Source organism: Solirhodobacter sp. (assembly GCF_964715405.1).
The window spans coordinates 56087-112156 of the sequence record NZ_CBAICG010000005.1 but is presented as its reverse complement, the minus strand read 5'-3'; the positions used below and the strand labels follow the sequence as shown (position 1 = coordinate 112156).

The following is a 56070-nucleotide window of genomic DNA, read 5'->3' as shown; positions in this document are numbered from 1 at the left end:
CCTGCCCCGCCCTGCCGCGTCAGCAGATCGACGGTGTTCTGTCCGATCGAGCCGGTGGCGCCGAAGATCGCGATCCGCCGCACCGCTCAGTGCCCTGCGATCGGAGTGAGAATGCTGACCACCGGGACATGCACGAAGATCGCGAAGGCCAGCATCGCCAACGACGCGCCCAAGAGCCCGTCGAACCGGTCCAGCAGCCCGCCGTGGCCGGGGATCAGGTTTGAGCTGTCCTTGATGCCCGCCCGCCGCTTGATCGCGCTTTCGGTGATGTCGCCCATCTGCGAGGCGAGCGAAATCGCCGCGCTGATCCAGATCAGGTCGGTGCCCGCGCTGGTGAACCGGGTGAACAGCAGCCCGATCGCCGCGGCGCCGATCCAGCCCGCGATGGTGCCCGACCAGGTCTTTTTCGGGCTGATGCGGGGCCAGAACTTCGGCCCGCCGATCAGCCGCCCGCCGAAGTAGCCCGCGATGTCGGTGATGATGACGACGAAGATCAGCCAGAACAGCCAGGTGCCACCGTTGTCATCGCGGAAGTCGGTCAGCCCGTCGGCCGCCAGCAGGACCGCCAACCCGTAGGCAAAGCAGATCGCCCGGTCGCGCGCCACCAGCGAGGCGGCGCCCGCCGCCACGGCCACCAGCATCGCGATCTCGATCGGGCCGGAGGTGACGCGGGCCGCCACGATCGCCCCGGCGCCCAGGGCGCAGGCGATCAGCGCCTTGCGTCCCGCCCCCAGCATCGCCGCCAGTTCCCACAGCATCAGCCCGGTGGCGACGGTCGTCAGCGCGGTGAACCAGATCCCGCCCAGCCGCACCGCGACGATACCGACCAGCGCCAGCAGCAGACCCGAAATCATGCGCTGGCGCAGGTCGGCCCATTTTGCCGGCGGCTTCATGCGCTGACGGCCCCGAAGCGGCGGTCGCGCACGGCCACGCGGTCGAGGATCGACGCCAGTTCCTCGACGGTGAAATCCGGCCAGAGCGTCTGGGTGAACTCGTATTCGGCATAGGCCGCCTGCCACAGCAGGAAGTTCGAGACCCGCGTCTCGCCGCTGGTGCGGATCACCAGATCGGGGTCGGGAAGGTCGGCGGTGTCAAGCGCGCGTTCGATCACCTCGCTGTCGATCTGATCGGCGGTCAGCGTGCCCGCGGCCACCTGCGCCGCCACGGCGCGCGCGGCGCGCACGATCTCGTCGCGCCCGCCGTAATTGATCGCCACGGTCAGGTTCAGCCTTGTGTTGCCGCTGGTGCGCATCTCGATGCCCGCCATCAGGCGCTGCAACTTGGCATCCAGCCGCGAGCGGTCGCCGATGAAGCGCATCCGCACCCCTTCCGCCGACAGCCGGTCGGCCTCGCGCTCGATGTAGCGCGCGAAGATGCCCATCAGGCCCAGCACCTCTTCGGTGGAACGTTTCCAGTTCTCGGTCGAGAAGGCGTAGATGGTGATCCAGCGGATGCCGAGGTCGGGGCAGGCCCGCACGATCTGCTTGACCCTCTCGGCGCCACGGCGGTGACCGACCAGCCGCGGCCAGCCGCGCTGCGTTGCCCAGCGGCCGTTGCCATCCATGATGATGGCGACGTGCTCGGCGGTCCTGCGGGACGGGAGCGGGGTTCCCGTGGTGTCGTCGGCGGCCACTTCCTGTCCCTTCCGGTCGATCCTGCGCGCCTAGACGTGCATGATCTCCTGCTGTTTCGTCTCAAGCGCCCGGTCGACCGCGGCAATCGCCTTGTCGGTCAGCGCCTGCACCTCGTCGGCATACATCTTGGCGTCGTCCTCGCTCAACCCCGCCGTCTTGGCGCGCTTGAGCTGGTCCATCCCGTCGCGGCGCACGTTGCGGATCGCGACGCGGGCCTGTTCGGAATAATGCGCGGCGACCTTGGTCAGCTCGCGCCGCCGTTCCTCGTTCAGTTCGGGGATCGGCAGCCGGATGATCGGGCCGTCTACCACCGGGTTGATGCCGAGACCCGAGTCGCGAATCGCCCGTTCGACCTTCGAGATCATCGCGCGGTCCCAGACGTTGATCGTCACCATGCGCGGCTCGGGCACGTTGATGGTGCCAAGCTGGTTGATCGGCGTCATCTGACCGTAGGCGTCGACCTGAATCGGGTCCAGCATCGACGCCGATCCGCGCCCGGTGCGCAGCGTGGCGTATTCCTGCCGCAACGCGACCATCGCGCCGTCCATCCGCCGCTGAAGGTCGTCCAGATCAATCTCGGTCGCGTCATCCGCCATCGTTGTTCCTCTTCCCTGCCTCGTGCCCTGTGGATCAGGGGTCGCGTCGTGTTGGTATACCAACAAGCCACCCCCGAGTGTAGAGCCTAGCCGTGAACGCGGGTGTAAGTTCCCTCGCCGCGCAGAATGCCGCAAAAGCCGCCGGGCTCGTCAAGCGAGAAGACGATGATCGGCAGGTCGTTGTCGCGCGCCAGCGCGATCGCCGAGGCATCCATCACGCCCAGATGCCGTTGCAGCACCTCGTCATAGCTGACGGTCGCATAGCGCCGGGCGTCGGCGTGTTTCTTGGGATCCTTGTCGTAGACGCCGTCCACCTTGGTGCCCTTGAAGATCGCCTCGCAGCTCATTTCGTTGGCGCGCAGCGTGGCGGCGGTGTCGGTGGTGAAATAGGGGTTGCCGGTGCCGGCCGCGAAGATGCAGACCCGCTTCTTTTCCAGATGGCGCACCGCGCGGCGGCGGATGTAGGGCTCGCAGACCTGATCCATCGGGATCGCCGAGATGACGCGGGTGAAGACGCCGATCGCCTCCAGGCTGGCCTGCATCGCCAGCGCGTTCATCACGGTGGCCAGCATCCCCATGTAATCGGCGGTCGTGCGCTCCATCCCCTGCGCCGAGCCTTGCAGGCCGCGGAAGATGTTGCCGCCGCCGATCACCATGCAGATTTCCACCCCCAGATCGCGGACCGCCTTGATCTCTTGCGCGATCCGCTGGACGGTGGGCGGATGCAGGCCGTAGCCCTGGTCGCCCATCAGCGCCTCGCCCGATATCTTGAGCATCACCCGCTTGTAGGTCACCACAGGTGGATGAGACGATGCCTCGTTCATGCGATGCGCTCCCGGTCTCGTGAAATCTTGACTGCGGCGCAAAATGTCGGAAAACGCGGCAAGGTTCAACGCCTAAGCGGCATGGATCGGGGCCGCAACGGAGAGGCCGAGTGTCACAGACCATCGCAGCCGGGCGCCCGGTGCTGATCGCGGGGCCGACCGCCTCGGGCAAATCGGCGCTGGCGCTGCATCTGGCGCAAACCCAGGGCGGTGTGATCGTGAACGCCGACGCGTTGCAGGTCTATGGCTGCTGGCGCCTGCTGACCGCCCGGCCGGGCGCGGAAGACGAGGCCCGCGCGCCGCACCGCCTCTATGGCCATATCGGGCGTGATCAGCCCTATTCCGTCGGTCACTGGCTGCGCGAGGTGGCGGCGATTCTGGCCTCGGGCGCGCGGCCGATCATCGTCGGCGGCACCGGGCTTTACTTCACCGCGCTGACCGCCGGGCTGGTGGAGATTCCGCCCACCCCTGCGGAGGTCCGCGCCGAGGCCGACGCGCTGCGCGCCGCGCGGGGCACCGGCGCCCTGCTCGAAAGGCTCGACCCCGCCACCAGGGCGCGCATCGACACCGCCAACCCCGCCCGCGTCCAGCGCGCCTGGGAAGTGCTGCGCGCCACCGGCCGCGGGCTGGCCGACTGGCAGGCCGACACCGGGGCGCCGCTGCTGCCGCTGGCGGAAACCGAGGCGCTGGTGATCCACGCCGCCCCCGAACGGCTGGCGCCCCGGATCGACCGGCGGTTCGACGCGATGATGGCCGCGGGCGCGCTGGAGGAGGTGCGGGCGGAACTGCCGTTCTGGCAACCGGCGCGCCCTTCGGCCCGTGCCATCGGGGCACCGGAGTTGGTCGCCCATCTGCGCGGCGAGCTGCCGTTCGACGCCGCCGTCGCCGACGCGAAGCTCGCGACGCGGCAATATGCCAAGCGCCAGCGCACCTGGTTTCGCAACCGGATGCACGGCTGGCGCGCGATCGAGCTTGGCTGAGGTCGGCGGTGCGGATGCGCCACGCTTCGCCGACGCGGCGTGGGACCGCGCGTTTTCCGCTTGGGATCGGCTGCCGCACCCCCTAGGATTCCCCGACAAGACCACCCGGGGACCGACGCAGGATGAACGACCAGCAATCGAGCGGCAGCGCCGCACGGGTTATCGCGATTCCGCGCCTTGCGGCCGGCGGGCGCTGGCGGGTCGAGGCGATGCGCAGCATTTCCGAGCCGCTCTTGCTGTGGTTCACCCGCGGCCAGGGTCGCATCACCGTGGGCGGCGTCACCCGCGGCTACGGGCCCCACAACGCGATCTTCATTCCGGCGGGCACCATGCACGGCTTCGAGGCCTCGCAGCATGTCTTTGGCAGCGCGCTCTTTTTCGGGCCGAACAGCAACCTGCCGCTGCCCGAAACAGCGCAGCACCTGCGCATCCGCGATGCCGCGACGCAGATGGAACTGACCGCCCTTTTGGACACCATCCAGCGCGAGAAGGACGGCGCCAAACCCGGCCACGCCCGTGCGATCCATCACCATCTTGGCCTGCTGTCGGTCTGGATCGAACGTCAGGCGGCGCTGCAACCGCCCGAAGCGATCCGCCCCGATGCCGCCCGCCGCCTGGCGCAGAAATTCAGCGTGATGCTGGAACGTGATTTCCGCACCGGCATGGGCGTGGCCGACTACGCCGCCGCCCTTGATGTGACGCCCACCCACCTCAGCCGGGTCTGCCGTCAGGCCTGCGGCCGCCCGGCCTCGTCGCTGCTGCAGGACCGCGTGCTGTTCGAGGCGCGCCGCCTGCTGGCCGAAACCCGGATGCCGGTCAACGAGGTCTCGCGCAGCCTCGGCTTCACCTCCGCCGCCTATTTCACGCGCGCCTTCCAGCACCGCACCGGCAAGACCCCGACCGCCTTCCGCAAGTCGGCCTGAGCGCGCTCTTTTCTCGAAACGGGGCCGCGCGGGCTTGACCGGAGGCGACGGTGGGGCTTTTCTAGCGACATGTCGCAAATGTCCGACAAACTGCCGAATGTAGACGTAGACGTCGGACCAGAACTCGTGCGCTATGACGGAAGACGATCCACAAGGACGGACGCTCGGCCTGCTTGCTGCAAACGATCACGAGCGAAAACAATATCACTGACAGGGAGCTATCTCATGACTGACACGAAGACGGACGGCACGCAGTTGCACCCCGCGGCCCGCATGTATGCCGAAGAGGTCAAGGCAGGCGAACTGAGCCGCCGCGAATTCCTCACGCGCGCCTCGGCGCTGGGGATGTCGGCGGTTGCCGCCTATGGCCTGATCGGCCTCGCCGCACCCACCGCCAAAGCCGCGACGGCAACACCGAAGGCCGGCGGCACGCTGCGCATGGACATGGAAACCAAGGCGCTGAAAGACCCGCGCCTGGCCGACTGGTCGCAGATCGCCAACTTCACCCGCGGCTGGCTGGAATACCTCGTCGAGTACAACAGCGACGGCACCTTCCGCGGCATGCTGCTGGAAAGCTGGGCCGCGAACGATGACGCGACGCAGTTCACGCTCAACGTCCGCAAGGGCGTGAAGTGGTCGAATGGCGACGACTTCACCGCCAAGGACGTGGTGTTCAACCTCACCCGCTGGTGCGATGGCGCGGTCGACGGCAACTCGATGGCCAGCCGGATGCCCGCGATCATGGACGGCAAGAAGCTGAAGGACGGCGCGATCGAGGTGAAAGACGATCACACCGTCGTGCTGCACCTGAACACCCCCGACGTCACGATCATCGCCGGGATGGCCGACTACCCGGCCTCCATCGTGCACCCGAGCTATGCGGGCGGTGATCCCTCGGTGAACCCGATCGGCACCGGCCCCTATCTGCCCGAGACCAACCAGGTCGGCGTCAAGCAGGTTCTGGCGAAGAACACCAAGCTGGCCTGGTGGGGCACCACCGCCGAAGGCTGGGGCGGCCCCTACCTCGACAAGATCGAGTTCATCGACCTCGGCACCGACGCCTCGGCGATCGCCGCCGCGGCGCAGGCTGACGAAATCGACATGACCTACCAGACGGTCGGCGATTTCGTGAAGGTGTTCGACGGCATCGGCTGGGAAAAATCCGAGGCGAAGACCTCGGCCACCATCGCCGTGCGCTTCAACCAGGCCGCGGCGGACTACAAGGACGTCAACGTCCGCAAGGCGCTGCAACTGGCCGTCGACAACAAGGTGGTGCTTGAACTTGGCTATGCCGGTCTCGGCAGCCCGGCCGAAAACCACCACGTCGCGCCGATCCACCCGGAATACTACCAGTTGCCGCCGCTGAAGGTCGACCCGAAGGGCGCCAAGGCCGCGCTCGACAAGGCCGGCATGGGCGATCACGAGTTCGAGCTGATCTCGATCGACGACAGCTGGCAGGCCGCAACCTGCGACGCCGTCGCCGCGCAATTGCGCGACGCGGGCATCAAGGTGAAACGGACGATCCTGCCGGGCTCGACCTTCTGGAACGACTGGACCAAGTATCCGTTCTCGGCGACCGAGTGGAACATGCGTCCGCTGGGGGTTCAGGTGCTGGCGCTGGCCTACAAGACGGGCGGCGCCTGGAACGAGACCGCCTTCGCAAACGCCGAGTTCGACACCCTGCTGGCGAAGGCGATGTCGATCGCTGATGCCAACAAGCGCAAGGAAGTGATGAAGCGGGTCGAAGAGATCATGCAGGAACAGGGTGTGCTGATTCAGCCCTACTGGCGCTCGCTCTACCGCCACTACAAGAAGACCGTGCACAACGTCGAAATGCACCCGACGTTCGAAATGCACGTCTACAAGTGGTGGATGGAAGCCTGATCCAGTCCGATCGCCGGAGAGGCCGGGGTTTCCCGGCCTCTCCGGTCCCTTCTGCGTGACGCGGACGGGTGCCGCGCGACCGTATCTTGCGGTCGCGACTGTCCTGTCCCGGAAAGGGAGCCATGCTCAAGTTCTTGCTGCGGCGGCTTGGCACGATGATCCTGACGGCCTTCTGCCTGACCTTCATCGTGTTCTTCCTGACAAACCTGCATCCCAATCTGGTGAAACTCGCAAAAACCGAGGCTTCTTCCCGGATGAGCGACGATCAGGTGACAAGCTGGCTGCAAAACCACGGCTTCGCCGACCCGCTGGTCGCCCGCTACGGTGAATGGCTGGGGCTGGTGCCCGGCTGGACCGGCACCAACGCGGAAACCGGCAAGCCCACCGGGCGCTGTGTCGATCCCAACGCGCCCGACACGCCCGCGCCGCGCTTCTGCGGCATCGTCCAGGGCAACTGGGGCACCTCGACGGTGTTCAAGCAGCCGGTCTCAACGATCATCGCGATCCGGATGGGGCTGACCGGCCTCCTGATGCTCTGGGTGCTGATCGTGATGATCCCGACCTCGCTGATCATCGGCATCCTGTCGGGGATGCGAGAGGGCTCGCGCACCGACCGGGTGCTGTCCACGCTGTCGATCGCCTCCACCGCGACGCCGGAATACGTCTCGGGCGTGGTGCTGATCGTGCTCCTCGGCTCCTCCACCGTCGGCCTGTCGCCGCTCTTGACGCACTGGGGCCTGCTCGACTCGGGCACGCTCTTCAAGGGCTCGGCCTCCAGCGCGATGGACCACATCACCTTCAACAACTTCGCGCTGCCGGTGATGACGATCGCGCTTTACGGCATCGGCTACATCGCCCGCATGACACGCGCCTCGATGACCGAGGTGATGACCGCGCAATACATCCGCACCGCCCGGCTCAAGGGCGTCAGCTTTCGCAACGTAGTGCTGAAACACGCGCTCCGGAACGCGCTGATCGCGCCGTTCACGGTGATCATGCTGCAGATCCCCTGGCTGCTGAACGGCGTGGTGATCACGGAAACGCTGTTCAACTACAAGGGCTTCGGCTGGACTCTGGTGTCCGCCGCCGAGGGCAACGACATTGAACTTCTGCTCGGCTGCTCGGTGGTCGCGGTGGTGGTGGTGCTGCTGACCCAGCTCATCTCCGACATCGGCTATGTCTATCTGAACCCCCGCATCCGGATTTCCTGAGGAGGCCCCGCATGGACGCTCTGACCACCGGCGGAATCCTGGCTCAGGTTCTGTTGCGCTTCGTTCCGGTCTGGATCGCGCTTGTCGTCACCCTCGTGCTGTCGTTGGTGTTCCGGCGCCGGCTCGGGCTTTACGGCAAGCTGTTCGACAGCCCGGTCGGCATGGTCGGCCTGGTCATGGTGATGTTCTGGGCCTACACCGCGCTCTTTGCCGACATGATCATCACCCACGACCCGCTGGATCAGGTCGTGCAGCTCAAGAACGCCTGGCCCGGCGCGGCGATGCCCGCGGGCGGGACGGGCTATCCGTGGTACATCTTCGGCGGCGACAACCTCGCCCGCGACGTGTTCAGCCGCATGGTGATGGGCGCGCGCCGCGTGCTGATCATCGCGCCGGCGGCCACCACCTTCGCCTACATGGTCGGCGTCACCCTCGGCCTGCCCGCGGGCTATTCCGGTGGACGCCTCGACACGATCCTGTCTTTCGTCGCCAACCTCGTGCTGGCCTTCCCGGTGATCCTGCTCTTTTACCTTCTCGTCACCCCCGCGATCCGCGAGACCGGCGTGCCGATCTACCTCGCCGCCGTGCTGTTCCTGTTCCCGATCCTGTTTCTCACGGTGCTCTGGAACAGCCGCTACTTCACCTCGCCGTGGAAGCGCAACCTCTACGTCGGCCTGACCCTGGTGCTCGGCTTCTGGGCCTATTCCGGCCTCGCCTTCAACGCCGATCCGCTCGGTGTCTTCGCGATGGACTCGAACATGCTCAACGTCTTCGTCTCGGTGGTCTTCGTGAACTCGCCCACCGTGTTCCGGATCGTGCGCGGCATCACCCTCGACATCAAGTCGCGCGACTACGTCGCCGCCGCCCAGACCCGCGGCGAGGGCCCGTGGTACATCATGCTGTGGGAGATCCTGCCCAACGCGCGCGGCCCGCTGATCGTCGATTTCTGCCTGCGCATCGGCTACACCACCATCCTCTTGGGAACGCTCGGCTTCTTCGGCCTCGGCGTCAGCCCGGAAAGCCCGGACTGGGGCTCCACCATCAACGCGGGCCGCAAACTGCTGTCGATCTACCCCTACCCCGCCTTCGTGCCCGCCATCGCGCTGATGAGCCTTGTTCTGGGTCTCAACCTGCTCGCCGACGGCTTGCGTGAAGAAAGCTTGAGGGATTGACGCACATGCGCCGCGCCTCTCAGTTCTTCCGTTTCTAAATATCCCGGGGGTCCGGGGGCAGCGCCCCCGGCCACCAGCCAACGGAGACCACCGATGAGTGACCAAACCGCCTGGAACCCCTCGAAGCCGATCCTCGAGATCGACCACCTCTCGATCAGCTTCTTCACCCGCCTGCGCGAGATCCCCGCGGTGATGGATTTTTCCTGCACCGTGATGGCGGGCGAGTCGATGGGGCTGGTGGGCGAGTCCGGTTGCGGCAAGTCCACCGTCGCGCTGGGGGTGATGCAGGATCTGGGCAAGAACGGCCGCATCGTCGGCGGCTCCATCAAGTTTAAGGGCCGTGACCTCTGCACCATGACCCCTGCCGAACTGCGGGCGATCCGCGGCAAGGAAATCGCCATGATCTATCAGGAGCCGATGGCCAGCCTGAATCCGGCGATGCGGGTGGGCGAACAACTGGCCGAGGTGCCGATCATCCATGAAGGCATGGCCCATGACGACGCGATCGCCCTCGCTCGCCAGATCATCGCCGATGTCCGCCTGCCCGACCCCGACCGCATCCTGAAAGCCTACCCGCATCAGCTTTCGGGCGGCCAGCAGCAGCGCATCGTCATCGCGATGGCGCTGATGTCCAAGCCGGCGCTGCTGATCCTCGACGAGCCCACCACCGCGCTCGACGTGACGGTGGAGGCCGGCATCGTCGATCTGGTGAAGGATCTGGGGCGCAAATACGGCACCTCGATGCTGTTCATCAGCCACAACCTCGGGCTGATCCTCGACACCTGCGACCGGCTCTGCGTGATGTATTCCGGCGAGGCGGTCGAGGCGGGCGCGGTGGTCGAGGTCTTCGACAAGATGCGCCATCCCTATACACAGGCGCTGTTCCGCTCGATCCCGCTGCCAAGCGCCGACAAGAACACAAGCCCGCTGATCGCGATTCCCGGAAACTTCCCGCTGCCGCACGACCGGCCCAGGGGCTGCAACTTCGGCCCGCGCTGCGATTATTTCCACGCCGGGCAATGTGACGCGCAGGACATTCCGATGGCCACGGTGCCGGGCGGTGACCGGCATCAAAGCCGCTGCCTGCGCTTTGCCGAGATCGACTGGGACATGCCCCCCGCCGCCCGCAAGGCGGTGCCCAAGACGCCGATCGGCGCGGTCGTGCTGAAGATGGAAGACCTGCGCAAATATTACGAGGTCTCGGCCGGCAACCTGTTCGGGGGCGGCCTCACCAAAGTGGTGAAAGCCAATGAAACCCTCAGTTTCGAGGCGCATGAGGGCGAGACGCTGGCGATCGTGGGGGAATCGGGCTGCGGCAAGTCGACCTTCGCCAAGGTGCTGATGGGGCTGGAAACCGCCACCTCGGGCTCGATCATGCTGTTCGACGAGAACATCCAGAACACCCCGATCGAGAAGCGCAACACCGATACGGTGTCTTCGGTGCAGATGGTGTTCCAGAACCCGTTCGACACGCTGAACCCCTCGATGACGGTCGGACGCCAGATCATCCGCGCGCTGGAAATCTTCAAGGAGGGCAAATCCGACGCCGAGCGCACCGAACGGATGCTGACCCTGCTCGACCTCGTGAAGCTGCCGCGCTCGTTCGCCGACCGCAAGCCGCGCCAGCTTTCAGGCGGGCAGAAGCAGCGCGTCGGCATCGCGCGCGCCTTCGCGGGCGGCGCCAAGGTGGTGGTGGCCGATGAGCCGGTCTCGGCGCTCGACGTGTCGGTGCAGGCGGCGGTGACCGACCTGCTGATGGAGATTCAGCGCAAGAACCGCACGACGCTGCTGTTCATCAGCCACGATCTGTCGGTGGTGCGCTACCTCAGCGACCGGGTGCTGGTGATGTATCTGGGCCATGTGGTCGAGATCGGCAGCACCGATCAGGTATTCTCGCCGCCCTACCACCCCTATACCGAGGCGCTGCTGTCGGCGGTGCCGATCGCCGACACGCGGGTGATCAAGAAGCGCATCGTGCTGGAAGGCGATATCCCCTCGGCGATGAACCCGCCGCCGGGCTGCCCGTTCCAGACCCGCTGCCGCTGGAAATCGCTGGTGCCGGGCGGACTTTGTGATATCGAACTGCCGTCGATGAAGACGATGGCCGCCGGGCACCAGATCAAGTGCCACCTGTCGGATGCCGTGCTGAACGGCATGGAGCCGGTGATCACCATCGCGGCGGAATAGCGCCGCGCGCCGGTTCACCGCAGCGATCCGGCCTCAGCTGCCGAGGATCGCCACGACATAGGCCTGGGTTTCGTCGAAGGGCGGCACGCCGCCGGTCTTGTCGACGGCTTCCGGCCCCGCGTTGTAGGCCGCCAGCGCCATCCGCCAGTTGCCGAAGCGGTCGTACATCATCCGCAGATAACGCGCACCGCCATCGAGGTTCGCCTTGGGGTCGGCGATATCGACGTTCAACTGGCGCGCGGTATCCGGCATCAGTTGTGCCAGCCCCGTCGCGCCCTTGTCCGACACGGCCGCCGGATTCCAGTTCGACTCGCGCTCGATCAGCCGCAGGAACAGGTCTTCCGGCACGCCATGAGCGCGGGCGACGGCGCGCGCCTGTTCATACCAGGCGCCGCGATAATTGCCGCCATAGCGTGGCAACGTGCCGTCACCGCCATCGGCGCGCTTGGGCTGCAAGCGGTCGGAATTCGTGTATTCGCGCGACAGCCGCGTATCGATCAGCTTGATCTGCGAGCGGAACAGCGCCAGCCGCGACGACGAGGTCGCCAGCAGGATCGTCTCTGCCCCGGCCGTCGTGGCCAGCGTGGTGGCCAGACAGACCGCTATGACCCCGTGCACGAAGCGCATCGCTTGTCCCCGATAATCTTGGCGCGACTATACCGAAATCGGTGCGATCCGCCACCCCGGCGCCCGGCCGATGCGCAAAGACCCGCCAACGGCTTCGGGAACGGTAACCTGTTCATAACCATGATGCGGTGTTGTAAGGAAGAGAACCAACGGGATTCGACGGGAGACGACGATGGCAGGCTCGGTGAACAAGGTCATTCTGATCGGCAATCTGGGCCGCGATCCAGAGGTGCGCAGCTTTCCGAACGGCGGCAAGGTCTGCAACCTGCGCATCGCCACCTCGGAAAACTGGCGCGACAAGGCGACCGGCGAGCGCAAGGAGCGGACCGAGTGGCACTCGGTCGCGATCTTCAACGAAAACCTCGTGCGCATCGCGGAACAATATCTGCGCAAGGGCTCGACCGTCTACATCGAGGGCCAACTGGAAACCCGCAAGTGGCAGGACCAGTCCGGCGCCGACCGCTATTCGACCGAGGTCGTGCTGCGCCCGTTCCGGGGCGAGTTGACCCTGCTCGGCGGTCGCGGCGATGCGGCGGGTGCGGGCGAGACGGGCGGCTATGACAGCGGTCCGGCCTCGGGCGGTTACGGCGGCGGGTCGGGCGGCGGCGGGTCGGGCGGCGGCTATGGCGGCGGCTCTACGGGTGGCGGCTCTACGGGTGGCGGCTTCGGGGGCGGGTCGTCGGGCGGCGGGCGTGGCGACATGGACGACGAAATTCCGTTCTGACGCCACCCTCACGACACCCGTGAACCGCCGCGGGGTCATCCCTCCGCAGCGGTTCCTCATTCCATGACCGGCAAGGACTGCGGATCGCGGGCGCGTCACGCGTCAGAGGAATCAGGGGAACCTGCGCCCGCGATCCTTCTTTGATCCGGATTTCGGTGCCCGCCGTAATCATCAGTGCAAGCAGCAACTGACCGGAACCCGGAATGTCCTTCGACGCGCCCTATCAGCCGGGGCAACGCATCGCCATCATCGGAGCCGGCGTTTCGGGGCTCATGGCGGCCCGGCTTCTGGCCCCCGCCAATTCCGTGACGGTGTTCGAGGCCGAACCGCGGCTGGGCGGCCACGCGCGCACCGTGATGGCGGGGCGGGCCGGGGATCAGCCCGTCGATACCGGCTTCATCGTGTTCAACTACGCCAACTACCCGCACCTGACGCGGATGTTCCACGAGCTGGACGTGCCCGTCGTGAAAAGCGACATGGGCTTTGCCGTCTCGGTCGATGACGGCCGCGTCGAATACGCGCTCGACAGCCTGCGCGGGGTCTTCGGACAACCGGGCAACGTCGCGCGCCCGTCCTATTGGCGCATGTTGCGCGACATCTTCCGCTTCAACCGGCATGCCGAACGGGCGGCCGACAGCGACGATCTGACGGTGGATCAACTGATCCGGCGGCTGGGCCTCGGCCCGTGGTTCGAGCATTACTATCTGCGCCCGGTCTGCGGCGCGATCTGGTCGACGCCCACCCGTGAAATCGGCGCCTTCCCGGCCCGCACGCTGGTGCGTTTCTTCGCCAATCATGCGCTGCTGTCGGCCACCGGCCAGCACCAATGGTGGACGGTCCAGGGCGGCAGCATCGAGTACGTCACCCGGCTGGCGGCCGATCTGAAGACCCGCGGCGTCACGATCCGGGCGGCAACGCCGGTGCGGGGGGTGCACCGCGAGGCCGGGGCCGTGACGGTCCACGCCGCGGGGATGGCGCCCGCCGAATTCGATCAGGTGGTGTTCGCCTGCCATTCGGATACCGCGCTGCGCCTGCTGAACGCCCCGGCCCCGGCCGAGCGTGCCGCGCTGTCCGCCATCCGCTATCAGGACAACCGCGCCGTGCTGCACCGCGACATCAGCCAGATGCCGCGCCGCCGTCCCTGCTGGGCGGCCTGGAACCATATCGCCCGGACCAAGGGCCCCGAGACCGGGATCGGCGTCACCTACTGGATGAACCGGTTGCAGAACATCCCGGAAGACGACCCGCTGTTCGTGACGCTGAACCCGATGCGCGAGGTGCCCGATCACCTTGTCCATGATGTAACCGTGTTCCGGCACCCGGTGTTCGACCGCGCCGCCCTGACCGCGCAGAAGACCCTGAGCGGGTTGCAGGGCCAGAACCGCACCTGGTACGCGGGCGCTTGGCTGCGCCACGGCTTTCACGAGGACGGCTGCGCCAGCGCCGCCCGCGTCGCCCGCGGGTTGACGAGAGTCCGGGTATGACCGCCCTTACCGGGATTTCCGCTGCGCTCTACCTCGCCGGGCGCACCACCCACCTGCGGCGCGGCACGGTCTCGCACCGGTTGGCGCACCGGGTCGATTACCTGCTGATCGACCCGGATGCCCCGGCCCGGCCCGCGTTCTTGTCGCGCAACCGGTTCAACCTGATCTCGGTGCAGGACCGCGATCACGGCGGCCCGCCCGGCAAGGGCGAGGGTGCGGTCTGGGCCCGCGCAGTTCTGGCGGCGCGCGGCGCGCCTGAGGTGACGCTGAGCCTGCTGACCCAGCCGCGGTTCCTGTGGTTCAGCTTCAACCCGGTCAGCTTCTGGCTCGCCCGGCAGCAGGGCAAACTGGTCGCGGTGATTGCCGAGGTCAGCAACACCTTCGGCCAGCGCCACAGCTACCTGTGCCACCTGCCCGGCTTTGCCCCGATCACTCCGGCGGCCGAGATGACGGCGCAGAAGGTGTTTCACGTCTCGCCGTTTCAGGATGTCGCCGGGGCCTACCGGTTCCGCTTTGATCTGACGGCCAGCCGCGTCGATATCCGCATCGCCTATGGCAACGACACCGAAGGAGTGATGACGACGCTGACCGGCTCGCTGACGCCCTTGGCCACGCGCCACATCCTTGCGGCCGCGTTGCGGCGGCCGTTCGGCCCGCTGCGCACGCTCGCGTTGATCTACTGGCACGCGGCGCGTCTGCGTCTCAAGGGTGCCACCTACCGGCGCCTTCCCCCCGCCCCCGAGACGGAGATCAGTTGATGTTCGGCTTCCTCTCTCACCGCGTCGCGCGCGACTTCCTCGACACCTGCGCCGGGATCACCGAGGGCCGCTTGCGGGTGATCACGCCCGATGGCCATATCCACGACTTCGGCGCGGGCCCGCCCGAGGCGGAACTGCACCTGCGCGACTGGTCCGCCGTCACCGCCACGCTGGCGCGCGGCGATATCGGCTTGGGCGAAACCTACGTTGCCGGTCTGTGGGACAGCCCGTCGATCGAGGCGCTGACCACCGTCGCGTTGCGCAACGTCGACCGGCTGAACCGCTACGTCTGCGGCGGTTTCTGGAACAGGCTGCGCTTTCGGCTGATCCATCGCCTGGTGCGCCCCACCTCGCGCCGCAGCGCCGCGCGCAACATCCGCGCCCACGATGACGTGGGCAACGAGTTCTATCAGCTCTGGCTCGACGACAGCATGACCTATTCCGGCGGGCTCTTCGCGCCGAATGACGACGATCTGGGCCGGGCGCAGCGCCGCAAATACGACCGGATTCTGGATCGCGTCGGCTCGGGCGAGCGCCTGCTGGAAATCGGCTGCGGCTGGGGCGGCTTTGCCGAGCGCGCGGCGGACCGCGGGCACGCGGTGACCGGCGTGACAATCTCGCCCAACCAGAAGGCCTATGCCGACGCCCGCCTTGACGGGCGCGCCGAGATCCGGTTGCAGGACTACCGCGACGCGCGCGACCGCTATGACGGCATCGTCTCGATCGAGATGGTCGATGCGGTGGGCGAGCGCGACTGGCCGACCTATTTCGCCACCCTGCGCGACCGACTGCGCCCCGGCGGGCGGGCCGTCATTCAGGCGATCACCGTGCAGGACGGTTCCTTCGAGACCTGCCGCCGCGGCTCCGACTTCATCCGCCATCACACCTGCCCCGGCGGGATGCGGCTGTCGAACCGGGTCATCGCCGATCAGGCGCGGCAGGCGGGCCTGTCGGTGCGCGACAGCTTTGCCTTTGGCGGCGACTACGCCCGCACCTGCCGCCACTGGGCGCAGCGGCTGGACGCGCAACGCCCGCGCCTGCACCGGCTGGGCTTCGACGAGGGTTTCCTGCGCAGTTGGCGCTATCACCTGCAAACCTGCGCGGCAAGCTTCGCCACCGGGCACACCGATGTCGTTCAGGTCGAGCTGGCCCATGCCTGACCCCCAAACCGGCCGCGCCGACCTCTGGCGGATCGCGGCGTTCTCGGGCTTTCTCGCCTCGGCGGGGCTGCCGCTTTATGTGAACCTGCCGCAGTTCGCCGCCAGCCTCGGGCTCAGCCTCGGCGCGATCAGCGCGCTGTTGCTGGCGATCCGCGTCGTCGATTTCGTGCAGGATCCGTTGCTGGGCAGGCTGGTGGACGGAATGCGGGGCCGCGAGGGCGTGCTGGCCGCCATCGCCGCCATCGGGATGAGCGCGGGCTTTGTCGCCGTCTTCGCGCTGCAACCGGGGCTGGCCGGGCTGGCGGCGGCGCTGGTCGTGCTTTTCACCGCCTACAGCCTGGGCTCGATCCTATTCTATTCGGTCGGCGTCGCGCTGGCTGGGTCCACCGCATCCGGCGCCCATCTGCGCATCGGGGCCTGGCGCGAAACCGGCGCGCTGGTCGGCGTGCTGGTCGCGGCGGTGCTGCCGACGTTGCTGACCAGCGTCTATCAACCGCTGGCCGCCTACCGCATCTTCGGGCTGTTCCTCAGCGGGCTGGGCCTGCTGATCTGGCTGCTGACCCGGGGCCTGTGGCGCCGCGCCACCCCGGCGGACCGCGCGCCTTTGCGGCTGGCGCCCTTCCTGCACGCGGGTGGCGGGCGGTTCTTGCTGCTCAGCCTCGCCAATGCGATGCCGACGGCGATCACCTCGACGCTGTTCCTGTTCTATGTCGACGACCGGTTGAAGCTGCCGCATCTGGCGGGGGCGTTCCTCGTGCTCTTTTTCCTCAGCGCGGGGGCCACCGCCCCGCTCTGGTCGCGACTGGCGGTCCGGTTCGGCCCGGTTCGGGTGCTGCCTTGGGCGATGGGGCTGGCGATCCTCGCCTTCGCCTGGGCCGCCCTGCTGCCCGAAGGGGCCGCAGTCCGCTTCGCCGCGATCTCGGCGGCCTCGGGTGCCACGCTGGGGGCCGACATGGTGATCCTGCCCGCGCTCTTTTCCGCGACGCTGGCGCGCCACGATCTGCCCGCGGGCACCGCCTTCGGGCTGTGGGCCTTCACCGGCAAGATCGCGCTGGCGCTGGCCGCCGCTGCCGTGCTGCCCGCCCTTGGCCGCGCCGGATATGTGCCCGGCGGCGCCAATACGGCGGCGGCGTTGAGCGCGCTGACGGTCGCCTATGCCGTGCTGCCCTGTGGCCTGAAACTGCTGGCCATTGCGCTGGTGACGACGCTGCCCGGAAAGGTCGCGATGACATGACGTCTCTCTTCATCCTCTTCGCGCTGATCCTCGCCGCCCTGCTGGCGCAGCGCCTGTTCTTCAGCTTCGCGGCGCAAGACCCCGCGCGCTTCGCGGCCACCGGCCCCGCCTTCGATCTCCGCACCCACCTTGGCGGCGCGATGATCTCGGAAGGGGTGATCTTCGGCCCCGATGGGCGGGTCAGCGTGCGTTTTGTCGCCCGCATGACCGGCACGTTTCAGGGCGAGACTGGCACCCTCGCCGAAAGCTTCCGCTATGCGGGCGGCGACACGCAGGACCGGATCTGGACGTTGAAGCTGGGCGGCGGCGGCCGGTTCACCGCCACCGCGCCCGACATTGTCGGCACCGCGCACGGCCAGCAGTCGGGGGCGACGGCCCGAATGCGCTATCGACTGCGCCTGACCGAGGCGGCGGGCGGCCATGTGCTGGACGTCACCGACTGGATGTATCTGATGGAGAACGGCTCGATCATGAACAAATCCGAGATGCGCAAGTTCGGCCTGAAGGTCGCCGAGCTGATCGCCACCATCCGCCCGCTGACCAACGATGACGCCTGACATGGTCGCGGGCCAGACATGGTGGATCGTCGGCGCCAGCGAGGGGCTGGGGCGCGAACTCGCGCTGGCGCTCGCGCGCGGCGGCGCAAAGGTCATCGCCTCGGCCCGCAACCTTGAGCGGTTGCAGGCGCTGGCGGCCGAGACCGACGGGATCACCCCGGTCGCACTCGATGTGACCGATGCGGCCTCGGTGCAGGCCGCCTGCGACCGGGTCGGCGTGCCCGACGGCATGCTTTACTGCGCGGGCGCCTATGCGCCGATGAGCGCGCGCAACTGGCAACCGGAACCGGCGGTGGCGATCGCCGCGGTCAATTTCATCGGCGCGCTGCGGCTGCTGGGCCATGTCGTGCCCGCGATGGCGGCGCGCGGGGCCGGGCGGGTCGTGCTGATCGGCTCGCTGGCCGGGTTTCGCGGCCTGCCGGACGCCATCGGCTATGGCGCGAGCAAATCGGCGCTGATGCATCTGGCCGAGAACCTGCGCGCCGATCTGCGCGGCACCGGCGTGCGGGTGCAAGTGGTCAACCCCGGCTTCATCACCACCCGGCTGACCGCGCGGAACGACTTTGCCATGCCGCAGATCATGAGCGCGCAAGCCGCCGCCGGGCGCGTGCTCGACGCGATGCGCAAGGGCCGCTTCTCGACCAGCTTTCCCGCGCCCTTCGCCTGGCTCTTCCGCTTCGGCCGCTACCTGCCGCTCGGCCTCTTTCAGCGGCTGTTCTGAACGCGCCTATCGCCCGCGCAGCGCATCGTCCAGCAGCGTCTTCACCACCGCCATGTCAACGCCGTCCGCCACGAAGGCCTCGCCGATGCCGCGCGCCAGGATGAAGCGCAACTGACCGTCGACCACCTTCTTGTCCTGCGCCATCAGGGCCAGCAGCGCCTCGGCCCCCGGCAGATCGCCCGGAATGTCGGCAAGGTCCACCTTCATCCCCATCGCACGCAGATGCGCCCGGACCCGGCTGGGCGCCTCTTGCGAACACAGACCCATCCGCATCGACAGCTCGAACGCCAGCGCGCAGCCGATCGCCACGCCTTCGCCATGCAGCAGGCGGCCGGAATAGCCGGTCGCCGACTCGAGCGCGTGGCCGAAGGTGTGGCCAAGGTTCAACAGCGCCCGCTCGCCCTCCTCGGTCTCGTCGCGCGCAACGATGCCCGCCTTCATCTCGACCGAGCGGCGCACGGCGGCCTGCGCCAGCGCCGGAGTGGTCGACAGCCTCGGCGCCTCGCGTTCGAGCCAGTCGAAGAAGCCCGCATCGCCCAGCAGGCCGTATTTCACCACCTCGCCATAGCCGGCGAGGAAATCGCGCGAGGGCAGCGTGCCCAGCACGCCGATGTCGGCCAGCACCAGCGACGGCTGATGAAACGCCCCGATCAGGTTCTTGCCATGCGTGGAGTTGATGCCGGTCTTGCCGCCCACCGAACTGTCGACCTGCGCCAGCAGCGAGGTCGGGATCTGCACGAACCGCACCCCGCGCCGCAGCACCGCCGCCGCAAAGCCCGCCAGATCGCCGATCACGCCGCCGCCGAAGGCCACCACGATGTCGCGCCGCTCGACCTTCTCGGCCAGCAGCCACTCGACGGTGCGGGTAAACTCCGGCCAGCCCTTGGTGCCCTCGCCCGGCGGCAACGCGAGCGCCGTCATCGCGATGCCCTCGGCGGCCAGACCGGCGCGCAACGCATCCAGATGCAGCGCCGCCACGGTGTCGTCGGTCACCACCGCCACCCGCTTGCGGCGCAAGATCGGCGCGATCTCGGCCCCGGCGCGGGCCAGCAGGCCGGGCCCGATGCGCACGTCATAGGCGCGGGCGCCAAGCTCCACCCGCACGGTGTCGATCCGGTCGGCCATCCTATTTCCTTTCCAGCACGTCGGGGCGGGTCAGCAGCGCGGCCGCGACCGTCTCGGCCATCGCCTCGATCGAGTATTCGGGGCGCGACTCCACCGTCAGGTCGGCCAGCGCATAGACCGGCCCGCGCACCGCCAGCAACTCGGCCAGCGTGCCGCGCGGGTCGGGCGTGCGCAGCAGCGGCCGCGTGGTCTTGTGCCGCACCCGCGCCCAGAGCAGGTCGAGGTCGGCCTTGAGCCAAACCGAAACGCCGCTCGCCGAAATGGCCGCGCGGTTCCCGGCCTGCAGGAACGCCCCGCCCCCGGTCGACAGCACGGCAGGCTCGCCGTGCAGCAGCCGCGCGATCACCTGCGCCTCTTTCGCCCGGAAGAACGGCTCGCCGTCGCGCTCGAAAATCTCGGCGATGGTGCGGTTGGCGGCCTTGACGATCTCTTCGTCGGAATCGAGGAAGGGCACGCCGAGGATTCGTGCAAGCTGGGTGCCGACGGCGGTCTTGCCCGCGCCCATCATCCCCACCATCACGATCGTCTTTTTCAGCCGCCAGACCACTGGGCGAGCTCCCGCTCAAGCAAAAACCTTCCACGCCGATTGGCATGAACATCACCGACATGCCATATAGAAGAAGCGCGCGCCCTCCAAGAGGCGGGCAGGAGTGAGAGAGGCGGGGCGGATGAAGTACGTGGTCAGGATGCTTGCGGCGGTGGTGGTGCTGGGGGCGGTTGCGCTGGTGGTCTTCGCCTACCTCGGCGATCTGAGCCCGATGCAGGGGCAGGTGGAACAGCCGGTCAAGCTGAATGTCGATTAGGGGGGCCCTGCGACCTCTGGCGCTGGTCGGGCCCGTCCTCTGGGCGGGCGCCAGCTTGGCCAATCCGCCGATGTCGGCGATCGACTGGCTGTCGCGCTCGGTCACCGCGCCGGTCGTGGCGCCGCCTGCCGATGTGGTGGCCGCCGTGCCGCCGGTCGGGCAGCCTCCGGCGCCCGGCATCGACGTTTCCGTGCTGGGCACCCAGCAGCTTGACGCGGCCGGGCTGATCCCGGTCTCGGTCAGCGGGCTGCCGCGCGACCTCTGGCAGGGCAGCGCCAGCGCCGACCTGATCGCGCTGCTGAAGGCCGAGCCGATGCGGCTGCTGCCCGCGCTGCAGGATCTGCTCTATGCGCTGATCCTGGCCGAGGTCGATCCACCCGCCGATGCCGGGGCAAGCGGCAGCTTCCTGATCGCGCGGGTCGACCGGCTGCTGGATTTCGGCGCGCTCGATCAGGCGCAGGCATTGTTGCAGGTTTCGGGCACAAGTCAGCCCGCCCTTTTTCGGCGCTGGTTCGATGTCGAACTGCTGCTGGGGCAGGAAACCGCCGCCTGCAAGGCGATGGCCCAGACCCCCGAGATCGCGCCCACCCTGCCGGCGCGCATCTTCTGCCTCGCCCGGGACGGCGACTGGAGCGCGGCGGTGCTGACCCTCAACGGCGCCGAGGCGCTGGGGATGATCGCGCCGCAGGATACTGACGTGCTGGCCCGGTTCCTCGACACCAGCGCCGACGATTCCGCCACCGCCCTGCCCCCGCCAGCCCACCCCACGCCGCTGGTGTGGCGCATGATGGAGGCGATCGGCGAGCCGCTGCCCACCAATATCCTGCCGGTCGCCTTCGCGCAGGCCGACCTGCGCAGCAACATCGGCTGGAAGGCGCAGATCGAGGCCGCCGAGCGGCTGGCCCGCACCGGGGCGATTCCGCCCAATCAGTTGATCGGCATCTATACCGCCGGCAAACCCTCGGCCTCGGGTGATCCCTGGGACCGGGTCGCGGCGGTGCAGATGTTCGACGCGGCGATGCACGCGCATGATGTGGCCGCGATCGGGCGCACCCTGCCGGTCGCCTGGGACGACATCACCGCCGCCGGGCTGGATGTGCCCTTCGCCGCCCTCTACGCCAAGCCGCTGGCGGCGCTGCACCTGACCGGCAAGCCCGCCGCGCTGAGCTTCCGCATCGGCCTGCTGTCGCCCGACGCCGAGGCGATCGCGGGCACCCGGATCGCCGCCGACCCGACTGAGGCGTTCCTGATCGGTCTGGCGCGCGGGCATGTCGACGGGCTGACCGCGCCCGACGCGATGGGCACCGCGATTGCCGCGGGCTTCGCGCCGGGCGCCTCGGCCGGCGACGATCTGGACGCGCTGATCGCCGGGCACCGGCTGGGCGAGGCGATGCTGCGCGCCATCGCCCGCATCTCGGACGGGGCGTCGGGCGACCTGCGCGGCGTCACCGAGGGGCTGGCCGCGCTGCGAAAGGCCGGGCTCGAATCCGCGGCGCGGCAGACGGCGCTGCAACTGATGCTGATCGCCAGGGCGGGGTGAGCGCGTGACGCCACAGGCAGGCCGCTGGATTTCCACCTTCCTCGACGCGCAGGCCGCCGAACAGGACGCCGCCCGCAACACGCGCCTCGCCTATGGCCGCGACCTGACCGATTTCACCGACTGGCTGGCGGCGCAGGGCAGCGACCTTTCGCGCGCCACCCGTGCCGAGGTGGAAAACTACCTGATTTCCTGCGCGGCGCGCGGCCTGTCCAAGGCCACCCGCGCACGGCGGCTGTCGGCGATCCGCCAGCTATACCGTTTTGCGCATGAGGAAGGCTGGCGCGCCGACAATCCGGCGCTGAAGCTGACCGGGCCGGGGCGCGACAAGCATCTGCCCGGCACGCTGAGCGTGGCCGAGGTCGAGGCGATCCTCAATGCCGCGCGCGACACCGGCCGCCCCGAGGACCGGGTGCGCAACACCTGCCTGGTGGAACTGCTCTATGCCACCGGGCTGCGCGTCAGCGAGTTGGTCGGCCTCCCGGTTTCCGCCGTGCGGGGCGATCCGCGCATGATCCTGGTGTCCGGCAAGGGCGGCAAGGAACGCATGGTGCCGCTGTCGCCGCCCGCCCGCGCCGCCCTGCGCGCCTGGCTCGCCTTGCGTGACGCGGCCGAGGCGGCCACCGCCACCGCCGCGACCGCCGCCGGGCGCAAACCCTCGCCGCCGTTGCGCCATCTGTTCCCCGGCCGGGGCGCCGAGGGGCACCTGACCCGCCAGCACTTCTTCCTGCTGATCAAGCAACTGGCGGCGGCGGGCGGCATCGACCCCGCAACGGTCACGCCGCACACCCTGCGCCACGCCTTCGCCACCCACCTGCTGGCCAATGGCGCCGACCTGCGGGTGATCCAGACCCTGCTGGGCCATGCCGACATTTCCACCACCGAGATTTACACCCATGTGCTGGACGAACGCCTGCGCACCCTTGTGCTGGAGCATCACCCGCTGGCCCGTGACGGCTGACCCCCGCACCGCCGCTTGCAACGCCCGGCGCGCCCGACGATAACGCACCTGCCCCCAACCGATCGCATTTCCCATGCCCGCCGCCCTTGACACCTTCGCCCAGAACCTCGACGCCGCCTTCTGGCTGACCGCCGGGGGGATTGTCCTGCTGCTGGTGCTGTCGGCCTTCTTCTCGGGCTCCGAAACGGCGCTGACGGCGGCCTCGCGCGCCAAGCTGCGGGCGCAGGCCGACAAGGGCTCGCACCGCGCCGCCACCGCGCTGCGCGTGACCGACGACAACGAGCGGATGATCGGCGCGCTGCTGATGGGCAACAACGTCGCCAACATCCTGTCGGCCTCGCTGGCGACGGCGCTGCTGACGCGCATCTTCGGCCACTCGGGCGTCGCGGTGGCGACGCTGGTGATGACCTTCCTCGTGCTGATCTTCGCCGAGGTGCTGCCCAAGACCTACGCCATCACCAACCCCGAGGTCGCGGCGCTGCGCGTGGCGCCGCTGGTGCGGGTGGTGATCCTGACGCTGTCACCCGTTGTCCATGCGGTGCGGCTGTTCGTGCGGCTGCTGCTCATGCTGTTCGGCGTCCGCACCGACCCCGACAGCAAGATCCATGCGCTGCGCGAGGAAATCGTCGGCGCCATCTCGCTTGGCCATTCCGAGGGCGCGGTGGAAAAGGAAGACCGCGACCGTCTGCTGGCCTCGCTCGATCTCAGCGACCGCACGGTGGAAGAGATCATGCGCCACCGCAGCCAGATCGAGATGATCGACATCGAGGACAGCCCCGATGAAATCATCACCCAATGCCTCGCCTCGCCCTACACCCGCATCCCGGCCTATCGCGGCGAGCCGGAAAACATCGTCGGCGTGATCCACGCCAAGGATTTGCTGCGCGAGGTCGATCGGCTGGTGCGCGGCAGCGGCGGCAACGAAGGCTCGCTGGCGGCGCTGCGCGGGCTCGATGTGCTGAAGATCGCGATGAAGCCCTATTTCGTCCCCGAAACGACGCCGCTGGACGAACAGATGCGCCAGTTCCTGCGGCGGCGCACCCATTTCGCGCTGGTGGTGGACGAATACGGCAGCCTGCGCGGGCTGATCACGCTGGAGGATATCCTTGAGGAGATCGTCGGCCAGATCAACGACGAGCATGACGTGGATCCCGACCATCCGCTGAAACGGTCGGAGAATGGCGACTATCTGGTGGAAGGCGCGATGACGATCCGCGACCTGAACCGCGCGATGGACTGGGCGCTGCCCGATGACGAGGCCAACACGGTCGCGGGCCTCGTCATCCACGAAGCGCAGATGATCCCGGCCGAGGGTCAGGTGTTCAGCTACCACGGCTTTCGCTTCGAGGTGGCGGCGCGGCGCGAGAACCGCATCACCAAGCTGAGGATCCGCCCGCTCTGACCCGATCAGATCAGGTCGATGTGCTGGGCAAGCGCGCCGAGGTCGGCCTGATACTGAAGCGTCAGCAGATCGCCATGGCCGAAATCGAACACCGCGCTGCCCGCCGCCGCGTGGGCGAAGTTGGCAACCACCTGCGCCGCGGTCAGCGCCCCCGACCACAGCAGGTGGTCAAGCTCCAGCCGGTCGCCCTGCGCCGCCTGGAAATCGATCACCGTGTCGTGCCCCGACAGCGGGCGGAACACGAATCGGTCGGCGCCCGCGCCACCGGTCAGCACGTCCGCCGCGCCGCCGCCGTCGAGCCAGTCGCCCGCCGCGCCGCCCCAGAGGCGGTCGTTGCCCGCCCCGCCCAGCACCCGGTCGGCCCCCTCGCCGCCGTAGAGCATGTCGTTGCCGGTGCCGCCGGTCAGGAGGTCGTTGCCCGCGTCGCCGAACAGACCGTCGCCGCCGCCGCCGCCGGTCAGCGTGTCGTTGCCCGCGCCGCCGTGCAGCACGTTCGCCGCAGCGTTTCCGGTCAGCGCGTTGGCGGCGGCGCTGCCGGTCAGGTTCAGCGCGCCGGCCCCCAGCAGCGCGGCATTGGCCACCCCCGAGACCAGCGTCAGGTTGCCCGAGGTCTCGATCCGGTTGCCGTCCACCAGGTCGAGCTTGACGTTGCCGTGGCTCAGGTCGACCTGCACCACCGTGGCCGCCTTGCCGTCGGTCAGCGTCACCGTCTGGGCCGCCGCCGCCGACAGGGCCAGCGCGTAGCCGCCCGCCGACTCGGTGCCGGTGCTGGCGCCGTTCGCGGACAGCACCACCCCGGCGCGGCCTTCGCCGATCGAGTAGAAATGGTTCGCGTCGCGGTCGGCATAGGCCACGCCGGTGACAAAGACCGGGGTGCCTGCGCGGGCGAAATCCTCGGTCAGCATTGCGGCGTTGAAGGTTGTGCCGGTGGCGTCGGTGAAAGCGCCCGCCACCTGCCCGACGCCGATCTGTCGATAGACGTCGTCGAGAATGTTCTCGCGGTGCAGCGGGCTCAGGAACAGGTCGTGATGCTGCTGTGCCGCGATGGCGTCCAGACTGATCGCGCCGGTCGAACCGTTGGCCGCGATATTCTCGCCGCATTTCCAGGCCCCGGTCAGCGCATAGCCGGCCGCCTGGACGCGCTGGACGGGGGTCGAGCCATTGGCGCCGGTGTGGCTGAAGGTATCGGTGTCCAGCATCCACAGCGAATGCCGGTCCGCCGCCGTGGCCAGCGCCGCATCCGGGGCCAGCACCTCGCGCACCTGCGCGCCCAGGGTGCCGGCAGTAAGCCCCTGGTTGAGGTCGATCCCGTCCCGTTTCGCCTCGCCCAGCGGGTCGAGACGGGCGCGGTTGATCAGTTCAAGGATCAGTTGTTCCGGGGCGGTCAGCGGCATCGGCGGGCTCCTGCAAGGCGCCCGTCCGGCAAGGGGGCGCGATGCCGCAGGGTGCCCATCGATTCCGTCAGGATTTGGCCGTGCGGCCCGGAATCTGCGTCAAATTGAGCTGATCGGCGGCCGCGTCAGCGCGCCCGGAACAGCCCGCCCATCACGCCCCGGATGATCTCGCGGCTGGCGGCGCTGCCCAACTGGCGCACGAAGCTTTTGGCGAAGGCGGTGCCGAGGGTGTCGCTGCGGCTGGCGGCCGGGGCCCTGGCCGGGGTGCTGGCGACCCTGCTGGCGCCACCGGTGCTGCCCCCAGCCGGGCTGCCTGCGGTAAAGCGGCGGGCCGAGTTGAATTCCTGCGCGCCCTGCGCCACCGCCGCCTGCACCTCGGACGCGGCGCCATTGGCGCGGGCCTGCAACCGCTCGAACGCGCTGTCACGGTCCAGCGTGGTGTCGTATTTCCCCTTGAACGGCGAGGCCGCGATCACCGCCGCGCGGGTGGCGGCGTCGATGGCGCCGATCTGCGACGAGGGCGGGCGCACCAGTGTGCGCTCGACGATGCCGGGGTCGCCCTTGTCGAGCAGGAACGAGGTCACCGCCTCGCCGATGCCGACGTCGCGGATCGCGTCCTCGACCGAAAAGCGCGGGTTGGGCCGGTAGTTCTGCGCCGCCTTGCGCAAATCCTGCTGGTCCTTGGCGGTGAAGGCGCGCAGCGCGTGCTGCACCCGGTTGCCGAGTTGCCCGAGGATATTGTCGGGCACGTCGCCGGGGTTCTGGGTGATGAAGTAGATGCCGACCCCCTTGGAGCGGATCAGCCGCGCGACCTGTTCCACCTTCGCCACCAGGGCTTTGGGCGCGTCGTCGAACAGCAGGTGCGCCTCGTCGAAGAAGAACACCAGCTTGGGCTGATCGGGGTCGCCGACCTCGGGCAGTTGCTCGAAGAGTTCCGACAAGAGCCACAAGAGGAAGGTCGCGTAAAGCTGCGGCGACTGCATCAGCTTGTCGGCGGCCAGGATGTTGACCCGGCCGCGCCCGTCGGGATCGACCCGCATCAGGTCGGCCAGGTCCAGCGCCGGTTCGCCGAAGAACCCGGTCGCGCCCTGATTTTCCAGCACCAGCAGCGCCCGCTGGATCGCGCCCACCGAGGATTTGTCGACGTTGCCGTATTTCAGCCCGATGTCGGCGGCGTTCTGGCCGATGAAGACCAGCAGCGCCTGCAAGTCTTTCAGGTCCAGCAGCGGCAAGCCCTCTTCATCCGACAGCCGGAAGGCGATGTTCAGCACACCCTCCTGTACGTCCGACAATTGCATCAGGCGCGCAAGCAAGAGCGGCCCCATCTCGGCCACGGTGGCGCGAACCGGATGGCCCTGTCGGCCGAAGATGTCCCAGAACGTGACCGGAAAGGCGGCATAGTCGAGGCTGGCCAGCCCAATGGTGGCGGCGCGCCTCAGGAACGCCCCGTGCAGCTTGCCCGCCTCGGACCCGGCGACCGCAAGCCCGGCAAGATCGCCCTTCACATCCGCCATGAAGACCGGCACGCCCGCGCGCGAAAAGCCCTCGGCCAGCACTTGCAGCGTCACCGTCTTGCCGGTGCCGGTGGCGCCCGCGATCAGGCCGTGGCGGTTGCCGAACTTCAGCAGCAGGTTCTGCGGGGTGCTGTAGCCCTCGCCGCCGCCGCCCACGAAAATGCTGCCCGCCATGTCAAATCCCTTTTTCCGACCATTCCCGACCCGCACGGCAACACGGGCCTCCCGGACCCGCCGCACGGCCGCCAACATACTTCGTTAAGCCCGCTGTGCCACCCTTCATCTTGTCCCGCGTCCGGGCTTCGGCGCGGGGCATATCGTCCTCCCTGTCAGACTGGCCGCGCCCGCCGGGCGCGGTCTTTTTCTGCGGGCCGCAAGGCGTTGGGCGAGGTCCAGATTCCCTGTTGACGCATTCGTCATTCCGCCGTAGCGTCCCCCACAGTAAAAGTCGGCCGGTCCGACGGGGAGAAAAAAAGAATTGGAAAGGGCCTCTTGGGGCCCTTTTCGTTTGTTCCGGACGGCCATTTTCCGCCCGCCCCCGAAGCCGCCGCAGCGAAATCACCCCTGACACCCGGCCCCCCCTGTGCTACAGGACGCCCGACCGAAATCCGGCCACTCATGGATTGTACAATGCTCAGACTGACCACGGCCTTCACCCTTGCCGCAGCGCTTGCCCTAGCGACTGTCGCCGGGGCCGACACCACCACGCCCGCCCCCGCCGCCCCGGCGGCCGACGCCACCGCCCCCTCGACCGGCGCCCCGGCTGACCCCAACGCACCCGGCACCGCCTATGTCCAGTCGACCTCGGGCGACTGGGATGTGCGCTGCGTGCACGCGCAGAATGGCCACGACCCCTGCCAGGCCTACCAGTTGCTGAAGGACCAGCAGGGCAACTCGGTCGCCGAGTTCTCGACGGTGGGTCTGCCGCCGGGCCAGCCCGCCGCGGCCGGCGCGACGATCGTCACCCCGCTCGAAACGCTGCTGACCCAGCAGATCACGCTGCAGATCGACGCGCTGCCCGCCAAGGTCTACCCGTTCCTGTTCTGCAATACCGCCGGGTGCATCGCGCGCGTCGGCTTCACCGCGGATGAACTGGCGGCGATGAAGAAGGGCACCAAGATCACCCTGACCATCATTCCTGTCGCCGCGCCCGATCAGAAGGTCCAGTTGACGGTCTCGCTCAAGGGCTTCACCACCGGGTTCGACACGGCAACCAAGCTGAACGCCGCCGCCATCCCGGCCGCCGCCGCCCCCGGCGCCGCCGCTCCGGCCGCCGCGGGGAACTGACACGACGCGGCGCCGCCCCCGACGGGGCGGCGCTTTAGATGCGGCGCAGCGCCAGCACCGCGTTCAGGCCGCCAAAGGCGAAGGCGTTGGACAGCACCACGTCAACCTTCGCATCGCGCGCCACGTTCGGCACCACGTCCAGCGCGCATTCCGGGTCGGGCTCTTCATAGCCGATCGTCGGCGCGATCACGCCGTCGCGCAGCGCCATGATGCAGGCCAGCAGTTCCACCGCGCCGGTGCCGCCGATGACATGGCCGTGCATCGACTTGGTGGAGGAAATCATCAGCTTGTCGGCGTGATGGCCGAACACATCCGCCACCGCCGCGCATTCGGTCTTGTCGTTCGCCGAGGTGCCGGTGCCGTGGGCGTTGATGTAGCCCACTTCCTCGCCGTTCAGCCCGGCATCGCGCAGCGCGCCCGCAATGGCGCGCGCGGCCCCCTGTTTCGACGGCATCACGATGTCCGAGGCATCCGAGGTCATGGCGAAGCCCACCACCTCGGCCAGAATGTCGGCGCTGCGCGCGCGCGCGTGCTCGAAATCCTCGAACACGAAGACCGCCGCGCCCTCGCCCTGCACCATGCCGTTGCGGTTGGCGCTGAACGGGCGGCAGGCGTCCTTGGACATCACGCGCAAGCCCTCCCAGGCCTTGATGCCGCCAAAGCACAGCATCGATTCCGAGCCGCCGGTCAGCATCGCCTTGGCGCCGCCCGCGCGGATCATCTGGAACGCCAGCCCCATCGCGTGGTTGGAACTGGCGCAGGCGGTCGCCACGGTGAAGGACGGCCCGCGCAGGTTGAACTCCATCGACAGGTGGCTGGCGGCGGCGTTGTTCATCAGCTTGGGCACCACGAAGGGGTGAACCCGGTTCTTGCCCTCTTCATAGACGGCGCGGTAATTCTCGTCCCAGGTGTTGACGCCGCCGCCGGCGGTGCCCAGCACCACGCCCGCCTCATAGCCCAGATGGCCGTCGAAATTCAGCCCGGCCTGGGTGATCGCCTGCTTGGCCGCGATCAGGGTGAACTGGGTGAAGCGGTCGTAGAGCACGATCTGCTGGCGGTTGAAATGCGCCTCGGGATCCCAGCCCTTGACCTGGCCGCCGATCTTGATCGACAGCCGGTCCACATCGCGGATGTCCAGATCGCCGATGCCGCAGCGCCCGTCGCGGAACGCCGCGAAGGTGCCCGCCACATCCTGCGCCAGGGCATTGACCGTGCCCGCCCCGGTAATGACGACGCGCCTCATCCCTGCTGCTCGGCCACGAGTTGCTGCACCGCCGCGATGATCGAGCCGACCGTCGAGATGTCGAATTCGGCGTTGTTCCCGGGTTCGTTGGCGTTGAACGGCACCGTGATGTCGAACGCCTCCTCGATGGCGAAGATCGACTCCACCAGCCCGAGGCTGTCGATGCCGAGATCCTCCAGGCTTGCCTCCGGTTTCACGTCGGCGATGTCCAGCACCGCCTGTTCGGCGATGATCGCGATCACCCGGTCCTTGACCTCGTTCGACATGTGCGTTTCCTGCCTTCCCGGCGAAGTCCGTGTGCCGCGGCTATTTAGTCAGACTTGGTCAGCTTTGAAACCGCTTTCTGCAACTCGGCGACCTGCGCGAACAGCCGGGGCAAGCGGCGGAAGCCCTTGTAGCTTTCCACCTGCGCTTCCATCTTCATCGCCGGATAGCCCAGGATCACCCGCCCGGCGGGCACGTTCGACAGAATGACACTGGCGCCCCCGGCGATCACGTCGTCGCCGATCGACAGGTTGTCGCTGACACCGACCTTGCCCGCCATCACCACGCGGTCGCCGATCCTCGTCGAGCCCGCGACGCCGACGTGACCGCACAGCAGGCAGTCCTTCCCGACCACGACGTTGTGGCCCAGCATCACGAGGTTGTCGAGCTTGGTGCCGTCGCCCACCACGGTGTCGCGGATCGTGCCGCGGTCCACCGTGCTGTTGGCGCCGATCTCGACATCGTCGCCGATCGTCACCGCGCCCAGCGAGTGAATGCGGGTCCAGGCCTGCGGCCTGATCTCGCCGCGCACGCCCAGCGACTGGCGGATTTCCTCGACGCCGGATTTCTCGGCGGTGACGAAGGAAAAGCCGTCGCCGCCGATCACCACGCCGGGTTGCGCGATGAAGCGGTCGCCGATGGTGCAGCGCGCGCCGATCACCACGCCTTGCAGGATCAGCGCATCGGCACCGATGCGGGTGCTGGTGTCGATCGTGGCGTGGCTGGCGATGCGCGCGCGCGGGCCGATGCGCACCCCCGCGCCGATCACCACGAAGGGGCCGATCGCGGCCTCGGCGCCGATCTCGGCACTGGGGTCGATGATCGCGCTGGGGTGGATGCCGGGGGCGATCGCCGGACCGGGGTCCAGGAGCCGCGTCAGCCCCGCCATCGCATAGCGCGGGCGGGGCGCGTAGATCGCCGCCCGCAGCCCCAGCGCGCGCCAGTCGGCACCCGGCCACAGCAGCGCGGCCTGCGCCGCCCCCCTGGTCAGGCCGTCGGCATATTTCGGATCGCTGGCAAGGGCCAACTGGTCGGGCCGCGCCATTGCCGGTTCGGCCGCGCCGCTGATGCACAGGTCAAGGTCGCCCTCGGCCGTGGCGCCAAGCGCCGCCGCGATGTCACGGATCGAATGGCCCATGTCCCCTCCTTGCGGGCGGACGCCGGGCCGCCCGGCGCAGGCTCTAGTTCGCTTTCACGTCCAGCGCCACCCCGGCCTTGGCCAGCGCCGCGAAAATTTCCGCGTCGCGACCGTAAACGTCGCGCCGGTAGGTCATCGCGCCGGTCGGCGTCGGGATCGCGGTGAAATAGACCAGGTGCACCGGCACCGGCTGCGCCAGGTTCAGCGTGTTCTCGACCCGCTTGTCGAGCGCCGCCTTGAACGTCGCCTGCGGGTTGTCGCTTTGGCGCGCCAGCAGCGTGTAGGCAAAGTCGAACGGCTCGCCCAGCCGGATGCAGCCGTGGCTGAACGCCCGCGTCTCGCGCTTGAACAGGGATTTCGACGGCGTGTCGTGCAGGTAGATGTTGTACTTGTTCGGGAACATGAACTTCACCAGCCCCAGCGCGTTACCGTCAGACGGCGGCTGCTTGAGGTCGAACGGGAAGGTGTTCGCGTCATACTGGGTGAAATCGACCGACGCCCGATCGACCACATGGCCGCTCGCGTCGATCAACTGCAACTGCCCGTCGGCATTGGGATCCTGTTGCAGCGCGGGCAGGTATTCCTTGGTGACGATCGACCGCGGCACGTTCCAGGTCGGGTTCAGCACCATGAATTCCATGGTGTCCGAGAATTCCGGGCTGCGGTGGTCCTTGAGGTTCTGCCCGACGACGGCGGGCGTCTCGAAGGTCACCTTGCCATCGTCGATGATCTTGGCGCTGAAATCGGCCAGGTTGACCCAGATGTGGCGGGCGCCCAGGTCCATGTTGATCCAGCGCCAGCGCTCCATCGCCACGATGACCGATTTCAGCCGGTCGGCGGGCTGCACGTTGACCTCGGCCAGCGTGCCCGCGGCGGCGGCCCCGTCCGGGATCAGCCCGTGATCGGCCTGAAAGCGCATCACCGCCGAGGTGATGGCGTCGTCGTAGCTCGCCGTGGCCGTGGGCCCAAGATAGCCCATCGCGATCAGCCGGTCGCGCAGTTGCACCACGGCCGGGCCGGTCTGACCGGCCTTCAGCACCTTGGCCTGCACCTGCGGCCCCCAGGCGTCGATCGTCGCCAGATGTTCCAGCGTCAGCTTGGCCTTCAGCAGTTCATTGTATTCCGGCGCCTGCGGTGGCAGCGCGGCCAGAAAGCCGACGGGATCGGCGGCGACGAAAGCCTCCAGCGACCCCAGCCGATCGCTGCGCGGCACGACGCGGACCATGCTGTCGTCGACCTCCGACGGCACCAGGATGCCAGTCTGAAGATCGCGCGCGTATTGCAGGAAGTCGCGGCTCATGTCGACGTCAAGCCGGGCGCGGTCGCGTTCGGTCGCGGCAGACTGCAGCCGCGCGATCAGCCCGTCGCGGTCATAGCGGGCCGCGGGCAGGCCCTGCACGCCGGCCCCCGCCAGCGCGGTCAGGAAGGCGGCGCGGCGGTCGGCGTCGGCGGCGTCGGTCCAGACCGGCGCATAGTCGGTCGACTTGTAGAACTCCGACAGCGCCGGATCGCCCGCCGCCGCCTCGGCCACCGCCTGGGCAAAGGCCGAAGGCGCATCCACCGCCCCGGACGATGTCGCCGCGACAAGGCCAAGCGCCGCCGCCCCGGCCAGGCCGCGCCACCGCCGCCCGCCCGCGCGCCACACCACCGCTGCGGCGCCGTTCGTGGCCGTCGCTGTCCTGATCGCCGAAACCGCCATCAATGCACCCTCAACACGCATATCAAACCCATGTTTATTCTCTGAGCAATTTAACCGCCGCTGTCCACACCCCAGGCGAGTCTTCGCGGCGGTTGTCGCGCTTGCGCAACGCAAGCGGCCCATTTGCCCGGCGGCGCGACATCGCTGACACGCGGGGCAACTTTCAGCAAGTTTTCGCCGACATCCCCTTGCAATGGAAGAAACCTGACAGATCGCTGTTGGGCTGTCGTGGAATCTGTGGCAATCATGACGGGCACTTGGGGATATCGAAACAGTGACCGCCGGTCAGGCGGCTTTCCGAAACGACGGGACAGGCAATACACCATGACTTCGACGAACTCGGCGAACTTTTCGCGGCGCGGACTTTTGCGCGCTTTTGCAGCCACCGCAGTGATCGCGGCGCCAACCTATGCCAATGCCTTCGGGTTTCTGAAGGGCGCCGGGAATGTGCGGCGGCTGCACATGTACTCGGGGCGTTCGGGCGAAACCCTTGACACGATCTACTGGATCGACGGCAAATATGTCCCCGAGGCGCTGACCGAAGTGAACTACTTCATGCGCGACTGGCGGGTGGACGAGGTCCGCACGATGGCGCCGCAGACGATGGACATCATCGCCGCGACCCACGCGCTGCTCGACGTGAACGAGCCCTACATGCTGCTGTCGGGCTACCGCACCGCCCAGACCAATGCGATGCTGCGGCTCGAATCGCACGGCGTCGCGAAGAACTCGCTGCACATCCAGGGCGAAGCGGCCGACCTGCGGCTGAACTCGCGCTCGGTTCCGCAGGTCTACGCGGCGGCGATGTCGTGCAACGCCGGTGGCGTCGGGCGCTACATGCGCTCGGACTTCGTGCACATGGATTGCGGCCCGGTCCGCACCTGGTTCGGCTGACCCCGGATCCCCATCTGTCCCCAACCTTTCCGGCGCCGGTCTTACCGGCGCCTTTTTCATTGCGCCCTTGCCGCCGCTCCGCCCCTCGGCGAGACTGCACCCGACGCGCAAGGAGCCGCCGATGACCGCCCCCGACTACGCCACCCTGATCGACGCCGAGACCTGGGCCTTCATCCGCGACAGTGAAAGCTGGTATCCGCCCGAAACCGCAACCTTCCCCGTCGCAAAGCAGCGCGAGATCTACGACGCGATGTGCCGCGCCTTCTTTCGGGGTTACCCGGAGGGCGTGACCGCCGCGGATCGTGCCCTGGGCGGCGTGCCCTGCCGCCTTTACGCCTGCGGCCCGGCGGCGGTCACCGTGCTTTACCTGCATGGCGGCGGCTTTGTCGTCGGCGGGCTGGACAGCCACGATGATGTCTGCGCCGAGATCTGCAATGCGACCGGCTTTCGCGTCGTCGCGGCCGACTACCGCCTCGCCCCCGAACACCTGCACCCCGCCGCCTATGACGACGCGCTGGCCGCCGCGCGCGCCACGCTCGCCGCTTTCCCCGGCGCGCTCGTGCTGGCGGGCGACAGCGCGGGCGCTACTCTCGCCGCCGCCGTCGCCCAGACGCTGAAGGGCGATCGGCGGCTCACCGGTCAGGTGCTGATCTACCCCGGCCTCGGCGGCGACCGCGACCGCGGCAGCTACCTCACCCACGCGAACGCGCCGATGCTGACGCGCGACGACGTGATCTACTATGCCACCGTGCGCTATGAAGGCGGCGAGGAACCGCCCGACGACCCCACCGCCGCCCCGCTCTGGGCGCTGTCTTTCGCGGGCCTGCCGCCCACCGTCGCCTTTGCTGCCGAATGCGATCCGCTCGCCGATGACGCCCGCGCCTACTGCGCCCTGATCGAGGCCGAGGGTGGCCGCGCCCGCTGGGTGCGCGAACCCGGCCTGGTCCACGGCTACCTGCGCGCCCGCACCACCGTCACCCGCGCCCGCGACAGCTTCACCCGCATCACCCAGGCCATCGCCGCGCTTGGCGAGGGCACCTGGCCCTATGGAGACGCAAGATGAACGCCCCGATCCCGAACCTCACCCACCCGAACCTCACCCACTGGGCCGAACGCTGCGACCTTGCCGCCGCCTTCCGCTGGACAGCGCGGCTGAACATGCACGAGGCGGTCGCCAACCATTTCAGCCTGGCGGTGAACCCCGACGGCACGCGGTTCCTGATGAACCCGAACGGCCGCCACTTCTCGCGCATCCGCGCCTCGGCCCTGCTCGAGATCGACGCGAACGACCCCACCACCCTCAGCCGCCCCGACGCGCCCGACCCCACCGCCTGGGGCCTGCACGGCGCGATCCACCGCGCCGTGCCGCACGCGGTTTGCGTGATGCACGTCCACTCGATCCACGCCACCGTGCTCGCCAGCCTCGCCGATTCGCGGCTGCCCCCGATCGACCAGAACTGCGCCATGTTCTACGACCGCGTGGTGATCGACGAAGGCTATGGCGGCATGGCGTTCGAAGCCGAAGGCGCGCGCTGCGCCACGATGCTGACCGATCCGAAGGTCCGCACGATGATCATGGGCAACCACGGCGTGCTGGTGATCGGCGCCACCGTGGCCGAAACCTTCAACCGCCTCTATTACTTCGAGCGCGCCGCCGAGACCTACATCCGCGCCCTGCAAACCGGCCGCCCGCTGCGCATGCTGCCCGACGCCATCGCCGAAAAGACCGCGCAGGAATGGGAAGCCTACCCCACCGGCCCCGCCGAGCACCTGTCGGAACTGCGCGCCATCCTCGATGCCGAGGGCAGCGACTACGCGAACTGAACTCCTTCGCATTCGTCTTGGCGGAAATACTCCCGGGGTCCGGGGGCAGCGCCCCCGGCCTTCGCCGCGCGGGGCGCTTCAGTTCCCCGCGCTCTCCATCTTGCGGTGCGCGATGACCTCTTCCAGCCAGCCGATCTTCATCTCCGGCACCGAGGACAGCAACAGGTCGGTGTAATCGTCGAACGGCGGCGCCAGCACGTCGGATTTCGCGCCATAGCGCACCACCGCGCCGCGGTACATCACCGCGATCGAATCGGCGATCGCCTTCACCGTGGCCAGGTCGTGGGTGATGAAGAGGTAGGCCACCCCCTCGATCTTCTGCAGGTTCAACAGCAGCTTCAGGATACCGTCCGCCACCAGCGGGTCGAGCGCGCTCGTCACCTCGTCGCAGATGATCAGCTTGGGCTTCGCCGCCAGCGCGCGGGCGATGCAGACCCGCTGTTTCTGGCCGCCCGACAGTTCCGCCGGATAGCGGTCGATGAAGCCCGACCCCATCTCGATCTCGTCCAGCAGCGCCTGCACCTTCCGGCGCTTCTCCTCGCCGCGCAGGCCGAAGTAGAACTCCAGCGGGCGCCCGATGATGGTGCCCACGGTGTGGCGCGGGTTCATCGCGACGTCGGCCATCTGGTAGATCATCTGCAACTCGCGCAGATCATCCTTGCTGCGCTGCGCCAGCGCCGGGGCGAGTGTGCGGCCGGCAAAGCGGATGCTGCCGGACCGCGGCGGCAGAAGCCCGGTGATCGCGCGGGCGAGCGTCGATTTGCCCGACCCGCTTTCGCCCACCACCGCCAGCGTCTGGCCGGGGCGCAGATCGACGGTGACGTTCTTCAGCACGTCGAACTGCGTGCCGCGATAGCGTGCCGTGACCTGCGAAACCGACAGCAGCGGCGTGCCTTCGGCCTTTGCCTCGGGGTGGTCGATCTTGCGCACCGAGACCAGGGCGCGGGTATAGTCCTGCTGCGGCGCCTCGATGATCTGCGCGACGGGGCCGTATTCGACTATCTTGCCGTAGCGCAGCACCATGATGTCGTCGCTGACCTGCGCCACCACGGCAAGGTCGTGCGTGATGTAAAGCGCGGCGACGCCGGTATCGCGGATCGCCTTCTTGATCGCCGCCAGCACCTCGATCTGCGTCGTCACGTCCAGCGCGGTCGTCGGTTCGTCGAAGATCACCAGATCGGGCTTGGGGCACAGCGCCATCGCCGTCATCGCGCGCTGCAACTGCCCGCCGGAAACCTGATGCGGATAGCGCCGCCCGAAGCTTTCGGGGTTCGGCAGGCCCAGTTCGCGGAACAGGCTGACGGCGCGCGCCTCGGCCTCGGCGCGGCTCGACAGCCCGTGTTGCAGCGTGGTCTCGATCACCTGCTCCATCAGCCGCTTGGCCGGGTTGAAGGCGGCGGCGGCGGATTGCGCGACGTAAGTGACCTTGTGGCCGCGCAAGCTGCGCAGCAGCGCGGGGGCGGCGGTGCGAATCTCCTGCCCCGCCAGCCGGATCGTGCCGCCGGTCAGCCGCACGCCACCCCGCCCGTAGGACATCGCCGACAGCCCGATGGTGGACTTGCCCGCGCCGCTTTCGCCGATCAGGCCCAGCACCTTGCCCTGTTGCAGCGTCAGCGACACGCCATCGACGATTAGGATGTCGCGCGCCGGTTCGCCCGGCGGATAGATCGTCGCCTCGATGCGCAGGTCGCGGATCTCCAGCAGCGTCTCGGCCCCCTGCTCAGCCCCCGATTCAGCCATTGCGGCCCCCTTTCAGGCTGGTGGTGCGGTTCAGGATCCAGTCCGCCACCAGATTGACCGAAATCGCCAGCGTCGCGATGGCGATGGCGGGGTAAAGCGCCGCCGTCACGCCATAGACGATGCCGTCCTTGTTCTCCTTCACGATGCCGCCCCAGTCTGCCAGCGGCGGCTGCACGCCCAGGCCGAGGAACGACAGCGTCGAGATGAACAGCACCTGAAAGATGAAGCGCATCCCCATCTCGGCCACCAGCGGGCTCAGTGCATTCGGCAGCACCTCGCGGAAGATGATCCAGATCTGGCCCTCGCCGCGCAGGCGTGCGGCCTCGACATAGTCCATCACCGTGATGTCCACCGCCACCGCGCGGGCCAGCCGGAACACCCGGGTGGAATCCAGCAGGCCCATCACCAGGATCAGCGTCACCACCGTGACCGGCATCACCGACAGCACCACCAGCGCGAAGATCAGCGAGGGGATCGCCATGATCAGGTCGATGAAGCGCGACAGCGCCTGATCCACCCAGCCCCCCGCCACCGCTGCCGTGAAGCCCAGCGTGGCGCCGGTGCCAAAGCTCAGCAGGGTCGCCGCCACCGCGATGGCGATCGTGGTCTGCCCGCCGTAGATCATGCGCGTCAGGAGATCGCGCCCGATGCTGTCGGTGCCCAGCCAGAATTGCGCCGACGACGGCTCCCACACGCCGCCGACGACCTCGGCCATGCCATAGGGCGCGATCACCGAGGCGAAGATGGCGGCAAGGAAGTAGGAGGCGGTGATGGTCAGGCCCAGCAGGGCCGAGATCGGGATGCGTCTCATTTCGGGTGCCTCAGCCGCGGGTTGGCGAGGATCGAGATCACGTCCGCCAGCATGTTCAGCCCGATGTAGACCGCCGCGAACACCAGCCCGCAGGCCTGCACCACCGGCACGTCACGCTTGGCGACATGATCGACCAGATACTGGCCCATGCCGGGAAAGACAAAGACCACCTCGACCACCACCACGCCCACCACCAGATAGGCCAGGTTGATCATCACCACGTTGACGACGGGCGAGATCGCATTCGGGAAGGCGTGGCGGAAGATCACCAGGAAGGGCCGGATGCCCTTCAGCTCGGCGGTTTCGATATAGGCCGATTGCATCACGTTCAGGATCGCGGCGCGGGTCATCCGCATCATGTGGCCCAGCACCACCAGCACCAGCACCATGACCGGCAGGATGATGGCGTTCAGCTTGGCCAGAAAGCTCATCGACGCGTAGATCGTCGAGACCGATGGCGCGATCGGGTATTCGACCGCGAGGAGGAACATCAGGATGTAGCCGAGCAGGAATTCCGGCACCGACACCGTGGCCAGCGTCACCGCCGAGATCAGCTTGTCCGGCCAGCGCCCCTGATAGCGCACCGAGATCAGCCCCAGCGTGATCGCCGAGGGCACCGCGATGATCGCCGCGGTCGAGGCCAGGAACAGCGTGTTGCCCAGCCGCCCCGAGATATCGGCGGCGACATCCTGCCCGTTCGCCAGCGACTTGCCGAAATCGCCGTGCAGCGCGCCGAAGAGCCAGTGGAAATAGCGCACCCAGGCCGGATCGTTCAGCCCCATCTGCGCGCGAAGGTTGGCCAGCGCCACCGGCGTGGCCTGCTGGCCCAGGATCGCCTGCGCCACGTCGCCGGGCAATATCTGGGTGCCCGCGAAGATCAGCACCGAGGCGGCCAGCAGCAGAACGATGCCCAGCGCGATGCGCTGGGCAAGGAGTTTCAGAACCGGGTGCATCCCGTCAGGCCGCCCAGCACTTCACGCCGGCCAGACCGTTCATCATGTCCTGGTTCGGGTTGTCCGCCCAGCCTGCGATCTTGTCGTTGCGATAGGCCGCGATGAAGTTGTTGAACATCGGGCAGATCAGGCCGCCGGTGTCGCGCATCATGTGGCCCATGTCGGAATAGATCGCCTTGCGCTTGACCGGGTCCAGTTCGGCGCGGCCCTGCATCAGCAGGGCGTCGAACTTCGGATCCTTGAAGCGGGTGTCGTTCCAGTCCGCCGTCGAAAGATAGGCGGTGGAATACATCTGGTCCTGCGTCGCCCGCCCGCCCCAGTAGGACGCGCTGAACGGCTGCTTGTTCCAGACGTCGTTCCAGTAGCCGTCGTTCGGCTCGCGCTTGATCTCTAGCGTGATGCCGGCCTTCTTGGCCGATTGCTGGTAAAGCGCCGCGGCGTCGATCGCGCCGGGGAAGGCCGCGTCCGAGGTGCGCAGCAGGATCGAGCCCGAGTGACCGGACTTCTTGTAGGCCGCCGCCGCCGCTTCGGGGTCGTATTTGCGCTGTTCGATGGTGTCGTCGAACAGCGGGTAGGAGGCGTTGATCGGCATGTCGTTGCCGACCGTGCCATAGCCTGCAAGGATCTTCTTCACCATCTCCTCGCGGTCGATGGCCAGCTTCAGCGCCATGCGCAGGTCGTTGTTGTCGAACGGCGCGGTGTCGCAGAACATGTTGAACACATAGATGCCGTGGCCCGCCGCCGCCGCCACCGTGATGTTCTTGCCGCGCTTCAAGAGGTCGGCCACCTTGGGCTCGACCTGGTTGACCATCTGGACCTGGCCCGATTGCAGCGCCGCGTTGCGCGCGGTGGCGTCGTTGATCACCAGCATCTCGACACTGTCGAAATGGCCGACCGACGAATCCCAGTAGTTGGCGTTCTTCTCCATCACGATGCGCACGCCCGGCTCGAAGGTCTTGAGCTTGTAGGCGCCGGTGAAGATGCCCGCGTCGGGTTTGTCCATGCCGCCACCGGGCTGCATGATCAGGTGATAATCGGCCATCAGATAGGGCAGGTCGGCGTTCGCGGTGTGCAGCGTCACCACCAGATTGTCGCCGTCGGCCTTGAGGTCGGAGATCCCCGCCATGATGCCCAAGGCGCCGGATTTGGAGTTCTTGTCGGAATGGCGCTGCAGCGTCTTGACCACATCGTCCACGGTCATCGTGGCGCCGTTGTGGAATTCGACCCCCTTGCGGATCTTGAAGGTCCAGGTGATCGCGTCGGGCGACGAGTCCCAGCTTTCGGCCAGCGAGGCTTCGAGGTTGCCCTTGGGGTCCACGGTCGTCAGCATGTTGCCCATGGTGGACATGTACATGAACGGAAACTGGCTCGCGTCGAGCCCCGGGTCCAGCGAGTTGGTGCTTTCGCCGCCGCCAAGGCCCATCGTCAGCGTGCCGCCGGCCTTCGGACCGGCCGCGCGCACCGCGCTGGCCAGCAGGGTGTTCGCCATTGTCGCGGTCACGCCAAGCGCCGCCGCACGGCCAAGGAAGGCGCGGCGGTTCAGCAGGCCACGCGCCGCGCGCGCGGCAAGATAGCTCAGTTCGTCAGACATTTTGTAGCTCCCTGGTGGTGGTCTTTTGTTGATTAAGCGATCAATAACCCGCATTTGGCAGATCGGGCAACGTTTTCTTTCGTATCGGGGCGCAATTGCGTAACAACGTGATGAACACCCCGTCGCGCCTCAAAGCCCGCCGTGTCTAAAGATGGTCACGCGGCACCGCTTCGCGCACCTCGCGGCTCAGGATCAGCCGGTCACCCTCCCAGGCCTCCAGCTCGGCCGCGAGGTGAAAGGTGGTCGCGTCCGACCACATCCGGCAGCGCGCCTCGGTGCGCAGATGGATGCCGTCGCGGATCATCTCTTCGGTCCAGTGGCACGCACCCCGCGCCGACAACGGATCGTCGGGGTGAATGTCCCAGCGCTCGCGCGCGACCGACCCGGTGATGATGCCGTGGTCAAGGTTTTCCGCCATGCCGAAATCATCCTCGATCACCAGCGAAACGATCCCGGTGCGCTGGTCGGTCTCGGTCCGCCGCACATGCGCGGGGGCGCGAATTTCACGCATCGCCAACGGCGGGGCGGTTTCCGCCTCGGGAAAGGTCCACTCGGCATCGGTGGCCGTCGCCCGCACCGGCAGCGCCAGCGAGCCGCCCGTCAGCACCAGCGTGACCGGTTCCGGCGACGGCCAGATCATCGGCCAATAGGCCGAGGAAACCGCCACCCGCAGCCGGTGCCCGGCGGGCAGGCGGTAGGCGATGTGGTCCAGCGCCACCTCCACCTCCACCGCCTGCCCGACCGGCAGCGATTCGGGCTGCGCATGGCCATTGCGGTGCGTCAGGTTCAGCACGCCCCAAGTGATGCGGGTCGCCGCGCCATCGGGGTGGACATGGTTCAGCCGCACCGCCACCTGTGCCATCGGCCGATCAGAGGCGAGCGTCAGCCGCAGCACCGGCGCGCCGACGATGTCGGTTGCCGCCATGACCTCGGACTCGAAACAGGCCGACAGCGCGTCGTCGCCGCGCTGATCGCCCGGCATTTCCGGCCCCAGCCAGATCGCGCAATACTCGCCCCCCGCCGCCCCGCACTGCTGCGGCGAGGCGAGCGTGGTTTCGAACGGGGCCGCGCCCTGCCCCAGCCTGCCGTCGCTCAGCGCCAGTTGAACCGTCTGCACCCCCGGCGCGGGCCAGGCCGCTTCGGCGATCCAGCGCCCCGGCCGGTGGTCGTACCACGAGGCGGGCCGCACCCCGTCCATCAGGTAGGCGCGATAGGCCGGATCGGCCTCCACCCCGGTCTCGATCCCCTTCAGCCAGCGGTCCCACCAGCGCAGCGCCTCCTGCAAAAAGCCGATGCGCGGCTCGGGCACCGCGAAATGCGGATACTTGTGCACCCAGGGGCCGACGATCCCCTTCACCGGCGCCGACAGGTTCTGCACCAGTTGCGGCACCGCGTTCTTGTAACTGTCGCCCCAGCCGCCGACCGCCAGCACCGCCGCCGTGATGGCGCTGTAATCCTCGCAGACCGAGCCATGCGCCCAGTAGGCATCGCGGCGCTGATGGCGCAGCCAGACGGCGGGCAGGAACGGTTCGTGTTCCAGCCGCGCGATCCAGTCCTCGCGCCACGAGTTGCGCAGGGCCGGGTCCGGCGCGCGGGACGAATAGGCCCACATCGTCGCGCCCCAGCCGAGGTTCTCGTTCAAGAGACACCCGCCCTTGTAGTGGATGTCGTCGGCATAGCGGTCGACCGTCGAACAGAGCGTGATGATCGCCTTCAGCGCGGGCGGTTGCAGCGCCGCCACCTGCAGCGAATTGAACCCGCCCCAACTGATCCCCATCATGCCGACGCTGCCGCTGCACCAGGGCTGCGCCGCGATCCAGGCGATCACCTCGCAGGCATCGGCGAGTTCCTGCGGCGAATATTCATCGTCCATCAGCCCGTGGCTGTCGCCATTGCCGCGCATGTCGACCCGCAGGCAGGCATAGCCGTGACCCGCCAGGTAGGGATGCGTCAGCGCATCGCGCACCACGGTGCCGTCGCGCTTGCGGTAGGGCAGGAATTCTAGGATCGCGGGCACCGGCGCCGCCCCCTCGGGCCGCCACACCCGCGCCGACAGACGGCAACCTTCCGCCAGCACGATGCCCATGTCCGGTGTTTCGACGACCCGGTTCGGAAACTCGTGCACCACCTTCATCCGGCCCTCCCACGACGCTTGCACTTTCATCTTGGCGCAAATATCCCCGCCGGAGGCCTCTGTCCGCGACCCAAGTGCGTCGCCCACCGACATTGCCGCAACCGCCGAGGGACGCCATGACCGACCGCCCGAACATCCTGATCCTGATGGTTGATCAACTCAACGGCACGCTCTTTCCCGATGGCCCCGCCGACTGGCTGCACGCGCCCAACCTCAAGGCGCTGGCCGCGCGCTCGGTGCGCTTTGCCAATGCCTATACCGGCTCGCCGCTCTGCGCGCCGGGGCGGGCGAGCTTCATGTCGGGCCAACTGCCCTCGCGCACCCGCGTCTATGACAACGCGGCCGAGTTCGCGTCCGACATCCCGACCTTCGCGCACCACCTGAGGCGCGCTGGCTATGCCACGACGCTGTCAGGCAAAATGCACTTCGTCGGCCCCGACCAGTTGCACGGGTTCGAGAGCCGACTGACGACCGACATCTACCCCGCCGATTTCGGCTGGACGCCGGATTACCGTAAACCCGGCGAGCGGATCGACTGGTGGTATCACAACCTCGGCAGCGTCACCGGGGCGGGCGTGGCCGAGATCACCAACCAGTTGGAATACGACGACGACGTGGCGCATCAGGCGGTGCAGAAGCTTTACGACCTGTCGCGCGGCGCGGATGAGCGGCCGTGGTGCCTGACGGTCAGCTTCACCCACCCTCATGACCCCTATGTCGCACGGCGCAAATACTGGGATCTGTATGAGGATTGCGCCCATCTCGACCCCGCCATTCCGGCGATCCCCTATGATCGACAGGACGCCCACTCCAAACGCCTGATGGATGCCTGCGACTGGCGCGCGTTCGATCTGACGCCGGATCAGGTTCGCCGCGCAAGGCACGGATATTTCGCGAATATCTCCTACATCGACGACAAGATCGGCGAGATTCTGGCCGTGCTGGAGGCGACCCGGCAACAGGTCATCGTGGTCTTCGTCTCGGATCACGGCGACATGCTGGGCGACCGCGGGTTGTGGTTCAAGATGAACTTCTTCGAAGGCTCCGCCCGGGTGCCGCTGATGCTCGCCGCCCCCGGCCTGACCCCCGGCCGGATCGACACGCCCGTCTCCACCATCGACGTGACGCCGACGCTGTGCGACCTCGCCCGCGTCTCGATGGCCGAGGTGATGCCCTGGACCGATGGCGAAAGCCTGGTGCCGCTGGCGCAAGGCACCCCGCGCACGGCGCCGGTGGCGATCGAATATGCCGCCGAGGGCAGTTGTGCGCCCTTGGTCTGTCTGCGCGAAGGAAACTTCAAGTACATCGCCTGTGCCCTTGATCCCGAACAGCTTTTCGACCTTTCTGCCGACCCGGACGAACGTCGCAACCTGGCCGCCGATCCGGCCCATGCCGTGCTGCTGACCTCGTTTCGCGCGCAGGTTGCCCACCGCTGGGACTTGCCGCGCTTCGATGCCGCCGTGCGCGAAAGCCAGGCGCGGCGCTGGGTGGTTTACGAGGCGCTGCGCAACGGCGCCTATTTCCCGTGGGATTTCCAGCCGTTGCAGAAGGCGTCGGAACGCTACATGCGCAACCACATGGACCTGAACGTGCTGGAAGACTCGAAACGCTTCCCGCGCGGGGAATGACCCCGCCCTTTTTCCCGCCCGTCGCCGTGTCACCTCCTGAACCCCCGCCCCCGAAAGCCCAACCGATGCCCGCCGTCACCCTTCGGGGCACCCTCGCCTGCGCCACGCCGCAAGACGCCGACCTGATCGCGCGGCTGCTGCCGGATCACCTCCGCCTCAGCCGGGCCGAACCGGGCTGTCTGACCTTCGCGGTCACCCCGACCGCCGATCCGCTGATCTGGCAGGTTGACGAAACCTTCGCCGACCGCGCCGCCTTCGAGGCCCATCAGGCCCGCAGCCGCGCCAGCGAATGGGGCCGCGCCTCGGCCCACATCCCGCGCCACTACACGGTGACCGGGGCATGACCGAGCAACGCCCGCAGGTGCTGAAGGCCGCGCTGTGGATGATCGGCGCGATCGTCTCGTTCTCGGCGATGGCGGTGGTCGGCCGGTCGGTCGAGCATCAGGTCAACGTGTTCGAGCTGATGATCTACCGCTCGCTGGTGGGGGTGATCATCGTGGGCGCGGTGGCGGCGGCGCGCGGGCGGCTGGCCGATCTGGCGCCGCACCGCCTGCCGCTGCAGGGCCTGCGCAACATCTTCCACTTCACCGGGCAGAACCTGTGGTTCTGGGCGATCACCGTGATTCCGCTGGCGCAGGTCTTCGCGCTGGAGTTCACGGCACCGCTCTGGGTCGCGCTGATCGCGCCCTTCGTGCTGGGCGAGCGGATGACGCGGGCCCGCGCGCTGGCGGCGGGGCTGGGCTTTGTCGGCATCCTGATCGTGGCGCGACCGGACCCCGCGCACTTGAACCTGGGCATCATCGCCGCGGCGGCGGCGGCGATCGGCTTTGCCGGGTCGGCGATCTTCACCAAGATCCTGACGCGCACCGAGCCGGTGTTCGAGATCCTGTTCTGGATGACGTTGCTGCAAACGATCTTTGGCGTGATCTGCGCGCTGGCCTGGCAGGGCCATGTCACGATCCCCTCGCCCGGCGCGCTGGCCGGGCTGGCGCTGATCGGCTGCGCGGGCCTGCTGGCGCATTTCTGCCTGACCACCGCGCTGTCGGTCGCGCCCGCCAGCATCGTGATGCCGCTGGATTTCGCGCGGCTGCCGGTGATCGCGGTGGTCGGGATGCTGCTGTACGGCGAGCCGCTCGACGGCTTCGTCTTTCTGGGCGCCGCGGTGATATTCGTGGCCAACATCGTCAACATCCGCGCGGCAAATCGTGCATCCATGCCACGGCGGTAACGCCGCGAGAGTCTGACGCGGCGTAACAGATTGACGGAAATTTGAACGCCACCTAGCCTCATTGCCAGCAGAGGCCGCGCAACATGACGGCCAGGGAGTGGGACATGAAGCAAATACTGGTAACGTTGGGCGTTCTTGCCGCCAGCGCTGGGGCGGCCCTGGCGGGTGGCATCGACCGTTCCGGGCAAGGGATCAGCCCGCTGTTCGAGGCCGGCGGCTATGCCGAACTGTCCTTCGGCTACGTCAGGCCGTCGCTGAGCGGCAATGACGTGGCAGCCTTCGGCGGCAGCGCCATCGGCAACGTCGCCTCAAGCTTCATGGTGCCGTCCTTCGCCTTCAAGCAGGACATCAACAAGCAACTGTCCTACGCGGTCATCTATGATCAGGCCTTCGGCGCCAACGTGCTTTACCCGACCTCCTCGGTCGCGCTCGGCGGCACTTCGGCCAAGACCACCGCAAACGATCTGACGGCGCTGTTGCGCTACAAGATGAACGACCGCTTCAGCATCTACGGCGGTGTCCGGGTTCAGCAGGCAAGCGGCAACGTCGGGCTGAGCGGTCTCGCCTACGGCGGGGTGAACGGCTACAAGGTCAGCCTCGCGACCGACACGGCACTGGGCTATGTCGTCGGCGCGGCCTACGAGATCCCCGAATACGCGATGCGGTTCGCGCTGACCTACAACTCGGCGATCTCGCACAAGTTCGACACGGTCGAAACGCTGGGCGGCGGGGTGATCGGCAACACGCCGACCACCGTCAAGACGCCGCAGTCCGTCAACCTCGACCTCCAGTCGGGCATCAACAAGACCACGCTGGTGTTCGGCTCGATCCGCTGGGCCAACTGGTCGGAATTCCAGATCGACCCGTCGACCTTCACCCACCTGACTGGCGGCGGGCTCGTGAACCTGTCGAACACCGTCACCTACACCCTCGGCGTGGGTCACAAGTTCACCGACTCCTGGTCGGGCGCGGCCTCGATTCAGTATGAGGCGCCGGGCAACCGGCTGGTCTCGCCGCTGGCGCCCTCGACCGGCCTGTTCGGCGTGACGCTGGCCGCGGTCTACACCCAGGGCAACATGAAGATCACGACCGGCATCAACTACACGACACTGGGCAAGGCCAACCCGCAAACCGCCAACACCGCACGCGCGAACTTCAGCGGCAACAGCGCGGTCGGCATCGGCGTGAAGGTCGGCTGGAGCTTCTGATCCGGTCAGCGACGAACACCAAGGCCCCGCCCGACCGGCGGGGCCTTTTTCATGCGCGGCGCAGGATTCGGGTCGCGCGGCGCCGGAAAACCGGGCAGAAGCGCGGCCATGACCGCACAACAAACGATCTCGCCGCGCGCCTGGGCCGAACTCTGCCTGCTTGCCCTGATCTGGGGCGGCTCGTTCCTGTCGATCCGCGTGGGCTTGCGCGAACTGGGGGTGCTGACGCTGGTCAGCTTCCGTGTGATCGGGGCTTTGGCCGTGCTCTGGGCCTATGTGCTGGCGCGGCGCCTGCCGCTGCCCAAGGGCCCGCGGATCTGGGCCGCCTTCCTGATCCTCGGGCTCTTGAACAACCTTGTCCCCTATACGCTGATCACCTGGGGCGAGTTGCGCATCCCCACCGGCCTCGCCTCGATCCTGAACGGCGCGACGGCGATCTTCGGCGTGCTGGTGGCCGCGCTCGCCTTCCCCGACGAGCGGTTACACCTGCGCAAGGTGGCGGGCGTGCTGCTGGGCTTTGCCGGGGTGGTGACCGTGATCGGGATCAAGGCGCTGTCGGCGCTCGACCTGACGTCGCTGTCGCAACTCGCCATCCTCGGCGCCGCGCTGTCTTACGCCTGCGCCGCCGCCTTTGCGCGGGCGACGATGAAGGGGCTGCGGCCCGAGGTCGTTTCGGCCGGCATGCTCGCGGGGTCGGCCGTGATGCTGGTGCCGCTCGCGCTCTGGCAGGACGGCCTGCCCGCGCTGCACTACACCCCCGAGGTCTGGGCCGCCGCCGCCTACCTTGCCTTTGCCGCCACCGCGGGGGCTTACCTTCTGTTCTACCGGGTGCTCGGCATGGCCGGGGCGGGCAACGTCAGCCTTGTCACCCTGCTGATCCCCCCGATCGCGATCATGCTGGGCGCGCTGGTGCTGGGCGAGGCGCTGCACCCGCGCGCCTATGCGGGCTTTGCGCTGCTTGTTCTGGGGCTTCTGGTGATCGACGGGCGCGTCTTTCGCCGTGCGCGGGCACGGGCCGAAAAATCCGCGTGATCTTGCCGTCGCTTGGCGCTAACCCGGTCTGACGACATGAGGGGACGGCGCGGCGATGATCTACCAAACGGCACAGGACTGGCGCGCGGCAAAAGCCAAGCGGGTGCTTCTGTTCGGCATGTCCGGGCTGGGCAAGACCCACGTCTCGAACCTCCTGCGCGACTCTGGCGGCTGGTTCCACTACTCGGTCGATTACCGCATCGGCACGCGCTACATGGGCGAGTTGATCGCCGACAACTTCAAGCGCGAGGCGATGAAGGTGCCGCTGCTGCGCGAGCTTCTGATGACCGACTCGGTCTATATCGCGTCGAACATCACCTTCGACAACCTCGCGCCGCTTTCGACCTACCTTGGCAAGCCGGGCAACCCCGAGCGTGGCGGCCTGCCTTTCGCCGAATATCTGCGGCGGCAGGACCAGCATCGGGTGGCCGAGGTCGCGGCGCTGCTCGACACGCCGCATTTCATCGACCGCGCGCATGAGCTTTACGGCTACGACAGTTTCGTCTGCGATAGCGGCGGCTCGATCTGCGAGGTGGTGGACCCCGACGATGCCGCCGACCCGGTGCTGACGGCACTGTCACGGAACCTGCTGCTGGTCTGGATTCAGGGCAGCGAGGCCAATACCGCCGACCTGATCCGCCGTTTCGACCGCGCACCCAAGCCGATCTATTACCAGCCCGCCTTCCTCACGGAGATCTGGGCGCGCTACCTTGACCAGAACGGCATCGCCGAGGCGGAGGTGAACCCCGATGCCTTCCTGCGCTGGGGTTATGCGCAGGTGCTGGCGCATCGCCAGCCGCGCTATGCCGCGATGGCGCGGCACTGGGGCGTGACCGTCACCGCCGCCGAGGTGGCGCAGGTCCGCGATGCCCAGGGCCTGACCGACCTCATTGCCCTTGCCCTTGAGCGGCGCTGACCGCCGCCCCACCTGACACTGCCGAACCGGAGAGACCGATGCCCATCACCCTGCCCGAAACGCTGCCCGCCTATGACATCCTCGCCAAGGAAGGCGTGATGGTCATGTCGGAAACGCGCGCCGCCCGGCAGGACATCCGGCCGCTGCGGATCGCGCTCTTGAACCTGATGCCGAAGAAGATTCAGACCGAAACGCAGTTCGCCCGGCTGATCGGCGCGACGCCGCTGCAGATCGAGCTGACGCTGATCAAGATGACCGAGCACACCTCGAAGAACACCGCGCCCGAGCACATGGACGCGTTCTACCGCTCGTTCGAGGAGGTGAAGGGGGAATACTTCGACGGCCTCATCATCACCGGCGCGCCGATCGAGCATCTGGCCTTCGAGGATGTCACCTACTGGGACGAACTGGTCGAGGTGATGGACTGGACCCAGACCCATGTCCATTCGACCTTCGGGGTCTGCTGGGGCGGCATGGCGATGATCTACCACTTCCACGGCGTGGCCAAGCACCTGTTACGGCACAAGGCGTTCGGCTGCTTCCGCCACCACGCCCTTGTCCCCGCCTCGCCGTTCCTGCGCGGCTTTTCCGACGACCTGCTGATCCCCGTCAGCCGCTGGACCGAGATGCGCCAGGCCGAGATCGATGCCGCGCCGGGGCTGACCACGCTGATCGTCTCGGACGAGGTCGGGCCCTGTCTGGTGGACGACCCGGCCCATCGCGCGCTCTATATCTTCAACCACTTCGAATACGACAACGATACGCTGAAGCAGGAATACGACCGCGACGTGGCGGCCGGCACACCGATCAACGTGCCCGCGAACTACTACCCCGATGACGATCCCGCGAGGCCCCCCCTGAACCGCTGGCGCAGCCACGCACATCTGCTTTATGGCAACTGGATCAACGAGATCTATCAGACAACGCCCTATGATCTGAGGCAACTTGGGACTTGAGTACCTTCTTGTCGGCGCGGCCGCGAGCAGCGTCCTTGCCGCCGCCGAACGGCGCGCCCGTCGCCGCGAGGCGCGCGCCGAGGTGGACTTTCCGCCCACCGGCCGCCTGCTGCACGTGAACGGCCGCCGCATCCACGCCCATACCGAGGGCGCGGGGCCGGACCTTGTGCTGCTGCACGGCGCCAGCGGCAACACGCGCGAGTTCACCTTTGGCCTGATCGCCCGGCTGAAGGGCGATTTCCGCGTCACCGCCTTCGACCGCCCCGGCCTCGGCTGGTCCGATCCGCTGGCCGAGGCGGGCAGCGACCCGCGCATGCAGGCCCGCACCTTGCAGGCCGCCGCGCAAAAGCTGGGCCTTCAGCGCCCGCTGGTGCTGGGGCAAAGCTATGGCGGCGCCGTCGCGCTCGGCTGGGCGCTTACGGCACCGCAGGATACCGCGGGGCTCGTCATCGTCGCGGGCGCCTCGAACCCCTGGCGCGGCAGTCTGGGCGGCTGGTATCGGCTGACCGCCACCCGGCTGGGCAACCGGGCGGTGATCCCGCTGGTCACCGCCTTCGCCAGCCGCCGCCGCGTGATCGCCACCATCGAGGAGATTTTCGCCCCCGACCCGGCCCCCGCGGGCTACGCCGATTACGTCGGCGCCCCGCTGACGCTCCGCCGCGCCACGATGCGCGAAAACGCGCGCCAGGTGAATGAACTGCTGCCCCATGTCCGGGCGATGGCCGCGCTCTATCCCGGCCTGCGCCTGCCGGTCGAGATCATCCACGGCACCGCCGACACCATCGTGCCGCTAAACGTGCACGCCGAGCCGCTGGCCCGGCAAATCCCCGGTGCCAACCTCGTGCGGCTGGAAGGGGCGGGTCACATGCCGCACCACACCCACCCGGAGGCGGTGATCGCGGCCATTCACCGCGCCGCCACCCGCGCCGGATTGCGCTGACCCGCCCAATCGCCATACTGGCGACACCGGTAACGAGGTGACACGATGGACCTGCCCTTCAACGGCGCTATCACGAAATATCTGAAGGAGGACGCGCCCGGCCATGTGCGCAAGGCGATCGAGAAGGGCGGCGCGGGCTTCATCCCGTCGTCAAGCTATCCCTATGCCGAGCAGATGGGCAAGAAGGACTACGCCGCGCACATGGGCATCCTGCGGGTCGAGCTTGCCAAGCTCGAAGCCGACCTGCGCGCCACCGGCAAGCGGATCGTCATGCTGTTCGAGGGGCGCGACGCCGCCGGCAAGGGCGGCACGATCAAGGCGCTGACCGAAGACCTGAACCCGCGCACCTGCGCCGTCGTCGCGCTGCCCAAGCCGACCGAGCGCGAGACCGGCGAGTGGTATTTCCAGCGCTATGTCGAGCGTCTGCCCTCGGTCGGCGAGATGGCGCTGTTTGACCGCAGCTGGTACAACCGCGGCGTGGTCGAGAGGGTCTTCGGCTTCTGCACCGATACGCAGCGCGAGCATTTCTTCACCCAGTTGCCGCCGTTCGAGGCGATGCTGGTCGAGGAAGGGCTGGTGCTGATCAAGTTCTGGCTCTCGGTCGACCGCGCCGAGCAGCTCAATCGCTTTCTGGACCGCGAGAACGATCCGGTCAAGCAATGGAAGCTCAGCCAGATCGACGTCGACGGGCTGCGGCGCTGGGACGAATATACCACCGCCATCACCGACACGCTTACCCGCTCGCACCGGCCGGCGACGCCCTGGACGGTGATCCTGTCGGACGACAAGATGCGCGCCCGCATTGCCGCCGCCCAGACGATCCTGCGCAAGCTCGACTATCGCGGCAAGGACACGGTGGCGATCGGCGAGATCGACGCGACGATCTGCGGAGGCCCGGACCTTCTGCATGGCTAAGGCCGGCTACCACCACGGCAACCTGCGCCAGGCGCTGGTCGATGCGACGCTGCAGCTGATCACCGAAAAGGGGCCGCAGGGCTTTACCCTGTCCGAAGCGGCCAAGGCCGCAGGGGTGACGCCCGCCGCGGTCTACCGCCATTTCGCGGGCCGCGAAGACCTGATCGCCGAGGCTGCGCGGCAGGGCTACGAGATTTTTGCCAGCCTGATGGAATACGCCTACAACGACGGCAAACCCTCGGCGCTAGCCGCGTTCGAGGCGACCGGGCGCGCCTACCTCGCCTTTGCCCGCCGCTATCCGGGGCACTACATGGCGATGTTCGAAAGCGGGGTGTCGCTCAACGCCAACCCGGCGCTGGCGGCGGCGGCGATGCGGGCGCGCGGTGTGCTGGAACGGGCGGCGGCGAAGCTGTCGGAACATATCCCGCCGGAAAAGCGCCCGCCGCCCTCGATGTTCTCGGCGCACATCTGGGCGATGAGCCACGGCGTGGTGGAACTGTTCGCGCGCGGCGGCCCCGGCCTGCGCTCGCCCTTCCCGCCCGAGGAACTGCTGGAAGCCGGCATCGGCATCTACCTGCGCGGCCTCGGCCTGCTGCCGCCCGACCGCTGAGCCTAGAGAGAATTGCGTTCCATCTGACGCAAGGACATCAGAATTCGCCCAAACCTTGGGGCGAATTCTGATTCAAGATGAACGCAATTCGCTTTAGAGCGCCGCCAGCCAGGCCATCCGCGCCGCCAGATCGGGCGCGCCGAAGGCGAGCGAGCCGAGCACCACGGTTTCCGCCCCCGCCGCGCGCAGGATCGGCACCGTGGTGTCGCGGATGCCGCCATCCGCCGCCAGCACGATGCGCTTGCCGCAGCCTTCGATCAGCGCCGCCGCATGGCGCAGCCGGTCGCCCGCGGTGGGGTCCAGCCCCTGCCCCTTGACGCCGATCGCGGTGCCCAGCAGGGTCAGGAAATCGAGCCGGTCCAACCAGGGTTCCGCTGCCTCCACCGCCGTCTCGACGCGCAGCACCATGCCCGCCGCCAGCCCGTGCGCCGCGATCCGGTCCAGCCCCGGTTCCACCATCGCGCCGTTTTCCGCGTGCAGGCTGATCAGGTCGGCGCCCGCTTCGGCGAACTGGTCGATCTGGGCCAGCAGGATCGCGTCGGCCACCATCAGGTGCACATGGATCGGCAGCACCGTTTGCGCCCGCAGCCGCGCCACCAGATCGGGAAAGAACAGCAGCGCCGGGGCGAAATGCCCGTCGGCCACGTCGATGTGCAGCACGTCGGCATGGGGCGCGATGCGGGCCAGATCGTCGGCCAGCCGGATCAGGTCGGCCGACCACATCGAAAACTCGGCGATCAGCCGATTGCGCGGCAGGCGGTGGGTCCAGCCGGGGGCGGGGCGGGGCATGTCAGACCTCCTTGAGGAAAGCGGCGATGGCGGCGTGCAGCGCCGCAAGATGGGCGGGCTTGTCGCGGCCCTTGGGCGGCAGGTCGATGAACCGCGAGGCCGGAATCAGCGCGGCCAGACGGCGGGCCAGCGCCAGCGGGTGGATCGCATCCTCGGCCGTGCCGCAAACCAGCACGGGCAGGCGCAGCGCGCGCAGGTCGGCCTCGGTGATACCGGGGCCATCGGCGGAGATTGTGGTCAGCAGCCGCGCGGTGTCGTCCTGCGGCGCGCGGTCGAAAAAGCCCAGCAACGAGGCGAGGTTGTCGGGCGCCTCAGCCGCCAGCCGCCGCGCCGTGGCGCTGGCCGCGAAGGCCGCGCGCGCCTCGGCGGGCGGCAGGCACGCCAGCAAGGCCCCGACCTCGGCGTTCGGCGCCATGTTGGGCGGCGCGGGGTCCACCCCCCAGGCCGGGCGCACCAGGATCAGCGCGCGCACCAGATCGGGCCGCGTCACCGCCAGCCGCAGCGCAATCGCCGCGCCCATCGAGATGCCGCCGATCACCAGCGGCGGCGACAGCCCCTCGGCCAGCGCCGCCACATCAGCGGCGAAGATGGCCAGCGACACCGCGCCCATGTCCGACGCGCCCTGCCCCCGGCACTCCAGCGTCACCCTGCGGAAGCCCGGCACGGCGGGAAACGCCTCGGCCGTCTGCCCCGCATCGCCGCACAGGCCGTGCTGGAACACCACCGCCGCCCCCGCGCCGCCCGCGTCATGCACCGCCAGCCGCAAGCCGTCGCGGATCAGCCAGCCGGTGGGCGTCATGCCGTGAGACCGCGCAGGTAGGCCGCCACGCCCGGCGCCTCGGCCGCCGAAAGCCCGTGGGTGACCAGATCGCCGTCGAACCCCGCCGCGCGCAGGCAGCCGATGAAATGCGGGAAATCGACGACGCCCTGCCCCGCCGTGGCAAAGCCGCCATCGGCGGCGCGGTCCTTGGCATGGGCCATCGCGATGCGGTCGGCCAGAAGGTCCACCGCGCGGGCCACGATGTCGCGCCGTTCGGCGGGGGTCACCACTTCGGCCAGGTTCGCCGGGTCCAGCACGATCACCAGCGCCGGGCTGTGCAGCGTGTCGATCAGCCGCCGCGCCTTGGCCGCGCTGTCGATCACGTTGGCCAGTTCCGGCTCGATCCCCAGCGTCACGCCCCCCGCCTCGGCCAGCGCCGCGGCCTTGCCCATCTCGGCCAAAAGGTCGGCCCAGGCCTCGGGCGTGCCGTTGTCGGGGTGGGTGCGCCACTGGTCTGCCGCGTCGCGGGTGCCGGTGCAGAGCGTCACCATTCCCGCCCCCATCGCGGGCGCGGCGGCGATGATCGCGCCCAGCCGACGCAGCCCCTGGGCGCGCACGGCCGGATCAGGGTGGATCATGTTGTAGGTGCCCGACACGGCGGCCACCGCCACGCCGGTGGCGCGCGCCGCGTTTGCCACCGCGAAAGCGGTGGCCTCCTCGATCGCGTCCGGCATCGAGGGCAGGCCGGAACAGGCCATGTTGTACTGCACCGCCGCGTAACCCGCGCCCGCCGCCGCGCGCAGCACCGTCTGCGGATCGGCCCCCGGAAACGTCTTGGCGAAAATCCCCAGCCGCATCAGACCTCGCCCTCCGCCGCATCAAGCCGCACGGGTTGCCCCGACCGTGCCGATTGCGCGATGGCGACCATCGCGCGCACCGAGGCGATGCCGTCCTCCAGATCCGCGCCGGTCATCGGCGCGCCATACAGGATCACCTCGGAGAAGCCCTCCAACTGGCGGCGGTAGAAGTGGCCATCCGCCCCCAGCACCCGGCGCGAGCCGCCCTCGGCCTCGTGGAAGATGTCCACCTCGGAGGTTTTGTAATACCACGGGTTGTAGGTCTTGCCCAGGATCGAGCCGTTCGCGCCATAGATCTGGAACCCCTCGAACCAGTCCATCCGCACCGCAACGGTCAGGTCCAGATGGCCGAGCGTGCCATTGGCAAATTCCACATCCACGAACCAGCAGTGCATCCCGCCGCGGTTCGCGAGCCGCGCCTCCACCGCCACCAGCGGCCCGGCGAAATAGCGCGCGGTATCCACCAGATGGCTGCCGTGCGCCAGCATGTAATAGCGGTCGAGGTCGGCCTTGGGGTTGCCCGCGGGCTTCTTCACCCCGGCGCTGGTCACCATCAACGGCTGCACCGCGTCGGTCATCGCATAGCGGTGCGTGCTGTCGCAGTACCAGGCCTTCAGCGCCACCATCGGACCCATCTCGCCGTCGATGAAATCCTTCGCCGCCTGCAAGCCGGCGTCGAAACGCTTCATGTGTCCGACCTGCAACCGGCACCCGCTCGCGGCCAGCGGCGCGCGCAGCGACTCGGCGTCCTCGACCGCGGTTGCCAGCGGCTTTTCGCACAGCACATGCTTGCCCGCCTCCAGCGCCCGCCGCGCGGCCTCGATGTGGAAGGCGTCCGAGGTGGCGATGATCACCGCCTCAAGCTCGGGGTCGGCCAGCATCGCGTCGTAATCGGCAAAGCTGCGGCGCGGGGCGTGGGTGGCGGCCATGCGGGCGCGCAGATCGTCGGCCACGTCGCAGATCGCGTAAAGCTCGGCGTTGCGCGCCTTGGTGCAGCTTTCGAAATGCGCGGCCTGCGCGATCGGGCCGCAGCCCAGCACGCCGACGCGCAGCAGGCGGTCTTCCTTCTTCGGCATCTCAGCCTCCTGTTGCGGTGCGGTACCTGGTGACGACCTGCCCGACCATCCGACCCACGGCGCGGTCTGGCAAGGTGGCCGGATCGCCCGGTTCCACCAGCGCGCCCAACGCCTGCGCGACGAGGCCGGGCGCGGGGTTCGCGGCGCGCAGGTTGGCGCAGAGCC

55 protein-coding genes (2 of these 55 only partly in view) are annotated in these 56070 nt (G+C 68.2%); 31 read left to right on the top strand and 24 right to left on the bottom strand.

Going from position 1 to position 56070, the window contains the following annotated elements; all coding sequences use genetic code 11:
• From dxr to pyrH, 5 genes are all read right to left on the bottom strand, one after another.
• On the bottom strand, nt 1–83 hold the start of the coding sequence (gene dxr, locus AC11WY_RS03575; RefSeq protein ID WP_482922605.1) for a 1-deoxy-D-xylulose-5-phosphate reductoisomerase. 1108 nt of this gene lie to the left of the window's left edge; only the first 83 of its 1191 coding nucleotides appear in the window; its start codon is at nt 81–83; the stop codon falls past the left edge of the window.
• A gap of 3 nt (nt 84–86) precedes the next feature.
• Nucleotides 87–893 (bottom strand): phosphatidate cytidylyltransferase, encoded by an 807-nt coding sequence (locus AC11WY_RS03570; RefSeq protein WP_482922603.1) that lies wholly within the window; start codon nt 891–893, stop codon nt 87–89.
• Nucleotides 890–1633 (bottom strand): polyprenyl diphosphate synthase, encoded by a 744-nt coding sequence (gene uppS, locus AC11WY_RS03565; protein ID WP_482922601.1) that lies wholly within the window; start codon nt 1631–1633, stop codon nt 890–892. The genes AC11WY_RS03570 and uppS overlap by 4 nt, the downstream gene beginning before the upstream one ends.
• 30 nt (nt 1634–1663) lie before the next feature.
• Nucleotides 1664–2230 carry a ribosome recycling factor gene (gene frr / locus AC11WY_RS03560; RefSeq protein WP_482922599.1) on the bottom strand — a complete coding sequence of 189 codons (567 nt, stop codon included), beginning with the start codon at nt 2228–2230 and terminating at the stop codon, nt 1664–1666.
• Between the two features lie 86 nt (nt 2231–2316).
• Nucleotides 2317–3054 carry a UMP kinase gene (gene pyrH, locus AC11WY_RS03555; RefSeq protein WP_482922597.1) on the bottom strand — a complete coding sequence of 246 codons (738 nt, stop codon included), beginning with the start codon at nt 3052–3054 and terminating at the stop codon, nt 2317–2319.
• A gap of 110 nt (nt 3055–3164) precedes the next feature.
• Here pyrH and miaA point away from each other — a divergent pair, with 110 nt between their 5' ends.
• The 6 genes from miaA to AC11WY_RS03525 all read left to right on the top strand — a co-directional run bounded on the left by miaA (nt 3165) and on the right by AC11WY_RS03525 (nt 11411).
• Nucleotides 3165–4034, top strand: coding sequence for a tRNA (adenosine(37)-N6)-dimethylallyltransferase MiaA (miaA, locus tag AC11WY_RS03550; RefSeq protein WP_482922595.1), 870 nt, complete (start codon nt 3165–3167; stop codon nt 4032–4034).
• A gap of 122 nt (nt 4035–4156) precedes the next feature.
• Nucleotides 4157–4957 (top strand): AraC family transcriptional regulator, encoded by an 801-nt coding sequence (locus AC11WY_RS03545; RefSeq protein WP_482922593.1) that lies wholly within the window; start codon nt 4157–4159, stop codon nt 4955–4957.
• A 225-nt stretch (nt 4958–5182) separates the two neighbouring features.
• Nucleotides 5183–6841: an ABC transporter substrate-binding protein gene (locus AC11WY_RS03540; protein ID WP_482922591.1), complete on the top strand. Its 1659-nt coding sequence runs from the start codon at nt 5183–5185 to the stop codon at nt 6839–6841.
• A 122-nt stretch (nt 6842–6963) separates the two neighbouring features.
• Entirely contained in the window at nt 6964–8052 is a 1089-nt protein-coding gene (locus AC11WY_RS03535) for an ABC transporter permease (protein ID WP_482922589.1), read from the top strand.
• Nucleotides 8053–8063: 11 nt separating this feature from the next.
• Nucleotides 8064–9224, top strand: a complete 1161-nt coding sequence (locus tag AC11WY_RS03530) for an ABC transporter permease (RefSeq protein WP_482922587.1) — start codon at nt 8064–8066, stop codon at nt 9222–9224.
• A 93-nt stretch (nt 9225–9317) separates the two neighbouring features.
• Nucleotides 9318–11411, top strand: coding sequence for a dipeptide ABC transporter ATP-binding protein (locus tag AC11WY_RS03525; protein WP_482922585.1), 2094 nt, complete (start codon nt 9318–9320; stop codon nt 11409–11411).
• 33 nt (nt 11412–11444) lie between these two features.
• Here the strand turns inward: AC11WY_RS03525 and AC11WY_RS03520 are convergent, their stop codons facing one another.
• Nucleotides 11445–12038, bottom strand: a complete 594-nt coding sequence (locus AC11WY_RS03520; RefSeq protein ID WP_482922583.1) for a lytic transglycosylase domain-containing protein — start codon at nt 12036–12038, stop codon at nt 11445–11447.
• 172 nt (nt 12039–12210) lie between these two features.
• Between AC11WY_RS03520 and ssb the strand changes: the two genes are divergently transcribed.
• The 7 genes from ssb (at nt 12211) to AC11WY_RS03485 (ending at nt 18676) form a co-directional block, all read left to right on the top strand.
• A complete protein-coding gene (ssb, locus tag AC11WY_RS03515; RefSeq protein WP_482922581.1) occupies nt 12211–12762 on the top strand; it encodes a single-stranded DNA-binding protein in 552 nt (183 codons plus the stop codon).
• Nucleotides 12763–12965: 203 nt separating this feature from the next.
• Entirely contained in the window at nt 12966–14246 is a 1281-nt protein-coding gene (locus AC11WY_RS03510; protein WP_482922579.1) for an NAD(P)/FAD-dependent oxidoreductase, read from the top strand.
• Nucleotides 14243–15004 (top strand): DUF1365 domain-containing protein, encoded by a 762-nt coding sequence (locus tag AC11WY_RS03505; protein WP_482922577.1) that lies wholly within the window; start codon nt 14243–14245, stop codon nt 15002–15004. The genes AC11WY_RS03510 and AC11WY_RS03505 overlap by 4 nt, the downstream gene beginning before the upstream one ends.
• Nucleotides 15004–16164, top strand: a complete 1161-nt coding sequence (locus tag AC11WY_RS03500) for a class I SAM-dependent methyltransferase (RefSeq protein WP_482922575.1) — start codon at nt 15004–15006, stop codon at nt 16162–16164. The genes AC11WY_RS03505 and AC11WY_RS03500 overlap by 1 nt, the downstream gene beginning before the upstream one ends.
• The gene (locus AC11WY_RS03495; RefSeq protein WP_482922573.1) at nt 16157–17398 is read left to right on the top strand and encodes an MFS transporter; all 1242 of its coding nucleotides are present in this window, start codon (nt 16157–16159) and stop codon (nt 17396–17398) included. Before AC11WY_RS03500 ends, AC11WY_RS03495 begins: the two co-directional genes overlap by 8 nt.
• Entirely contained in the window at nt 17395–17955 is a 561-nt protein-coding gene (locus AC11WY_RS03490; RefSeq protein ID WP_482922571.1) for a DUF3833 domain-containing protein, read from the top strand. The genes AC11WY_RS03495 and AC11WY_RS03490 overlap by 4 nt, the downstream gene beginning before the upstream one ends.
• Nucleotides 17945–18676, top strand: coding sequence for an SDR family NAD(P)-dependent oxidoreductase (locus tag AC11WY_RS03485; protein WP_482922569.1), 732 nt, complete (start codon nt 17945–17947; stop codon nt 18674–18676). The genes AC11WY_RS03490 and AC11WY_RS03485 overlap by 11 nt, the downstream gene beginning before the upstream one ends.
• Before the next feature lie 6 nt (nt 18677–18682).
• On the opposite strand, the gene aroB is transcribed toward AC11WY_RS03485, so the two are convergent.
• Entirely contained in the window at nt 18683–19801 is a 1119-nt protein-coding gene (gene aroB, locus AC11WY_RS03480; protein ID WP_482922567.1) for a 3-dehydroquinate synthase, read from the bottom strand.
• Nucleotide 19802: 1 nt separating this feature from the next.
• Entirely contained in the window at nt 19803–20348 is a 546-nt protein-coding gene (locus AC11WY_RS03475) for a shikimate kinase (protein ID WP_482922565.1), read from the bottom strand.
• A gap of 121 nt (nt 20349–20469) precedes the next feature.
• On the opposite strand from AC11WY_RS03475, the gene AC11WY_RS03470 reads away from it, so the two are divergent.
• From AC11WY_RS03470 to AC11WY_RS03455, 4 genes are all read left to right on the top strand, one after another.
• Nucleotides 20470–20604, top strand: coding sequence for a hypothetical protein (locus AC11WY_RS03470; protein ID WP_482922563.1), 135 nt, complete (start codon nt 20470–20472; stop codon nt 20602–20604).
• The gene (locus tag AC11WY_RS03465) at nt 20594–22144 is read left to right on the top strand and encodes a hypothetical protein (RefSeq protein ID WP_482922561.1); all 1551 of its coding nucleotides are present in this window, start codon (nt 20594–20596) and stop codon (nt 22142–22144) included. The genes AC11WY_RS03470 and AC11WY_RS03465 overlap by 11 nt, the downstream gene beginning before the upstream one ends.
• 4 nt (nt 22145–22148) lie before the next feature.
• Nucleotides 22149–23102, top strand: coding sequence for a tyrosine recombinase (locus tag AC11WY_RS03460; RefSeq protein ID WP_482922559.1), 954 nt, complete (start codon nt 22149–22151; stop codon nt 23100–23102).
• A 73-nt stretch (nt 23103–23175) separates the two neighbouring features.
• Entirely contained in the window at nt 23176–24504 is a 1329-nt protein-coding gene (locus AC11WY_RS03455) for an HlyC/CorC family transporter (RefSeq protein ID WP_482922557.1), read from the top strand.
• A gap of 5 nt (nt 24505–24509) precedes the next feature.
• Here AC11WY_RS03455 and AC11WY_RS03450 read toward each other — a convergent pair whose 3' ends face one another.
• Together AC11WY_RS03450 and AC11WY_RS03445 are read right to left on the bottom strand one after the other, a co-directional pair.
• On the bottom strand, nt 24510–25898 hold the full coding sequence (locus tag AC11WY_RS03450; RefSeq protein WP_482922555.1) for a CAP domain-containing protein: 1389 nt from the start codon (nt 25896–25898) through the stop codon (nt 24510–24512).
• A gap of 125 nt (nt 25899–26023) precedes the next feature.
• The gene (locus AC11WY_RS03445) at nt 26024–27586 is read right to left on the bottom strand and encodes a helicase HerA-like domain-containing protein (RefSeq protein ID WP_482922553.1); all 1563 of its coding nucleotides are present in this window, start codon (nt 27584–27586) and stop codon (nt 26024–26026) included.
• A 456-nt stretch (nt 27587–28042) separates the two neighbouring features.
• Here AC11WY_RS03445 and AC11WY_RS03440 point away from each other — a divergent pair, with 456 nt between their 5' ends.
• Nucleotides 28043–28699, top strand: a complete 657-nt coding sequence (locus AC11WY_RS03440; RefSeq protein ID WP_482922551.1) for an invasion associated locus B family protein — start codon at nt 28043–28045, stop codon at nt 28697–28699.
• 34 nt (nt 28700–28733) lie between these two features.
• Here the strand turns inward: AC11WY_RS03440 and AC11WY_RS03435 are convergent, their stop codons facing one another.
• The 4 genes from AC11WY_RS03435 to AC11WY_RS03420 are packed head-to-tail and all read right to left on the bottom strand — an operon-like array spanning nt 28734 to nt 33043.
• Complete coding sequence (locus AC11WY_RS03435) at nt 28734–29942, bottom strand: beta-ketoacyl-[acyl-carrier-protein] synthase family protein (RefSeq protein ID WP_482922549.1); 1209 nt, start codon at nt 29940–29942, stop codon at nt 28734–28736.
• Entirely contained in the window at nt 29939–30208 is a 270-nt protein-coding gene (locus tag AC11WY_RS03430) for an acyl carrier protein (protein WP_482922547.1), read from the bottom strand. The genes AC11WY_RS03435 and AC11WY_RS03430 overlap by 4 nt, the downstream gene beginning before the upstream one ends.
• Nucleotides 30209–30252: 44 nt before the next feature.
• Nucleotides 30253–31344 (bottom strand): UDP-3-O-(3-hydroxymyristoyl)glucosamine N-acyltransferase, encoded by a 1092-nt coding sequence (gene lpxD, locus AC11WY_RS03425; protein ID WP_482922545.1) that lies wholly within the window; start codon nt 31342–31344, stop codon nt 30253–30255.
• Between the two features lie 43 nt (nt 31345–31387).
• Entirely contained in the window at nt 31388–33043 is a 1656-nt protein-coding gene (locus AC11WY_RS03420; RefSeq protein ID WP_482922543.1) for a L,D-transpeptidase family protein, read from the bottom strand.
• A gap of 324 nt (nt 33044–33367) precedes the next feature.
• Here AC11WY_RS03420 and mepK point away from each other — a divergent pair, with 324 nt between their 5' ends.
• The 3 genes from mepK (at nt 33368) to AC11WY_RS03405 (ending at nt 35761) form a co-directional block, all read left to right on the top strand.
• A complete protein-coding gene (gene mepK, locus AC11WY_RS03415) occupies nt 33368–33937 on the top strand; it encodes a peptidoglycan L,D-endopeptidase MepK (RefSeq protein WP_482922541.1) in 570 nt (189 codons plus the stop codon).
• A 121-nt stretch (nt 33938–34058) separates the two neighbouring features.
• Complete coding sequence (locus tag AC11WY_RS03410; protein ID WP_482922539.1) at nt 34059–35000, top strand: alpha/beta hydrolase fold domain-containing protein; 942 nt, start codon at nt 34059–34061, stop codon at nt 34998–35000.
• On the top strand, nt 34997–35761 hold the full coding sequence (locus tag AC11WY_RS03405) for a class II aldolase and adducin N-terminal domain-containing protein (protein ID WP_482922537.1): 765 nt from the start codon (nt 34997–34999) through the stop codon (nt 35759–35761). The genes AC11WY_RS03410 and AC11WY_RS03405 overlap by 4 nt, the downstream gene beginning before the upstream one ends.
• A gap of 78 nt (nt 35762–35839) precedes the next feature.
• Here AC11WY_RS03405 and AC11WY_RS03400 read toward each other — a convergent pair whose 3' ends face one another.
• The 5 genes from AC11WY_RS03400 to AC11WY_RS03380 all read right to left on the bottom strand — a co-directional run bounded on the left by AC11WY_RS03400 (nt 35840) and on the right by AC11WY_RS03380 (nt 42990).
• Complete coding sequence (locus AC11WY_RS03400; protein WP_482922535.1) at nt 35840–37501, bottom strand: ABC transporter ATP-binding protein; 1662 nt, start codon at nt 37499–37501, stop codon at nt 35840–35842.
• Nucleotides 37494–38312, bottom strand: coding sequence for an ABC transporter permease (locus AC11WY_RS03395; RefSeq protein ID WP_482922533.1), 819 nt, complete (start codon nt 38310–38312; stop codon nt 37494–37496). Before AC11WY_RS03395 ends, AC11WY_RS03400 begins: the two co-directional genes overlap by 8 nt.
• Nucleotides 38309–39265, bottom strand: a complete 957-nt coding sequence (locus AC11WY_RS03390) for an ABC transporter permease (protein WP_482922531.1) — start codon at nt 39263–39265, stop codon at nt 38309–38311. The genes AC11WY_RS03395 and AC11WY_RS03390 overlap by 4 nt, the downstream gene beginning before the upstream one ends.
• A gap of 4 nt (nt 39266–39269) precedes the next feature.
• Nucleotides 39270–40856, bottom strand: coding sequence for an ABC transporter substrate-binding protein (locus tag AC11WY_RS03385; RefSeq protein ID WP_482922529.1), 1587 nt, complete (start codon nt 40854–40856; stop codon nt 39270–39272).
• A 145-nt stretch (nt 40857–41001) separates the two neighbouring features.
• Nucleotides 41002–42990 (bottom strand): CocE/NonD family hydrolase, encoded by a 1989-nt coding sequence (locus AC11WY_RS03380; RefSeq protein WP_482922653.1) that lies wholly within the window; start codon nt 42988–42990, stop codon nt 41002–41004.
• Between the two features lie 116 nt (nt 42991–43106).
• Between AC11WY_RS03380 and betC the strand changes: the two genes are divergently transcribed.
• From betC to AC11WY_RS03330, 10 genes are all read left to right on the top strand, one after another.
• Complete coding sequence (betC, locus tag AC11WY_RS03375) at nt 43107–44618, top strand: choline-sulfatase (RefSeq protein WP_482922527.1); 1512 nt, start codon at nt 43107–43109, stop codon at nt 44616–44618.
• Nucleotides 44619–44683: 65 nt separating this feature from the next.
• Nucleotides 44684–44962, top strand: a complete 279-nt coding sequence (locus AC11WY_RS03370; RefSeq protein ID WP_482922525.1) for a putative quinol monooxygenase — start codon at nt 44684–44686, stop codon at nt 44960–44962.
• Entirely contained in the window at nt 44959–45846 is an 888-nt protein-coding gene (locus AC11WY_RS03365) for a DMT family transporter (RefSeq protein WP_482922523.1), read from the top strand. The genes AC11WY_RS03370 and AC11WY_RS03365 overlap by 4 nt, the downstream gene beginning before the upstream one ends.
• 104 nt (nt 45847–45950) lie before the next feature.
• Nucleotides 45951–47054 carry an OmpP1/FadL family transporter gene (locus AC11WY_RS03360; RefSeq protein ID WP_482922521.1) on the top strand — a complete coding sequence of 368 codons (1104 nt, stop codon included), beginning with the start codon at nt 45951–45953 and terminating at the stop codon, nt 47052–47054.
• A 108-nt stretch (nt 47055–47162) separates the two neighbouring features.
• Nucleotides 47163–48086, top strand: coding sequence for a DMT family transporter (locus AC11WY_RS03355; protein ID WP_482922519.1), 924 nt, complete (start codon nt 47163–47165; stop codon nt 48084–48086).
• Between the two features lie 55 nt (nt 48087–48141).
• Nucleotides 48142–49002: an ATPase gene (locus AC11WY_RS03350; RefSeq protein WP_482922517.1), complete on the top strand. Its 861-nt coding sequence runs from the start codon at nt 48142–48144 to the stop codon at nt 49000–49002.
• Nucleotides 49003–49040: 38 nt separating this feature from the next.
• Nucleotides 49041–49958, top strand: a complete 918-nt coding sequence (gene metA / locus AC11WY_RS03345) for a homoserine O-acetyltransferase MetA (protein WP_482922515.1) — start codon at nt 49041–49043, stop codon at nt 49956–49958.
• Nucleotides 49948–50898, top strand: a complete 951-nt coding sequence (locus AC11WY_RS03340; protein WP_482922513.1) for an alpha/beta fold hydrolase — start codon at nt 49948–49950, stop codon at nt 50896–50898. The genes metA and AC11WY_RS03340 overlap by 11 nt, the downstream gene beginning before the upstream one ends.
• 45 nt (nt 50899–50943) lie before the next feature.
• Nucleotides 50944–51813 carry a polyphosphate kinase 2 gene (gene ppk2, locus AC11WY_RS03335; RefSeq protein ID WP_482922511.1) on the top strand — a complete coding sequence of 290 codons (870 nt, stop codon included), beginning with the start codon at nt 50944–50946 and terminating at the stop codon, nt 51811–51813.
• On the top strand, nt 51806–52423 hold the full coding sequence (locus tag AC11WY_RS03330) for a TetR/AcrR family transcriptional regulator (protein ID WP_482922509.1): 618 nt from the start codon (nt 51806–51808) through the stop codon (nt 52421–52423). The genes ppk2 and AC11WY_RS03330 overlap by 8 nt, the downstream gene beginning before the upstream one ends.
• 93 nt (nt 52424–52516) lie before the next feature.
• Here AC11WY_RS03330 and AC11WY_RS03325 read toward each other — a convergent pair whose 3' ends face one another.
• The 5 genes in view from AC11WY_RS03325 to AC11WY_RS03305 are tightly spaced (at most 1 nt apart) and all read right to left on the bottom strand, a layout consistent with a single transcriptional unit that may run on beyond the window.
• On the bottom strand, nt 52517–53212 hold the full coding sequence (locus AC11WY_RS03325) for a ribulose-phosphate 3-epimerase (RefSeq protein ID WP_482922507.1): 696 nt from the start codon (nt 53210–53212) through the stop codon (nt 52517–52519).
• A gap of 1 nt (nt 53213) precedes the next feature.
• The gene (locus tag AC11WY_RS03320; protein ID WP_482922505.1) at nt 53214–54011 is read right to left on the bottom strand and encodes an alpha/beta fold hydrolase; all 798 of its coding nucleotides are present in this window, start codon (nt 54009–54011) and stop codon (nt 53214–53216) included.
• Nucleotides 54008–54829: a sugar phosphate isomerase/epimerase family protein gene (locus tag AC11WY_RS03315; RefSeq protein ID WP_482922503.1), complete on the bottom strand. Its 822-nt coding sequence runs from the start codon at nt 54827–54829 to the stop codon at nt 54008–54010. The genes AC11WY_RS03320 and AC11WY_RS03315 overlap by 4 nt, the downstream gene beginning before the upstream one ends.
• Nucleotides 54829–55905: a Gfo/Idh/MocA family protein gene (locus AC11WY_RS03310; protein WP_482922501.1), complete on the bottom strand. Its 1077-nt coding sequence runs from the start codon at nt 55903–55905 to the stop codon at nt 54829–54831. Before AC11WY_RS03310 ends, AC11WY_RS03315 begins: the two co-directional genes overlap by 1 nt.
• 1 nt (nt 55906) lies before the next feature.
• Nucleotides 55907–56070, bottom strand: partial view of a class II D-tagatose-bisphosphate aldolase non-catalytic subunit gene (locus AC11WY_RS03305; protein ID WP_482922499.1) — the 3' end only. Its footprint extends 1057 nt past the window's final position; the window shows 164 of its 1221 coding nt (coding positions 1058–1221); its start codon lies beyond the right edge, outside the window; the stop codon is at nt 55907–55909.

Coding starts and splice junctions, on each gene's coding strand:
- ppk2 (WP_482922511.1), top strand. CDS start 50,944: ATGGACCTGCCCTTCAACGGCGCTATCACGAAATATCTGAAGGAGGAC.
- AC11WY_RS03380 (WP_482922653.1), bottom strand. CDS start 42,990: ATGAAGGTGGTGCACGAGTTTCCGAACCGGGTCGTCGAAACACCGGAC.
- AC11WY_RS03505 (WP_482922577.1), top strand. CDS start 14,243: ATGACCGCCCTTACCGGGATTTCCGCTGCGCTCTACCTCGCCGGGCGC.
- AC11WY_RS03570 (WP_482922603.1), bottom strand. CDS start 893: ATGAAGCCGCCGGCAAAATGGGCCGACCTGCGCCAGCGCATGATTTCG.
- AC11WY_RS03455 (WP_482922557.1), top strand. CDS start 23,176: ATGCCCGCCGCCCTTGACACCTTCGCCCAGAACCTCGACGCCGCCTTC.
- AC11WY_RS03320 (WP_482922505.1), bottom strand. CDS start 54,011: ATGACGCCCACCGGCTGGCTGATCCGCGACGGCTTGCGGCTGGCGGTG.
- frr (WP_482922599.1), bottom strand. CDS start 2,230: ATGGCGGATGACGCGACCGAGATTGATCTGGACGACCTTCAGCGGCGG.
- AC11WY_RS03500 (WP_482922575.1), top strand. CDS start 15,004: ATGTTCGGCTTCCTCTCTCACCGCGTCGCGCGCGACTTCCTCGACACC.
- AC11WY_RS03540 (WP_482922591.1), top strand. CDS start 5,183: ATGACTGACACGAAGACGGACGGCACGCAGTTGCACCCCGCGGCCCGC.
- AC11WY_RS03310 (WP_482922501.1), bottom strand. CDS start 55,905: ATGCCGAAGAAGGAAGACCGCCTGCTGCGCGTCGGCGTGCTGGGCTGC.
- AC11WY_RS03315 (WP_482922503.1), bottom strand. CDS start 54,829: ATGCGGCTGGGGATTTTCGCCAAGACGTTTCCGGGGGCCGATCCGCAG.
- AC11WY_RS03495 (WP_482922573.1), top strand. CDS start 16,157: ATGCCTGACCCCCAAACCGGCCGCGCCGACCTCTGGCGGATCGCGGCG.
- AC11WY_RS03520 (WP_482922583.1), bottom strand. CDS start 12,038: ATGCGCTTCGTGCACGGGGTCATAGCGGTCTGTCTGGCCACCACGCTG.
- AC11WY_RS03535 (WP_482922589.1), top strand. CDS start 6,964: ATGCTCAAGTTCTTGCTGCGGCGGCTTGGCACGATGATCCTGACGGCC.
- lpxD (WP_482922545.1), bottom strand. CDS start 31,344: ATGGGCCATTCGATCCGTGACATCGCGGCGGCGCTTGGCGCCACGGCC.
- AC11WY_RS03350 (WP_482922517.1), top strand. CDS start 48,142: ATGATCTACCAAACGGCACAGGACTGGCGCGCGGCAAAAGCCAAGCGG.
- pyrH (WP_482922597.1), bottom strand. CDS start 3,054: ATGAACGAGGCATCGTCTCATCCACCTGTGGTGACCTACAAGCGGGTG.
- AC11WY_RS03410 (WP_482922539.1), top strand. CDS start 34,059: ATGACCGCCCCCGACTACGCCACCCTGATCGACGCCGAGACCTGGGCC.
- AC11WY_RS03450 (WP_482922555.1), bottom strand. CDS start 25,898: ATGCCGCTGACCGCCCCGGAACAACTGATCCTTGAACTGATCAACCGC.
- AC11WY_RS03465 (WP_482922561.1), top strand. CDS start 20,594: ATGTCGATTAGGGGGGCCCTGCGACCTCTGGCGCTGGTCGGGCCCGTC.
- AC11WY_RS03385 (WP_482922529.1), bottom strand. CDS start 40,856: ATGTCTGACGAACTGAGCTATCTTGCCGCGCGCGCGGCGCGTGGCCTG.
- AC11WY_RS03545 (WP_482922593.1), top strand. CDS start 4,157: ATGAACGACCAGCAATCGAGCGGCAGCGCCGCACGGGTTATCGCGATT.
- AC11WY_RS03395 (WP_482922533.1), bottom strand. CDS start 38,312: ATGAGACGCATCCCGATCTCGGCCCTGCTGGGCCTGACCATCACCGCC.
- aroB (WP_482922567.1), bottom strand. CDS start 19,801: ATGGCCGACCGGATCGACACCGTGCGGGTGGAGCTTGGCGCCCGCGCC.
- AC11WY_RS03485 (WP_482922569.1), top strand. CDS start 17,945: ATGACGCCTGACATGGTCGCGGGCCAGACATGGTGGATCGTCGGCGCC.
- AC11WY_RS03445 (WP_482922553.1), bottom strand. CDS start 27,586: ATGGCGGGCAGCATTTTCGTGGGCGGCGGCGGCGAGGGCTACAGCACC.
- AC11WY_RS03360 (WP_482922521.1), top strand. CDS start 45,951: ATGAAGCAAATACTGGTAACGTTGGGCGTTCTTGCCGCCAGCGCTGGG.
- AC11WY_RS03420 (WP_482922543.1), bottom strand. CDS start 33,043: ATGGCGGTTTCGGCGATCAGGACAGCGACGGCCACGAACGGCGCCGCA.
- AC11WY_RS03510 (WP_482922579.1), top strand. CDS start 12,966: ATGTCCTTCGACGCGCCCTATCAGCCGGGGCAACGCATCGCCATCATC.
- AC11WY_RS03470 (WP_482922563.1), top strand. CDS start 20,470: ATGAAGTACGTGGTCAGGATGCTTGCGGCGGTGGTGGTGCTGGGGGCG.
- AC11WY_RS03430 (WP_482922547.1), bottom strand. CDS start 30,208: ATGTCGAACGAGGTCAAGGACCGGGTGATCGCGATCATCGCCGAACAG.
- AC11WY_RS03330 (WP_482922509.1), top strand. CDS start 51,806: ATGGCTAAGGCCGGCTACCACCACGGCAACCTGCGCCAGGCGCTGGTC.
- betC (WP_482922527.1), top strand. CDS start 43,107: ATGACCGACCGCCCGAACATCCTGATCCTGATGGTTGATCAACTCAAC.
- AC11WY_RS03325 (WP_482922507.1), bottom strand. CDS start 53,212: ATGCCCCGCCCCGCCCCCGGCTGGACCCACCGCCTGCCGCGCAATCGG.
- AC11WY_RS03370 (WP_482922525.1), top strand. CDS start 44,684: ATGCCCGCCGTCACCCTTCGGGGCACCCTCGCCTGCGCCACGCCGCAA.
- metA (WP_482922515.1), top strand. CDS start 49,041: ATGCCCATCACCCTGCCCGAAACGCTGCCCGCCTATGACATCCTCGCC.
- mepK (WP_482922541.1), top strand. CDS start 33,368: ATGACTTCGACGAACTCGGCGAACTTTTCGCGGCGCGGACTTTTGCGC.
- AC11WY_RS03405 (WP_482922537.1), top strand. CDS start 34,997: ATGAACGCCCCGATCCCGAACCTCACCCACCCGAACCTCACCCACTGG.
- ssb (WP_482922581.1), top strand. CDS start 12,211: ATGGCAGGCTCGGTGAACAAGGTCATTCTGATCGGCAATCTGGGCCGC.
- AC11WY_RS03435 (WP_482922549.1), bottom strand. CDS start 29,942: ATGAGGCGCGTCGTCATTACCGGGGCGGGCACGGTCAATGCCCTGGCG.
- AC11WY_RS03390 (WP_482922531.1), bottom strand. CDS start 39,265: ATGCACCCGGTTCTGAAACTCCTTGCCCAGCGCATCGCGCTGGGCATC.
- AC11WY_RS03530 (WP_482922587.1), top strand. CDS start 8,064: ATGGACGCTCTGACCACCGGCGGAATCCTGGCTCAGGTTCTGTTGCGC.
- AC11WY_RS03365 (WP_482922523.1), top strand. CDS start 44,959: ATGACCGAGCAACGCCCGCAGGTGCTGAAGGCCGCGCTGTGGATGATC.
- AC11WY_RS03400 (WP_482922535.1), bottom strand. CDS start 37,501: ATGGCTGAATCGGGGGCTGAGCAGGGGGCCGAGACGCTGCTGGAGATC.
- AC11WY_RS03440 (WP_482922551.1), top strand. CDS start 28,043: ATGCTCAGACTGACCACGGCCTTCACCCTTGCCGCAGCGCTTGCCCTA.
- AC11WY_RS03490 (WP_482922571.1), top strand. CDS start 17,395: ATGACGTCTCTCTTCATCCTCTTCGCGCTGATCCTCGCCGCCCTGCTG.
- AC11WY_RS03525 (WP_482922585.1), top strand. CDS start 9,318: ATGAGTGACCAAACCGCCTGGAACCCCTCGAAGCCGATCCTCGAGATC.
- AC11WY_RS03355 (WP_482922519.1), top strand. CDS start 47,163: ATGACCGCACAACAAACGATCTCGCCGCGCGCCTGGGCCGAACTCTGC.